The following is a 57,671-nucleotide window of genomic DNA, read 5'->3' on the forward strand; positions in this document are numbered from 1 at the left end:
TTCCAGTACAACATTACGTGTATTAGCATTACCAAATAGGGTAATCGCATCGACGGTGAATTGCTCTAAATCACGGAAAGTGACAATATTGCCAAAGGTTTTATTGGCATTGAGGATTCGATTGGTGCGGGAATAGGCTTGAATCAAACCGTGATAACGCAAGTTTTTATCTACAAAGAGCGTGTTTAAACAAGGGGCATCAAAACCCGTTAAAAACATTCCCACTACAATTAACAAATCAATTTCTTGGTTTTTGACGCGTTTTGCCAGATCACGATAGTAATTTTGGAAAGCGTTACTCTCCACACCATAATTGGTCTGGAAAAGTTGGTTATAGTCATCAATCGCCCGTTGTAAAAATTCTTTGGCGGAGCTATTCATTGCACTTGGCTCAAAGCTTTCATCTTCAATATCACCTACTGCATCTTGTGTTTCATTGGCAGCAAAAGAGAAAATGGTGGCAACTTTAAGTGGATTTTTTACGTCCTGTTGTAATGTTTTAAAGCTTTCATAATAAAGTTTCGCTGCCTCAACACTACTCACCGCAAACATCGCATTAAACCCTTTACCCGTTGCATTTAAGCGATGGGTTTTCTGTTTAAAATTATTGAGGATATATTGTGTAATTTCACGTACACGCTCAGGGTGTAATAAGGCTTGCTTGGTCTCAAGTGCGGTCAATTTTTCCAGACTTTTTTCGGTTTCAAAGGATTTGAATTTAGGGCGAACATCATTGTAATCCACCTTAAATTTTAGCACTTTCTCATCACGAATAGCATCAGTAATCACATAAGAATGTAATTCACGCCCAAATACACTCGCTGTGGTTTCTGCCCCTAACGCATTATCGGGAAAAATCGGTGTCCCTGTAAAACCAAATTGATAAAACTGCTTAAATTTTTTCTGGAGATTTTTTTGCGCTTCACCAAATTGAGAACGATGGCATTCGTCGAAAATAAACACCACTTGTTTTTGATAAATAGCTAAGTTGTCCTCTGACTTCATTAGGTTATTGAGCTTTTGGATGGTAGTAACAATAATTTTATTATCTTCTTTCTCAATATTACTTTTTAACCCCGCAGTACTGTTTGAACCATTCACACTATCTGGCGAAAAGCGTTGATATTCTTTCATCGTTTGATAGTCAAGATCTTTGCGATCCACAACAAAAAAGACTTTATCAATAAAATCTAGTTCTGTCGCAAGACGCGCTGCTTTAAAGCTAGTTAAGGTTTTACCCGATCCCGTGGTGTGCCAAATATAACCGCCACTTTCTGGTTTACTCCAATTTTTTGCCTGATAAGCACTTTTCACCTTCCACAACAGACGCTCTGTGGCAGCAATTTGATACGGACGCATAATTAATAGGGTATTGGTGGTATCAAACACCGAATAATTGATCAGAACATTAAGCAAGGTATTTTTTGAGAGGAAAGTGGCAGTAAAATCTTTTAAATCTTTAATCAACGTATTATCGGATTTTGCCCAATGCATGGTGAAATCAAAACTGTTTTTATCTCGCTTGGTGGTATTGGCAAAATAACGGGTGTTGGTCCCATTTGAGATGACAAAAATTTGCAGGAATTTGAATAGGGAGTTGTCATGATTAAAACTTTCTTTCGTATAACGATGAATTTGGTTAAATGCCTCTTTAATTGCCACACCCCGTTTTTTCAACTCAATTTGAACCAAAGGCAACCCATTAATTAAAATCGTCACATCATAGCGGTTCGCTTGCGTGCCAGTTTGCTCAAATTGATGAATCACTTGCAAGAAATTACGCTGGACATGCTTTTTATCTAACAGGTAAATATTTTGAATCCGCCCATTATCAAACACAAAATCATAAATATAATCGTGGTGAATTTTACGGGTTTTATCAATCAAATTTTCTGCCGGCTTATCCACATATTCCAGTAAAAATCTTACCCACTCAGCATCACTAAACTGTACATTATTGAGCCGTTGTAATTGTTCTCTTAGGTTTGTTAAGAGTGTTTCTTGGCTATTCAAATCCTGACGATATTCATAGCCCTGTGCTTGTAAATCGGCAATTAACTCACGTTCTAAATCCGCTTCTGTTTGATAGGATCCACGTTGCTCGATTTTGGTGTATTTATCGAGAATGATGAAATTATTGGTTTCGGTGATGGGGGGAGCTTGGGTTGTCATTAGTTATCTCCGAAGAACTGATTATAATGTTCTATTGCATCATTTTGTTCAAAACATTCTTGTAATAAAGCAATGATTTCTTGTTTATTTTTACCATTTAAGTCCGATTCTAAATCATCTATAGAATGAGAGTTGACATTAAATAACTTTTTCGCCCCGACAACCTTTTGAAAGAATTTATCTTTACTAATGCCATTAAATTTGGTGTATGTTTCAATAATTCTTCTAATTGGATTTAATAACATATTTTCGCTTATATCATCTTTATCATAAAGAATCTTTAGTTCTTTCCAAAGAGCAGAATAACTAGTATCGAAATCATCCTCTTTTTTATGAATTTTATTTAAAATGATATTCTTTCCATTTCTAACAAGATGATAAAAATTATTATCTTTATAGCTAAAACCAAATTTAACATTTAAATAAAAATGTATATTATGGGTTAAAATAATAATTTTTTCATTATCTGTGATTTTTTTATCTTTCAGTTTTTGCAATTCTTCTATAATTAAGTACTGAACAGTATCATCATTGGAGTTCATTGGATCATCAAAAACAATGCATTTTGATCTACTATTTAGTGAATCATTAATTTTTTCAATAAAATACAAAAAAGCAATAATATTCTTTTCGCCTGTAGATAATTCATGAACTGTTCTTATGCTACCATTTCTTGAGCATTTTACCTTATAATCATTACTTCCATCTTGATGGATTAATTCAAAGTTAACATATAGTTTAAGTTTTTTATTTACTCTCTGAACAAGGATTTTTTCATTTTTTGTACTTGCTAATAAATCACTTATAGTTGATTCAATATATTTTATTTCCTTGTTAAAAATTTCTATTTTTGATTCTTCTTTATCAATATCATTATTTACTTCTCTCAATGACTCTGAAAGGCTAATTAGCTCAGTATACTGAATATCATATTTAAATTCAGATAAAAATTTACTAACTAAATGAAATCGTAAATCAGATTTTGCTTTTTCCTTTTTCTTAGGGAGATCACTATCATTATTTTCATCAACAATATCGTTGTATTGATTAATGACATCATTAATCTCATCGGGAGATTTTATCTGTAACAAACTACTTTCTTGGAACAAATTAGATTTTTTCTCCCTTAAACTTGATGCTAGCTTATTTAAGAATGCAACATATTCATTTTTCAATCTATCAAATTCAATTCTTATATCTTCAATCTTAGACTGATAATCTACATAAAAATTATCAACATCAATCTTCATACTATTAATATTTTGGATGAGTTTATCTATATTATTTATTTTATTGTCTATGTTTGAGTTAAATTCTTTTACTTCATCTGCTTCAAAATATTTTTGAAGCTCCTCAATAACATCTTCAGAAACAGGATTATTACAAAAAGCACAAACATCACCAGCTTTATGAATATGCAGCCCTTGTTCTGCAAACGCTTTTTTTCTATGATCTCCTTCCAATCTTACAAGACGTGTTCTTTCTTCGACTTTTAACCTTAACAATCTATTTACATAATTTAGTTCATCACTTAAAGAAAAGTTCAAAATCTCCAACTTATTAGCTGTTTTAACTTCAGATTTTAATAATTTTCTTAGTTCGGAAACTCTATCTTCGCTTAAAGATTTTGCCTGTGGAATATCTTCTTTAAAACTTGTAATATTGTACGATGAAGAGGTTATCTTTTGTTCATCTTCTTTGATTTTCTTTGCAGACTCTCTACAAAAATTATCTATTTTATCTTTTTGAGCTTTATACTTTTTTTCTTTTAAATCGCGCTTACTCCATAAATTATCGGGATATTCTTCATTTTCCAAAATATTATTTTTAATAGAGATGATATTCTGTTCAATTCTTATGATTTCTCTTCGATTCTCTTCAATTTTATTATTAATATCAGTGTTTTCTTCTCCTAAAACTACAGTTTCTAAACTATTATTTGCACTAACAACACTTTCAAAACCCTGAAATATTCTAACATCATAGTTATTGCACTGCTCTTTTACTAATTTAGTGATTGTAGATTTACCACACCCATTTTTACCAAAAATAAAATTAACTTTTTGATCAAATTTGATTTCATTAGAGTTGAATAAATCATTACCAGCAAGATCAATAATCATCTAACCTTCTCCTTTTAGAACTTTTATGAGTTATTTTTAGACCAATTTCCAAATCCTCCAACTCCCTCAAATCCTCCGCATCCGCAAGGCTTTGTTTGAGTTGTTTTCGTGCATAATCAAACTGTTCATATTGCTGATGAACAAATAATTTCATTTGTTCGTTAGAGCGTTCCCCTGTATTTTCTAAAACAGGAAAACCATTAAACTCTAATAAATTATCTACATTATTCCGCCAAAAACGTAAAGTTAAGTCTTTTTGTTTTTTAACTCGCAATTCCGCACTTTCCAAAAAGATCATCACTAAACGATTTAATGAATCTAATTCATCATTATTCAGATAATTTTTTGCAATAATCACATCGCCTTTACGCACCACTTTTCCTTTCCAAGCTGTCAATCCCATATTGGGTAGGGTGGCATCTGCACGTGCTAAAATTAACTCTACAGCCGTTTTCTGAGTGATGGCATAAATCAATTTATTTTGTGTTTCAGCAAAAAACATTTGGGTCGCTTTATCGCTCTTATCATAATCGCTAGATAAGCCAAATAATTCCCGCACTTTTTGATAAAACCGCATTTCACTGGCTCGAATTTCTCGAATTTGCTCGAGTAGCTCATCGAAATAATCAAACCGCCCTTGTGGATTTTTCAATCGCTCGCTATCAATTAAAAATCCTTTGTCTAAATAGGTTTGTAGTGTGTTATTTGCCCATCTACGAAATTGCACCCCACGAGGACTCCGCACTCGAAATCCTACTGCTAAAATCATCGCTAATGAATAATGTTTAACCTGATAATTTTTACCATCTTGGGCAGTTATTAAATAATCCTTAATAACCGAATTCTCATCTAACTCATTGTCTTGTAATATATTTTTGATGTGAGTGGCGATATTTGGAACAGAGGTGTCAAAAAGTTCAGCAAGCTGATTTTGGGTTAGCCACGCTTCATTATCAGCAACAAGTAAGGCAACATTTGATTTGCCATCATCGGTGTTATAAATAATCAAGTCAGTCATTTTCACCTCGTTTTTTATTGTTTAGGAAATGTTAACAACTTCTCCCGATAATATTCATATTGTTTACGGCGAATTTCAATTTCTTTTGGTAAACCTTCGCTAAGAGAGTTGGTCAAGCGGTCGAATTTGTCCAAGATTTCTACGATTTTTTGTTGGGTGACAAGGGGTGGGATTGGGATTTTGTATTTTTCAAACATTGGTTTTCTTAATGAAGTTACTGATGAATTGACAGATGCCTTTTCCAAATAACGAGAAAAATTTGCTCTTATAAAATGGAATAGGAATTTTGGCAACAAAGTATCTGATTTCACAACTATTCTATATGCTCTTTGATGCAGAGAATATTTACCTGATACATAGTGAAAAACCTTTCCAACTCCAACACCATCCCCAGCGGTAATAATAGCAACTTCATCGAATTCATATTCATTAATTTTTCTAGGTTCTTGAGAGCGAACAAAAAACAGATACTTTCCGTCTATAACCGCTTCATTTGTATTTTTAGAGCCTGTTCCAATTTCCGCAACTTCCCCCAAACTCTTCCACTCAACATCATCACCAAAACTTAATAAATGATCACGATAGTATTGGTATTGTTTTTGGCGGAGTGTAAGCTCGCTGGTAAGCTCGCTGGTAACCGCTGTAAGTGCATCTAAAATTCGGACAATTTCTTTTTGTAGGGAAATTGGAAGGATTGGGATCGAGATTTTAACCAATTCTCCTTTTGTTAATTTAGCTCTATCCCCTCCCGATAAATATGGAATAAAGTGGAATTGGGTTAAATAATGATATAAAAAATGATTATTTAATTCAGATTTGCCACAAATAACGTGAACGTGATTGTTTGCCCAAAATTTTCCTGAAGCAAACTGAATGGAATAATTTTCTAAACTTGCCGAACCGTCTTCCGCAATCAGTACATATTCGCCATCATGCGTATACCCTTCCACATAGTCTTGAATATTATTTGCTCCGTAATAGGGTATATTTCCTGCAATTCGCAATGATGCTTTAACAGGTTTTCTAGCGTTATTGGCAATTTCCGCCACCTCCCCCAACGTCTTCCATTCCACCTGACACTGTTCAATCATCTGTATAATATTATTTTGTTTCATTTCTTATCCTTTTCCCGCCTAATCAATTCAACGTTGCCACGTGATTTTATATTCGATAACACTTGTTTACCCTTTTCTGTCATTCGATATTGTTGATTAGGGCTAGTCGTAGAATGGGCTGTAGCTCATCCTACACACTACACGCGTTTAGTCACTCTCAATCTCTGCCACAATTTCTTCAATTTCGGCACGCAAGCGGTCGATTTTGGAGACGGTTTCTCGGATTTCTTGATTTAATACCGCAATATCAATCACTTCTCGAGTGTCTTCCGCTTCGACATAAGAACTCACAGAGAGATTGTAGTCATTGGCTTTTATGTCTTCATAATCAATAGATTGTGCGATATGGGCAACATCGGCTTTATCTGCAAACAGCTTAACAATTTCAGCAATATGTTCATCGGTTAGCACATTATTGTTGGTTTCTTTTTTAAAGAAACTACTCGCATCAATAAACTGGATTTTAGTATCGGTTTTGTGTTTGGCTAGCACCAAAATGTTCACCGCAATAGACGTGCCATAAAACAGGTTTGGGGCAAGGGAAATCACGGTTTCAATAAAATTGTTATCCACTAAATATTGGCGAATTTTTTGTTCCGCTCCACCACGATAGAAAATCCCAGGGAAGGTAACAATTGCTGCGCGTCCACGAGCAGAAAGATAACTTAACGAATGCAAAATAAAGGCAAAATCTGCTTTCGATTTCGGCGCAAGTACGCTTGCGGGGGCGAATCGGTCATCATTAATCAAGGTCGGATCATCGCTACCAATCCATTTCACCGAATAAGGTGGATTAGACACAATGGCATCAAACGGCTTATCATCTTTCAGTTTAGGATCAATTAAGGTATCACCTAATTCAATATGGAATTTGTCGTAGTTAATGTTGTGTAAAAACATATTCATACGAGCAAGGTTGTAGGTGGTGTGGTTAATCTCTTGTCCGAAAAAGCCTTCTTCAATAATGTGATCATCAAATTGTTTTTTCGCTTGCAATAATAACGACCCTGAACCACAAGCAGGATCGTAAATTTTATTGACGGTTTTTTGTCCGTGTAGGGCTAATTTTGCGATCAGTTTCGAGACATTTTGTGGCGTGAAAAACTCGCCGCCTGATTTGCCTGCATTGGCGGCATAATTGGAGATTAAAAACTCATAGGCATCGCCAAATAAGTCAATATGATTGTGTTCAAATTCACCAAAATTGAGCTCATCAACACCTTTTAATACCGCAACCAAACGTTTATTTTTATCATTGACCGTATTCCCTAAACGATTGCTGGTAGTGTTAAAATCAGCAAATAACCCTTTAATATCTGACTCAGACGGATAACCCGTTGCAGAACTTTCAATACTCGTGAAAATCTTTGCCAAATCTGTATTCAGTTGTTGATTACTATGTGCGGTTTTCACCACATTTTTAAACAGTTGGCTTGGGTAGATAAAATAGCCTTTGGTTTTAATCGCATCGTCTTTAATGCCTAACTCATCAATTTGCGCATCAGTATAGTTCGCATAATTGGCGTTTGGATCGCCGCCTTCAATATAGTTAGTGAAGTTTTCGCTGATAAAGCGATAGAATAAGGTACCTAAAACATATTGTTTAAAATCCCAACCATCTACAGAACCGCGTACATCATTCGCAATTTGCCAAATTCGACGTTGGAGCTCCGCTCGTTGTTGTGCACTTGTCATATTCTTTTTCCTTGTTTTTAGGTTTAATTCGTTACTATTTCTTCCAATTCTTCAACGCATCAGCAAAAGCATTACCCATAGCGCTGCTACCTATGTTGCGATCACGTCCTTTTGATGTTTGGTTTGTACGTGGTTTAGTGGATAAAGTGCGGTCGTTTTTTTCTGAATTTTTCGCTGTACTTTCATCTAAACGCATAGTTAAGGCGATACGTTTACGAGGGACATCTACTTCTAATACTTTCACTTTAACAATGTCACCTGTTTTCACGACTTGGTGTGGATCTTCCACGAACTTGTCAGAAAGTGAGGAGATATGCACTAAACCATCTTGATGGACACCGATATCCACAAAGGCACCAAAGTTAGTCACGTTAGTAACAGTACCTTCTAAAATCATACCGGCTTTCAAGTCACTGATTTCTTCCACGCCGTCCATAAAGGTGGCGGTTTTAAATTCACCACGCGGATCACGCCCTGGTTTTTCCAGTTCTTTAAAAATATCCTGTATTGTTGGTAAACCGAATTGGTCATCAATAAATTTTTTCGCGTCCAGCTGGCGTACTGAGCTAGCATTACCCATCAGATCTTGGATAGACTGCTCAGTGGCTTGTAGAATTTTTTCCACCACCGGATAGGCTTCAGGGTGTACGCCTGAGGCATCAAGCGGGTTTTTCCCCGCGGCAATACGCATAAAGCCCGCACATTGTTCAAAGGCCTTTGGTCCTAAACGCGGCACTTTTTTCAGTTGCTCACGACTGTCGAAGCGACCGTTTTCATCACGGTATGCCACGATATTTTGTGCGAGGGTTTTCGTCATACCCGCCACACGCGCCAATAAGGGGGCAGAGGCAGTGTTTAAATCTACACCTACTGCATTTACGCAATCCTCCACTACTGCATCTAATTTACGCGCTAATTGACTTTGGTTGACGTCGTGTTGGTATTGCCCCACACCAATAGCTTTTGGTTCAATTTTGACTAATTCAGCTAATGGGTCTTGCAAGCGGCGTGCAATCGACACAGCGCCACGTAACGATACGTCTAGCTCTGGGAATTCAGCAGCGGCTAATTCCGACGCAGAATAGACTGAGGCACCCGCCTCACTCACTACAACAGTCTGGGCTTGCCAATCCGTGAATTGTTTCATAATGCCTTTAACAAAACGTTCTGTTTCACGAGAAGCAGTACCGTTACCGATGGCGATAAGCTCCACATTGTGTTTTTTACCGAGCTGATAAATTGCCAGTGCAGCACGTTCTGTTTGCCCTGTATGTGGATAAACTGTATCAGTAGCCAGTAATTTACCTGTATTATCCACAACTGCGACTTTCACGCCTGTACGCAAACCGGGATCTAATCCCATTGTATTTTTTGCACCCGCTGGTGCGGCCATTAAAAGTGCGGTCAAATTTCTGGCAAAAACGTCAATCGCTTCCTCTTCTGCTTTTTCGCGTAGGCTGCTCATTAATTCCGTTTCTAAATGCAATGCCACTTTAATCTTCCACGTCCATGCAATCACTTGCTCGCGCCATTTATCAGCAGGTTGACCTGTAAAACGCACACCCAAATGCTCACGAATAATCTCTTCACAATAACTTTGGCGTACGCCTTCTTCTTGTTCAGGATCAGCATTTAAACTTAACTGTAAGAAACCTTCATTACGCCCACGGAACATTGCTAATGCACGATGAGAAGGCACATTTTTGAGTAATTCTTGGTGAGCAAAATAATCTTGGAATTTTGCCCCTTCTGCTTCTTTACCTTCTAACACTTTTGAAACTAACACGGCGCTTTGCTGTAAATAGCGGCGAACTTTCGCTAATAGTGTGGCATCTTCAGCAAAACGTTCCATTAAAATATATCTTGCTCCATCTAATGCGGCTTTGCTGTCAGCGACACCTTTTCCTGCATCAATAAAAGTGTGTGCACTAGATTCTGGTTCATTTTCAGGATTTGACCAAAGTAGATCTGCTAATGGCTCAAGTCCTGCTTCAATCGCAATTTGCCCTTTAGTACGGCGCTTCGGCTTATAAGGCAAATATAAATCTTCTAATTCAGTTTTACTTTGTACTTGCTGAATTTGATCACGTAATTCGTCGGTTAACTTGCCTTGTTCTTCGATGGATTTCAAAATCGTTTGGCGACGGTCTTCAAGCTCACGTAAATAAATCAAGCGAGTTTCGAAATGACGAAGTTGAGTATCATCTAAGCCACCAGTGACTTCCTTACGATAACGCGCAATAAAAGGGATGGTATTACCCTCATCTAATAATTGGATCGCAGCGAGAATTTGTTGTGGTTGCACGGTTAATTCCGTGGCAATAGTTTGACTGATTTGTTGATTTAACATAGAACGACTTCTTTAAAATAACATGATAAAAATTGCCAATAGGATACTGTTTTTTAGGGTTAATTAATAGTTTTTATCATTTTTGCAGCAGAAAAATAATGCTAAACTAACATTGATTTAGCCCATGTTTAAAGGGCATAAATGGCTCAATTAAACAAGAGAAAATGTATGTCAAAATCAAATTATATCACCCGTGCTGGCTGGAACGCGTTAGATCAAGAACTGAAATTTCTGTGGAAAGATGAGCGTCCCAAAGTGACACAAGCGGTTTCTGATGCAGCAGCGTTAGGCGATCGAAGTGAAAACGCAGAATATATTTATGGCAAACGTCGTTTACGTGAAATTGATCGTCGTGTACGCTTTCTCACCAAACGTTTAGAAGTGCTACAAATTGTTGATTATCACCCCAAACAAGAAGGTAAAGTTTTTTTTGGCGCTTGGGTGACTCTGGAAAATGAAGCCGGTGAAGAAAAACAATATCGTATTGTGGGTTGTGATGAATTTGATCCAGCAAAAAATTGGATTTCGATTGATTCCCCCGTCGCACGTGCGCTCATTGGTAAGTCTATTGATGATGAAATTAAAGTAGAAACGCCATCAGGTTTAGTTATACTCTATGTGAATCAAATTTGGTATGAGAAGTAGAAAGAGGCACAACCATGTGCCTCTTTGAGAAATTATTTTACCTTATGCTGAGTAAAATGTTGTGTGAAGAAATAAGTGTGTTGTCCAATAGAATCTGCCCAATAAGCCCATGTGTGTCCACCCGGTTTTTCGGTATAAGTATGTGGAATATTTAAATCGAGTAGTTTTCGATGTAACTCACGGTTTGGTTCAATAAAGAAATCATCTATACCACAGTCAATGATAATCTGGCTTTTAGTAAAAATTAAACTATGTGCTAAGTCCTTAATATTATAGTTATGCCAATGATCATTCACTACAGCTGCAATTCCCCAATTATTTTTAAACTGTTCAATATTTACACCACCGCTCATGCTCCCGATCTGACCAAACACATTCTGATTTTTAATACCAATATATAACGCACCAAATCCACCCATACTTAACCCAGTAATTGCACGCTGTTCTTTCGTTGGGTCAGTTGCATAATGTTTATCAATATATTCCACCAGCTCTTTTGCAACAAAGGTGTAATATTTGGAGTCTTTTTTCAACTCACTATCTAAGTACCAGCTATCATAGTTACCATCTGGTGAAACATAAATCACATCATATTTATCTGCTAATTCACCCAGTCCTGTTTTATCTGGATAATTGCGATTGTTGCCTGACCAACCATGTAGCGTATAAATCGTACTATATTTTTTGGTATCGGCATATCCCTCTGGCAAAACAACTGTGACAGGTATGTTTTTGTTCATCGCTTGGCTATAAACTTCAATGTTTTTCTCACTAAATGCCATACTGGCAGCGGAATAACAAAGCCCTAAAAAACACTAGAGATTAAAATCATTTTTTTCATAAATCGCCTCTCTTATTATGTAAGCATTGACATCCAAAGCTGAGATACAGCCTGATATTCTCAATAAGCAATATAGATCTGTGCTGTACATAAAGCAAACAATTTACTGATGGGTTTTATAGCGAGAAGGAATAAGCCAATTCAACTAGCAAGGAAAATTTAAGTAAAACTGACCGCACTTAAAACAGAAGTGACAAATAAAAAGGGAGCTTTAAGTGGCTCCCTTGTATCAATAATATAATGGCCTATTTTTTCGCACCGATTGGTAAAATTTCACGCCCGTAAGAGTCGATAAGCATCTCTGCTGCAGCTAAGTAAAATGCGCAAAGGGCAGTCACTAAACCTAAATAACCACCAACATTCACAATACTGTGGTTTTCTGTTGCATCACCAATCGCTAATGCATAGAAAGTCAGTGTTAAAAAGAAGAAAATCGTTTGTAAGGCACGTGGCTTGCTAAAAGAAGCCAAGAACATCATTAACGTAAATGTTCCCCAAATCGCTAAATACCAACCGACAAATTGTGGCGCGGTATTACCTTTAAAGAAGATAACAAATAATGCCCATGACCACCAAAATGCACCATAACTAATAAAGGCTGTGAAACCAAAAGTATTGCCTTTTTTGTACTCAAACATACCTGCAATAATTTGTGCAGTGCCACCAAAAGCAAATGCCATACCAAATACAAGACCTAAATTTTGCGCGTCAAAAAAACCACCATTAATTAAACTTAATAACCATGTTGTTAAAGCAAAACCACATAGACCTAACGGACCTGGGTTTGCATAATTTTTTGCTGATGACATAACAAGTTTCCTTAGAAATAAATAAAAATATCGGGCGATAAAAGGTGCGATAGTATCCACGATCTTTCGCCAGAAATAAAGAGGGAAGCAAAAAAATATTGTATATAAAACAAGCACACCAAAAAAAGTTGATCAAAATCACACTTTCGGTGGATTTTGCCGATTATGCTACTTTTTAGGTATATAAATGACTATAATTTTTTCAGTTTAAATAATTTAATTTTATAAATCTTTAGGAGAAATCATGATGAGTCATACTGCTGAAAAGACTATCAGCCCTGCACAAGCAGAAGTCAACATGCTAGTTGAAAAAGGGTTATTGGCATTAGAAGAATTCCGCCAATTGAACCAACAACAAGTAGACTATATTGTCGCCAAAGCTTCTGTTGCTGCATTAGATCAACATGGGGTGCTAGCCATGCATGCCTATGAAGAAACAGGACGTGGTGTGTTTGAAGACAAGGCAACTAAAAATCTCTTTGCTTGCGAATATGTAGTTAATAATATGCGTAACTTAAAAACTGTTGGAGTAATAAGTGAAGATGATGTCACTGGTATTACTGAAATTGCCGACCCAGTTGGCGTTGTCTGTGGTATCACACCAACAACTAACCCAACTTCTACCACCATTTTCAAAGCCCTTATCTCACTAAAAACCCGCAATCCTATTATTTTTGCTTTCCATCCTTCTGCACAACAATCTTCAGCTCATGCCGCGCAAATAGTGTATCAAGCCGCTGTTGAAGCTGGCGCACCTAAAAATTGTATTCAGTGGATCGAAAAACCATCAATGGAAGGCACTGCAGCACTAATGAAACACCCAGGTATTGCTACGATTCTTGCTACTGGCGGTAATGCGATGGTAGAAGCGGCCTATTCTTGCGGCAAACCTGCGCTTGGTGTAGGTGCGGGTAATGTGCCTGCCTATGTTGAAAAAACAGCAGATCTTAAACAAGCTGTACATGACATTGTAATGTCTAAAGCCTTTGATAACGGTATGATTTGTGCTTCAGAACAAGCAGCAATCGTTGACCAAGAAATTTACGATGCCTTTATTGCTGAAATGCAATCTTACGGTGTATATGTGGTGAATAAAAAAGAAAAAGCGCTGTTAGAAACCTTTTTATTTGGAGTGAAAGCTAATAGCACAAATTGTAGTGGGGCAAAATTAAATGCCGCGGTTGTCGGTAAACCAGCCATTTGGATCGCAGAACAAGCAGGCTTTAAAGTGCCAGAAAAAACTAATATTTTAATGGCAGAATGTAAAGAAGTCGGTGAAAAAGAACCACTCACACGCGAAAAATTATCGCCAGTATTAGCTATCTTAAAATCAACTTCAACTGAACATGGTTTTGCATTATCAGAAGCAATGGTTAACTTCCATGGTCTAGGTCACTCTGCAGCAATTCATACGAAAGATGCGGATATTGCTAAAGCGTATGGTGAACGAGTAAAAGCGATTCGTGTCATCTGGAACTCACCTTCCACCTTTGGCGGTATTGGCGATGTATATAACGCTTTCCTTCCTTCTCTTACCCTTGGTTGTGGTTCTTATGGTAAAAACGCTGTAGGGAACAACGTAAGTGCGGTTAATTTATTAAATATTAAACGAGTAGGAAGACGGAGAAATAACATGCAGTGGTTTAAAGTGCCTTCAAAAATCTATTTTGAACGTGATTCAATTCAATATTTACAATCAATGAAAGGCATGGAACGTGTCGTTATCGTCACGGATAGAACTATGGTGGATTTAGGCTTTGTAGAAAAAATTGCAAAACAAATCACAGCGCGTGGTAATCATGTCACTTATCAATTATTTGCAGATGTTGAGCCAGATCCTTCAATTGAAACTGTGCAACGTGGTGTGGAATTAATCCGTAATTATCAACCAGATACTATTATTGCTTTAGGTGGTGGCTCGGCAATGGATGCCGCCAAAGTGATGTGGTTGTTTTATGAACAACCCGAAGTGGATTTCCGTGATTTAGTACAAAAGTTCATGGATATCCGCAAACGTGCGTTCAAATTCCCACAATTAGGGCGTAAAGCACGTTTTGTTGGTATTCCAACGACATCAGGAACAGGTTCAGAAGTCACCCCATTTGCCGTGATCACTGAAGGTGATAAAAAATACCCAATCGCAGATTATTCACTCACACCAACAGTTGCCATTGTAGATCCAGCTTTAGTTATGACAGTACCCGCGCATGTGGCTGCTGATACGGGCTTAGATGTGTTAACTCATGCCACAGAAGCCTATGTGTCAGTACTTGCTAACGACTTCACTGACGGTCTAGCCTTACAAGCAATTAAATTAGTATTTGAACATTTAGAGCGCTCTGTAACAGAAAAAAATCCTGAATCCCGTGAAAAAATGCATAATGCTTCAACTATTGCTGGTATGGCGTTTGCTAATGCATTCTTGGGTATGAATCATTCATTAGCACACAAAATTGGTGGGCGTTTCCATACCCCGCATGGGCGTACTAATGCAGTCTTAATGCCACATGTGATTCGTTATAATGGCACTCGTCCACAAAAAACTGCGACTTGGCCAAAATATAACTATTACAAAGCTGATGTGAAATACCAAGAAATTGCACGTATGCTTGGCTTACCATGTGCTACACCAGAAGAAGGCGTAAAATCATTTGCCCAAGCCTGTTATGAACTGGCAGAACGTGTTGGTATTAAAATGTCCTTCAAAGAACAAGGTATTGATGAACAAGAGTGGATGGAGGCACGTCGCCAAATTGCTTTAGCTGCATTTGAAGACCAATGCTCACCCGCTAACCCACGCTTGCCAGTCGTCACCGATATGGAAGTGATTTTAACCAATGCTTATCATGGTTATCAGCCAAATCAGTACTAATTTAGCTATAGGCTAAAACCAAAGTGCGGTCAAAATTTTACAAATTTGTACCGCACTTTTTAAGTTGGCAGACATAAAGCGCTGTATTAACAGCGCTTTATCTACTTTGAACAAAAGCTTACTCCACAGGATACCAATGCAAGCGACTAAATGCGATCTGACAAGCTTCCCCTTCTTTTGGTCCCGCATCACGTCGTCCTTTTTGTACACGTAATTCTTGTTGACCAATCAGAATACTGTAATCAACCACTTCACCTAAGTAGGAGCGACGTTTTACTACGCCCGGAATACCGCCTTGATTAACAAAATCAACTTCTGACGGACGTGTTGCCAAAATGGCCTGACCTTGCTGAATCAGCTCGCTAGTAGGTGTAGGTTGAATAACAAAATGTCCCTCAATACCAGCAAAAGACACACCTTGTGCGGATAGCCCCACATTTAACTGATTAGATAGCCCAATGAAGTTAAAGACAAATTTATTGGCAGGATTGTTATACACATTTAACGGTGTATCAATTTGTTCGATCATCCCTTTTTTCATCACTAAAATGCGATCCGATAATGCCATTGCTTCTGCTTGGTCATGAGTCACATAGATAATTGAAAAACCAAATTTACGTTGTAATGCTTTGATTTCAAAGCGCATTTCTTCCCTTAAATGCGGATCCAAACTCGATAAGGGTTCATCTAATAACATCACATCAGGATTTAACGCTAAAGCGCGTGCTAAAGCGACACGCTGTTTACCACCACCAGATAAATCATCAGGGCTTTTATCTGCCACTTTCAATAAATTGGTGTGCTTTAGTGCCTCTTTAGTGCGGGTTTCAATTTCCTGCTTGGACAAATTTTTCAACGTCAATGGAAATGCCACATTGTCATACACTGTCATATGCGGCCAGACCGCAAAAGCTTGGAATACCATACCAAAATTTCGTTTTTCTGGTGGTAAATAAAAGTTTGTCACTTTCGAAGAAAGTAAGCGTTCGCCTACACGAATCTCACCACCATCAAGGTCTTCAAAGCCTGCAATCATACGTAATGTAGTCGTTTTACCGCAGCCTGAAGGTCCTAACATAGAAAAGCACTCGCCTTTTTCAATCGATAAACTCAGATCTGGAATCGCAATGACATCACCGAATTTTTTCATCACATGATTAAGTTGAATATAACTCATAGTGTTCTCCTTAAAATTCGGCTATTTCTGTGTTTTCTTCTCGGCATAACGTTTAATGACCGTTTGCCCAAACACAATGATAATCAATGCAATACCTGCGAGTGCAGCCGAATAAACCGTTTCGCCATCTTCGTTCAGCGTATAAATTGCCACCCCAATAGTTCGTGTAGACGGGCCATATAACATGACAGATACCGTTAACTCACGTAGTGCAGGAAGGAAGATTAAGAAAAATGCGGCAATCATACCCGGACGAACTAAAGGGACAACCACATCTTTCAAAGACTGCCACATACTTGCGCCACAAGCACGTGCTGCTTCAACTAACGAATCATGGACTTGTTCCAATGCGGCAGAGTTCGCTTTCAAGGAAAATGCCATGTAACGTGCAATATACGCGATCAGAATAATCCAAACGGTGTTGTATAAATTAATACCAAATTTACCACTCCAAGCTAAGATTACTCCTAACGCAATAACTGAACCGGGCACAGAGAATGGCAGCATGCCTAAAAACTCTAAAATACCTTTGCCCTTAACACGCATTTTCACGATCACATAAGAAATCATTACACCTGCAAACATCGTAATCACTGCGGCGGCTAAGCCTAGTAATACACTGTTGCGAATCGCATCTTTAGTCAGCTGCCAATCAAACAAGATAAATTTATAATTATCTAAGGTGAGGTTTTCCCAAGTGATTGGTAAGCCATAGGTTTTTAATCCACCCACAATAAAAATAGTGACTGTTGGCAAGACAATGGTGAACGCGATATAAAGCAAACAGATGATTAATAACGGCATTCTTAATCCTCTGAGCTTCACTTCAACAGGACGGAAACTTTTACCTGCAATGATTTGGAAACGTCCTCGATTTAAAATTTTGTTTTGCAGCCAAATAATTAACGCCGCTGTGGCAACTAACACCGTAGCCAATACTGTTCCAGTACGAATCGCTTCAAAACTTCCCGCACTTTGGTGAATACGTTCATAAATTAAGGTTGGGATATTGAAAATCCCATTTTCTACTCCTAATACTGCAACTGTACCAAAGTGAGCCATGGAATACAGCATGATCAGTAATGCACCCGACACAATACTCGGCATGACTAATGGAATTGTAATTTTACGGGTAATAGTAAATAAACTGGCACCTGAAATACGCGCAGACTCTTCTAAAGTTGGATCCATCCGTTCTAATGCCCCACATACTTGAATAAAGACAAACGGGAACAGATACATGGTTTCTACCGCCATAATGCCTGCGTAGCTATAAATATTGAAAATCGGATCTTCTAGACCAAAGGTATCCATGAAGAAACGGTTAATATAGCCGGCACGAGGAGAAAGCAACATTTTCCAAGCTAATGCGCCAATAAATGATGGCAACATGAAAGGCACTAAAAACATCACTTTCATAAAACCCTTATAAGGTAAGTCAGTTCGTGTCACCAACCAAGCAAAAAATGTACCTACAATGGTGCTCATGATAGTCACACCAACCGCAATAAATAAGGAGTTAAGCAATGCTTCATAAGTTTCTTGCTGTTGTAAAATCGTCACTACGTCAGTGACATTAAATTGTCCATTAACCCAAAAGGAATTAATAAAAATTAATAACACCGGTACAGCAACAACAATCACTAAAATCCCAATGGATAAGGCGAGAATTGCATTTGCCACATTAAATGGACTTTTTTTCTGAATAACCGCTGCCATTGTTATTCCCTCCCTTGTTGGACAGCTTGTTGATTGTCAGCAAACCAAAGTAAATCGTGGAAATTGACATAACAATCATCACCCTCTGTAAACATCAAATCATGCTGCAATGCCGTATTCGTTGATACTTCCGTACGTAACAACACACCATCAATATCAATCATGTAATCCATGATTGCACCGAGAAAACTGGCTCGTACAATCTTGCCTTTTAACCCACTGCCAGTTTTACTTAACATGATATCTGATGGACGACAACCTAATTTGCCATGCTCTGCGGGTAAGTTAGCCCATTCAATCGCCTGCATACCTTGCCCAACAAAATGTCGCCCCTGCTCATAGCGCACGGGAATAAAATTGGCTAATCCCATAAATTTAAACACCATTTCATTGGCAGATTTTTCATAGATCTCCCATGGTGTACCAATTTGTTGAATATGCCCATCTTTATCCATAATGGCTAAACGATCTGAAATAGCGAGCGCAATTTCTTGATCATGTGTTACATATAAAATAGTAATACCTAATTTTTTTTGTAACTCTTTGATCTCAAAACGCATTTCTTCTCTTAAATTTGCATCCAAATTATTCAACGGCTCATCAAGCAACATCAAAGAAGGCTTTGCTACTAATGCCCTAGCTAAAGCAACCCGTTGTTGTTGTCCACCAGAAAGCTGTGAAGGCAAACGTTGTTCTAATCCAGTTAAATTAACTAAATCAACAACATCCATCACTTGCTGCTGAATCACTGCTTTATCTAACGCCTTTAACTTTAATGGATAGGCAATATTGTCAAAGACAGTCATATGCGGCCAAACCGCATAATCTTGAAAGACCACGCCTAAACTGCGCTGATCAGGCTGGATATCAATACCTGCAACAGGATCAGAAACAACATGTTCATCAATTAAAATTCGTCCAGCATCTGGGACTTCAAAGCCAGCAAGTAGACGCAGTAATACTGTTTTCCCACAGCCAGATGGCCCGAGAAGGGTAAAGCATTCGCCGTCTTTCACCACAAGCGATAAATCTTTTAACACCTCATTCGAACCAAATGCCTTACTGACATTTTCGAAAGTGATTGTTGCCATAAAGCACTCCTGTTTTATTGACGACCTTGAAGAATTTGAGCAAATTTTTTCACGGTTTCTTCTTTCTCTGCCAAGATAGCTTGATAGTCAATCGGAATAGCACGACTAATTGCATCTTCCACAGTTGGCATGCCTTCTAAAGTGGCAATCCCTTTACGCACAGGTAACGTTCCTTCATGCGCAATAATTTTTTGTGCATCTTCAGATAATAAGAAATCAATGAATTTTTGTGCTGAAGCTGGATTTTTCGTGCCTTTAAAAATCGCGGCTGGACTTGGAATCACTAACATTTCTTTTGGATAAACTAATTTAAGTTGAGCACCTTTTTTAATTTTATCGTTAGTAATGTAGTCCACTGCCAATGAAGCTAATAAATCACCTGATGCCGTATCATCGACAACTTGTCCCGAACCTTTACCGACTTTGCCCTTATTGGCTTTGATTTTTTCAAAAAATTCCCAACCAAATGTCGATTTCAATAAAGCTACACTCATATAAGAAGTACCAGATAAAGCTGGGTTAGCAATTCCAAATGCCCCTTTATATTTTGAACCAGTGATATCTGCCCATTCTGCTGGTGGCTCTTTAACAAACCTTGTGTTATACGCAATACCTAATGTCCCAAGACGGATTGGCGTAAAAGAACCATCAAACTCTGGCAATGGATTAACAATATGCTCAACTTCTGGTGAAATATAAGTTTGTAACATGCCGTTTGCTTTCATTTTAAAGAAATCAGGTACTTCACTGGTCCAAATCACATCAGCCATGATTTGACCAGACTCTTTTTCTGCTGCAATTTTTGCCATTAATTTTCCTGCGCCTGCTGATTGATAATCCATCGCGACTTCAGGATGTTTTTCATTAAATTTTGCTTTTAATGCACCAATTAAAGATTCTTTCATGGAGGTGTATACAATGAGTTGTTCGTTAGCTTGCGCGACATTGACTACAGCCATACCTAACCCAAGCGCCATGATGATTGAAGATAATTTTTTATTCATAATCTGCCCCTTCCTATCTCGTTATTTATCAAGTTTATTGACCGATAATACCGCTTAGCCTAGCTCATACACTGTATGAAACTTAACCTACAATAGCGCTCAAAATAACAAAAAAAAAGACCGCACTTATGCTCAAAAAGCAGTCAAAATTGACCCATTTTGAAGATCACAATAGGTCAAATTTAACTCATTTATGCAGTCGTACAACAAGAGGAAGAAATTGACAGGAAAAAAGCCTATAAATGACCCAAAAAACAGGCTAACTAATTAAAATTTAAATTTTATTTTTTTGAATTCGATCACAAAAAAAAGCACATAGTCGATCAAATTTTGGGTAATATGACAAGGCAACTAATGTTAATCAAGGTGAAGATCATGCGCGCCAAATTACTCAAACGATTAACAACGTTTATCATCAGCTTATTTATTTTCACTCTACAAGCAAAAGCGAATGAGCTTGTGATCGGCACCACTTTTGCGCTAGAAGGCATTCAGCATTTGGTCAATGAATGGAATAAACAGCCGAATACGGTGCCTATCACGACCTTAAATCGTACCAGTACATCACTCAACCAACTGTTATCTACCGAAAAAGCTCGCGAAGTGGACTTAATTCTAAGCTCCTCACCCATGCTGTTTTATAACCTACAAAAGGAAAATAAACTTTTATTGCTACCAAAAGAATTACAAGATAAAACTGGCTTTCTACCAAATATGCTCAAACCTACTACTGTGGCATTTGCCCTTTCTGGCTACGGCATGTTATTTAATAAAACTTTGTTACAATATGCTCAACGTCCTTTACCACAATCTTGGCAAGATCTGACTCATCCGGACTTACAAGGGCTGATCGTCATCAGCAGCCCAACGCGCTCTGATACGAATCACATTATGTTAGAAGCCTTATTACAAAAGCACGGTTGGCAAGAAGGTTGGGCATTAATTGAACAAATCATGCTAAATGTTGGCACAATTTCTGCACGCAGTTTTGGTGTCGTCGATAAAATCCAAGCCAATCTTGGTGCAGTGGGGATTACTATTGATAACTACGCCCATATTTTGACCCAACAAAATCACGCTAATCTCGCTTTTCATTACTTTCCACAATTTCCCGCTTCACCCACATTTATCGCGATTGTGGCTGAAAGTAGTAAAAAGTCACAAGCAATCGAATTCATTCAGTTTTTACTTAGTGAAAAAGGGCAGCGCATTTTAACGGATGTTCAAATGAGTAAATATCCTATTGTGCCCTTACCTACAACACATCCCAAAGCCGCATTACAACAACAATTATTTCAACAACCACCCATTAATTACGATTTACTGCTCAAGCGACAACAATTAGTTAAACTCTTGTTTGAACAACATATTACACATCGTTTAGGCTTACTCCAGGAGCATTGGCGTTTGTTACAGCAAAAAGAGCAAGCTTTTAACCGCCCTTTACTTGAATTACGCCAAATTTTAACCGCACTTCCTGTTTCTGCAGCGCAGGCAGAAGATGAGGTTTATTTAACTCACTTTAATCGCACACAAGAACTATTAAGCTGGCAACACTTTTTCATTGCCCAGCAAGTCGCCTTTGTTAAAGCCTTGGAAGATTTAGAATGAAAACATGGTTTAAACACTTAGATCTCAGTACTGGACTACAACTCTCTTTTTTAGTGAGTGTATTACTGTGTCTTTTTGTTGGTGGCGTAGGGTTGTACACATGGCAACAACAACGTAGTGAAATTAACTTTGCCCTTGATCAAGATTTCCCTAAAGTACAAGCGGCATTCCAAACGGAAGAACAAATTAACATCTTACAAAATGCCTTTGTTCATCTGGTTAATGTCAAAAATACTAACGACAAAATCGCTCGTTATAACAATGCTAAACAACAGCTCGCCACCTTAAAAGAGTTGATCATTGAACTGGATGAAAATCTCGATGATCAATTAACGGATTTATTACAACAACAATCCTTATTATTAGAACAAATTTCAGCTAATATCACGGCTACTCTCACCTTAAATGAAGAATTAAACAAAACTGTTTCCAAAATTAATTGGTTACATAACGATTTTCATAATGAATTTACTGCCTTGTTACAAGAAATGAGCTGGCAGCAATCCACCCTTGCCAATAACATCGCACTCCGCCCACAAAATACGCAAAAAGTGGAACAATTGAAAAAGTTACAACAAGAATTGCTGCTAGTTTATGACTTTACTAACTACGAAGAACAAATTATTACTGAACTACGTACACAGATTGCTGAACCAAGCCAAAACAGCGCAGCACGATTACATAATTATTTAAGCTATCTCTCTTTACTCATTAATAACCGTATTGCCTTACTGGGTAGACATTCTTCTATTATCACAATTCAACAAATTTTAACTGAACTTATTAGTTTTGGCTTAAATCCCCAAGAATTACCCGCACTGTTTCTACTCAGAACGGAACTAAACCAACAACAGCAACAATTAATTACACAAAGCGAAACAGTGTTTGATACTTTTCGGCAACGAATTAATACTCAAATTGGTAACAGCAAAAACCAACTTCATTTATTGCACAATATCGTAGAAAAAAGTACGCAATTTAATGGTGTGTTAATTCTGCTCGCTATGCTACTTGCCTGTATCTTTGTGATTGCTGTTAACTTTTTTTATATTCGTTTACGTTTACTAAAACGCTTTCAACAACTCAATCAAGCGGTTGTTCAACTCACCAATGGTGAAGATGATGTTAAAATTGCCATTTATGGCAATGATGAACTGGGACGTATCGCTAAACTGTTACGCCTCTTTTTGTTTGAAATGCAGAAAAAAACTCAAGAATTAGAATTGCGCAATCAAATTTTACTCGATGAAATCGACTATCGCGTTAAAGTCCAGACAGAACTTGAAAATACACAAAATGAACTAACACAAGCAGCCAAATTAGCCGCAGTGGGGAAAACCTTAACGTCCATTAGCCACGAAATTACCCAACCGCTCAATGCCATGAATGCCTACTTATTTAGTGCTAAAAGAGCGGTAAAAAAGCAAAATATTGATGCTATTTTGACTTATTTAGACAAAATGAACCATTTAGTGGAACGCACTGCACTGATTGTCAAACGCTTACGCCAATTTTCACGGCAAGGCTCTGGAAAAATACAAGCAGTGGATTTAACAGACTGCATACAAGGAGCATGGGAGTTACTAGAAACACAACATAAAAATCGACAAGGTCGCTTAACTACACCAGCAGATCTCCCCCATGTACTTGGCGAAGACGTATTAATCGAACAAGTCTTTGTCAATTTATTCTTAAATGCTCTCGAAGCTATCGAGCATATTCCACCTCATATTTACATTGAAGTAGCGGGTATCGATGAAGACTATATCAGCCTGTGGGTCTCGGATAATGGCAAAGGTTGGCCATTAACAGAAAAGCTACTTCAACCTTTTGCCAGCAGTAAATCCATTAATTTAGGCTTAGGACTATCCATTAGCCAATCAATTATGGAACAATGTCAAGGTGAACTGCGTATCGCCTCGACATTAAAACACAACGCATTAATTATTTTAAATTTTAAGGTAACGCAAGATGTTTAACTCAGCATATAACGTACTGCTCATTGATGATGACATTGATATTCTTGATTCTTATCAAGACTTACTGCGCGAAGAAGGCTATCAAGTGATTACCTGTGCTGATCCCGTGGATATTGTGTCTCAAATTCCTGATAACTGGATTGGTGTCGTACTTTGTGATGTACTGCTCCCTAATATTTCAGGTCTTACCCTACTAGAACATATCACACAACGAGATTCACACATCCCAGTTATTATGATCACTGGGCATGGCGATGTGCCAATGGCAGTAGAAGCTGTCAAAAAAGGGGCAACTAACTTTCTGGAAAAACCCATCTCACCTGAAAATCTCTTGATTCAAGTAGAACATGCCTTAGCCAAACGTGCCGCATTAATTGAAAATCGTTACTGGCAGTTAGAAAAATTAAACGAAAGTTTTATTGGGCAAAGTGATTGGATTCATACTATCCGTAGCCAGCTACAAAAGCTAGCAGATATTGATGTCCCCGTTTTTTTATGGGGAGAAACTGGTACGGGGCGGCACTTATCAGCAACTTACTTACATAAACTCAGTCATCGTAAACATGCGCCTTTCGTTAATGTGGAATGCTTGGCACAAAATAAAATTCACATTGAAACCCTAATTAATGAGGTTGAACAAGGCACATTAGTATTAAAAAATATTCATCACTTACCTGCCAGTGAACAACAATTGCTCGCCAATGGGCTAAATAACCAACAGCATCCATTTCGCTTAGTCGTAATCAGTGATGTCCCCTTACTTAGCTTGATTCAAAAACAAACTTTAATTGCTGAACTGTATTATTTATTTTTACACACACAACTTGAGCTATTGCCATTAAAAAAACATGCCACAGATATTGTGCCAATTTTTTGTCATTATGTGCATAAAAGTTGCGCTAGATTAAACAAAGACTACGTCGAGCCATCGAAAAAGTTACGTCAACATTTGCTCAATCAAGACTGGCAGGGTAATGTCAAAGAGCTGATTCATGTGGCTGAACTATACGCGATTGGACTACTTGCTGAACAAACCTCAGCGACAACATTAGCCACATCAACAATTAAAACAGATCACATTAAACCATTAGATGAACAAATTAACGAATATGAAAAACAAATTATTGAAGAGGCGCTGATTTTCTATCAAGGTAGAATTAATGAAGTGGCTAATTATTTAGATATTCCACGTAAAAAATTATATCTACGTATGCGTAAATACGGCATTGATAAGAAAAATTATAAATTCTAACTACACAGACCGCACATTACGCATGTGCGGTAATTGCCTATGCCACACAATAAAATAGCTTTTTTCCAACAAGATAACGCCGAAATAGCACGATAATCAATTTTACATCGAGGTAAAATCCCTTTATCCTTTTGTTCCAAATATATTCTATTCGCCTTATCCATTAGGACAATTCTAATGAAAAATAAAACTATGTATATTGGTCTAGTGCTTGTCACACTACTCACTTTTATTGTCGATATGCTTGCCAAAAGCACCTTCGCTATCAATGCCAAATTAAGTGCACTAACTATTGCAATTCTGTTAGGTATTTTACTTGGCAATACGCTTTATCCTAAATTTTCACAATATACTGCACAAGGTGTCATTTTTGCCAAAGGCACATTGCTCCGCCTAGGGATTATTTTGTACGGTTTTCGTTTAACCTTTCAAGACATTAGCGCGGTAGGTGTTAATGCGATTGCGGTAGATGCAATCATGTTAATCAGTACTTTTGCGCTTACTGTTTGGCTCGGTCTTCGCTACTTAAACATGGATAAACAAATTGTTTATTTGACAGCAGGTGGCTGTAGTATTTGTGGCGCAGCTGCCATTATGTCTATGCAGCCCGTGACAAAAGCAGAATCTCATCAAGTTTCTGTTTCTGTCGCCGTCATTGTCATTTTCGGCACAATCTCAATGTTTTTATATCCTGCAATATACCCTTATCTCGCAACTTGGTTAAGTGAACATCAATTTGGCATTTATATCGGCTCTAGTGTACACGAAGTTGCTCAAGTTTATGCCGCTGGTGGTAACATTAGCTCAACAGTTGCAGATACTGCCGTTATTTCAAAAATGATCCGTGTGATGATGCTTGCGCCATTTTTACTCTTTATTTCTTGGTTACTGGCTAAACAAAATCACAATCAACAAAACAATAAAATCACTATTCCATGGTTTGCTTTTTTATTTATTCTGATGGCGGTAATCAATTCCTTCTCACTCATTCCCGCTCATATCGTCAAATGGATCGTGGAAATTGACGGATTATTACTCATCGCCGCTATGGCCGCCTTAGGCTTAACCACCCATATCAGTGCCATTAAACAAGCAGGCATCAAACCGCTCATCTTAGGGGCATTAGTATTATGTTGGTTAGTGATTGGTGGATTTTTTGTGAATGTTGGAATGAGTCAGATCATGTAAATCCCTAGATGATTCAGAAAAGTGCGGTCTGTTTTTTCGCAATTTTAGTTTTCTAACCAATTTCGTAATAGCTGTTCGCCATGTTCCGTCATAAAGGATTCTGGGTGGAATTGAACGCCGTAAATTGGCAGAGATTTGTGTTGAAAAGCCATGACAACGTCTTCAGCACAATGAGCTGTGATTTCTAATGCAGTAGGAAAATCTTGTGCCTTAATTGCCCAAGAATGATATAAACCAATTTGAAATTCAGTTGGTAGTCCTACAAATAAACCAGCGTTTGAACACACCTTTAAACGCTGAATGCGACCATGTCGCACCTTGTCTAAATTGTATAATTCACCACCAAAAAACTCGCATAGGGTTTGATGTCCCAAACAGACACCTAAAATCGATTTAGATTGGTGATATCTTGCTAACATCTCAAATAATTGTGGATATGCACGAGGCACATCTGGACCCGGCGAAATCAAAATATGACTAAATGTTTCTATCTTTACCAACACCAATTCTTGTACATTTACCACGTCAAAAGGCACAGCTAAACGACGGATTAAATCTACTAAGTTGTAAGTAAAAGAATCTTGATTGTTAATGATAAGAAGTCGTTTCATGCCTATATAATATTCCATTGAGAAAGAGGCAAAGTATAAAGGAAAAAGCGGATTTTTGTCTGATTTTCCGCTAAACTTTCACTTATTTTTTTCAAATACAGATAACTTATGTGCTTTCATTCTTTTATTCAACAAGCCAATCAATACGGTAAGCAACGTCAACCATTTTTCTTTTTGATTGATTTTGAACAGCAACAACCGATAATTTGTCCTTTAGCACAAGCCGCCAGTCTGGGGCTATTTTTTTCTATTCGAGACAAACATAATATTGATTGGCAAATAGAAATGCCGACCATACCTTTTGAATTGAACAAATTTCCGATAGCAAAAACAGATTATCAACGTGGTTTTGCTTTAGTACAGCAAGAATTACAAAAAGGTAATTCTTATTTATTGAATCTCACTTATCCCACTGAAATTGAGATGAATTTTAGCCTTGCTCAGATTTTCCAGCAAACAAAAGCGCCTTATAAATTGTATTATCAAGATCGCTTTGTCTGTTTTTCGCCTGAATGTTTTATCAAAATTGAGCAAAACCAAATCTATACTTATCCAATGAAAGGTACGATTGATGCCACCTTGCCTAATGCACAAGCAATGTTGCTGAATTCAGAAAAAGAACAGCAAGAACATTACACCATTGTTGATTTAATGCGTAATGATTTAGCAACGGTATCAGAAAAAGTGGAAGTGACTCGTTTTCGTTATGTGGAAAAAATCGAAACACAAAAAGGCGCAATCTTGCAGACAAGTTCGGAAATTAGAGGCAATTTAGCAGAGAAGTGGCAAGAAAACATCGGTACTATTTTAGCTACTTTACTGCCTGCGGGTTCAATTAGCGGTGCACCGAAAGAAAAAACCGTGCAAATTATTCAAGCAGCAGAACAGCAAAAACGCGGTTATTACACTGGCATTTTTGGTATTTTTGATGGTAATACTGTACAAAGTGCGGTGGCAATTCGTTTTATTGAACAAGTGCACAATAAATATTATTTTCGCAGTGGTGGGGGAATCACTATCTTGAGTGAACTAGAAGATGAGTACCAAGAATTACTGCAGAAAGTCTATGTACCATTAGGATAAAAATGATGTTTCCATTATTTGAAACTATTGCGATTACCAATAGTAAGATTCAAAATCTTGCCTTGCACCAACAACGCTATATTAATAGTTTAAAGCAATTTTATGGTAAAAATACGCTCAACATTCATGATTTTAGCGAAATTATCCAAATTCAGACCGCACTTATACAAACTCAACACGCCCCTTTGATTCGCTGTCGCATTGATTACAACGCGACCGAATTGCAAGTGCAATATTTTGCTTATCAACGCAAAACTTACCGCACTTTTCAGCCCGTGATTTGTGATGAAATTGATTATGGGCTGAAATATGCTGATCGGACTTACTTAAATCAACTGTTGCAACAAAAAGGTGATTGCGATGAAATCATGATCATCAAACAAGGTAAGGTAACTGATTGTACAATTGGCAACTTAATATTTCGTCAGGGTGAAGTATGGGTTACTCCTGATACACCTTTATTCGCTGGTACCCAACGAGCAAAACTATTAGCGGCAAATAAAATTCAACAACGCACGATCTTATTAGAAGACATCGCAACATTTGACGAAGTTCGTTTAATTAATGCCCTAAATCCACTGTAAATTTTCCTTGAACCGCGTACAATAAAAACGTTTTTTCAATCAAATAAAAGGAGATGAGAAAAATGAGTAAAGTGATTCATACTGACAACGCCCCCGCAGCAATTGGTCCTTATGTGCAAGCTGTTGACTTGGGGAATATGCTGTTAACTTCGGGGCAAATTCCAGTCAATCCCCAAACAGGCGACGTCCCCACTGATATTGTTGCTCAAACACGCCAATCTTTAGAAAATGTCAAAGCTATTGTTGAACAAGCAGGTTTGCAAGTCGCCAATATTGTGAAAACAACGGTATTTGTCAAAAATTTAAATGATTTTGCTGCTGTAAATGCGGAATATGAACGCTTCTTTAAAGAAAACAATCATCCAAATTTCCCTGCACGTTCTTGTGTCGAAGTCGCCCGCTTACCAAAAGATGTCGGTATTGAAATCGAAGCCATTGCGCTACGCGGTTAATCGACTAGATTTCCTACCTATTCACAATTTTAAACATCGGACGCCAAACATGGCGTCCCTATATAAAGTGCGGTGACTTTTTTTACAATTTTGATTAGCAAAATCGGTAGGATAGGCTTTAGCTCATCATCTTACATATCACCTCTTGATTTATTGATGCACTAAAATGGCTCCACTTGTCTATCAAGGCAAAAATAACGATAAAGGGCGTTGTTTAATCAGTTTCCACACACACTTGCCAATATCGCACCAGCTTTCAATTTGCGCATCTAATGAACGTAATGCCACACAAAGTGCAATAAAGAAACTCACCACTAGATTCACAATCCCGATCAATAACACTAACATCAGTCCTCGTAGAAACAGTTGCCAAGTGAAATCACCACTGACTGTCATATAACCTAAATTAGCAGAAGAAAAAGCCACATGCCGAATATCAAGCGGTAAATTTAATAGATGCCCCACTAACCCCGTTAAACCGAGCAATAAGCCAAAACACAAATTACCCATAATCGAACCATAATTATCGTGCCAATAATCTGCTAATTTATAGCGCATATTACGAGTCAACAGAAGACGTAAAATGGGGTGGTTACGCAAACGCATTCTCAAGTTCAAATAATTACTTCGATTATCAAAATAACCTGAAATAATCCCCGAAAAGAACAACCAAAAACCCGCAATCGCAGCAAACCATAAAGACCCTTTCATTGGATCAATAGATTTTTGCTGATATGCAATCTCTGCCTCGGAGAGTAAAGGTACACCAACATAATGCTGGTAGCCTATGGCTAGTAAACAAGCAACTAAAATAGCGAGAGTAACATTACCTAATACGGCTACCGTTTGTGAACGAAATACATCAATGAGCAATTGTGCTAATTGCAGATTGACGGATTTTCCTTGCCCACTATCTACCGTTTCAGCAAAACGGGCCGCGGTCATCGCAGGTTGTTTAGTTGCTACTGTACAATGCAACATAAAAATAAGTGTAAAACCAATACCATAATTCAACCCTTCAGCAACACCACGCCAGACACGATCCTCAATAACATCGCCCAAATAAAGTTTAAACAGTGCCATCAAGGCAATTAAAATTCCCCCACCAGCGGCAGAAAAAAACATTGCACGATATTCCTTACTATCACGAGTAATGTAATGCTCACCATGATCACTTTTATTTTGTGTAATACTACGAGCCAACATCTTGACGCTTTGTTTCCACAAATCTACTGCACTATGACTTTGCGCTGAAGCCACTGCCAAGATGCCAGTAAACACTAAAATTCGGCGCGGTGGCAAACGATCTTGTTGAAAAATGTCCATTAAAATAGCCAACCGATCAAGCGTCTGATCTAGGCGAGCCAGTAAATGTGCTACACCTAAAGTTGACCCTGCACTCGCACCACGACGATGAATACGATCAATTTGCTCACGGCATTGTTCAAACATGACTTGCAAATGCGCATCATCATAAAATACATGCTGACGCCGAGCATTCACCCAATTTGCCACTTCTCGTTGTAACGCCACAAAAGGCGAATCAGCATCCAATAAAGTCGGATCCAAACGCATCAGTTCAGGTTCTAATTCTTCTGCAGCAATCCAAATTGCTAACATTTCAATTGCAAATAGCCCTTCATAGCGTAAATGATTATGCACATTTTCACGATCTCGTTCAGTACTATGCTGTTGTAAAATATCTAATAATTTTATCCAATCTTGAATTGCAGTTGCTTGTAGCCATTCTTCATCACTTTCTTCACAAAACAAGACAAAGAAAATATCACGCAAATCATTTAAATCTTTAAAAGCAGGGTTAAAACGCTCATATAAACGTTTTTGAATTTCACGCCCAAAACCTTCTCGCCCTAAAATGCCGCAACTGATAAACAATGGATACAAACGCATTTGGCAAATCCATTGACATAGCAAAGTTGCCGCATTTGCGGCAAGGGCAGGCTGCTGATTTAACATCTGGATAAATTGAGCTAAACGTGTTGCTGCCTCTTTTTTACCTCCAGCACGTAACCATTGGCACGCTCCATTTAATAGGGTAAAGGCATTTTGTTGTTCAATTTGTGTAGTTAAAAAAGGAATAATGTTTTCCGCGTTTAAATTATATTTCTCGATCATAAAGCGCTATTCAGTTACATAAAAAATAGAAGTAGCTATGGTTAAAGCCATAGCTGAGAGAAAACAAAATAACATATTCAGCGCTTAATGAAAAATTAGGCAACGATCAAACAAGCCGTTATGCTGCCGACAAGCATAAAAGTGCGGTCGATTTTTTAGAAATTTTGATGTGTAGAAATCAGTAGGATGGGCAACCTATCATCTAGTATGTTCTTAATTTATCGGTATGCTAAAACCCATCCTGCTTTACATTATAATGGAAAAAGGGCGGATTGAGATAACCGCCCTAGAATCACTGAATAAACATAACAAGTAGAAAGGATAATGAAAGAAGTTACCCTTTTACACCACCAGCAGTTAATCCACTAACTAACCAACGTTGTGCCAATAAAAATACCACTGTAATTGGAATAGCTGACAATACTGCTGCGGCAGCAAAATCACCCCATAAATAGTTTTGTGGATATAAATATTGCTGCATACCAACGGCTAGTGTATAACTATTCACATCACGTAACAGTAATGAAGCAACAGGCACTTCAGTAATTGCCGCAATAAACGAGAGAATAAATACCACCGCTAAAATAGGTACAGAAAGCGGTAATAAAATCAAACGGAATGCCTGCCACGGCGTCGCACCATCTAGTGATGCCGCTTCTTCCAATGAGCCATCAATAGTTTCAAAATAACCTTTAATTGTCCAAACATGTAACGCAATGCCACCTAAATAAGCAAATACTACACCCGCATGGGTATTTAAACCTAAGAAAGGAACATATTGCCCTAAACGATCAAACAACGCATACAATGCCACTAAAGACAGTACTGCTGGGAACATTTGGAAAATTAACATGCCTTGTAAAATCGTCTTTTTACCTTTGAATTTCATCCGTGCAAATGCGTACGCACAAGTGGTTGAAAGCGTCACAATACCAATCGAGGTCACTGTCGCCACTTTCACTGAATTCCATAACCATAATAAAACAGGAAATGGCGGCGGGGTGACACTGCCATCAGGGTGAATTACATCAAACCCCAACGCTAATTTCCAATGTTCCCATGAAATTTCACTTGGAATAATTTCACCAATCGCTAAATTACCGGGACGCAGAGAAATGCCGATCACCATCAGCAATGGAAACATAATTAACGAAATAAATAGGATTAATAATAAGTGCGTACTAAATAAGCGATAACGCATTGATTTAGGTTGAACTATAGCCATAAATTCGTCCCTCTTAATCTAATTTAAGTTTAGTGGCTTTTAAATTGAGCAAGGCTAAACCACCTACTAATAAGAAGATAATCGTTGCAATTGCCGCAGCTAAACCAAAATCTTGTGAACCGCTTCCTTCAAACGCAATACGATAAGTATAGCTCACTAATAAATCGGTATAACCCGCAGGTGTAGTGGTGCCGATCATATCTGGGCGACCATTGGTCAATAATTGAATTAGCACAAAATTATTAAAGTTGAATGCGAATGAAGCGATCATCAATGGTGTTAATGGTTTTAGCAATAATGGGAAAGTAATTCGACTAAAGTTTTGCCATGTTGAGGCACCATCCATTGCAGAGGCTTCATATAAATCTTGTGGAATCGCTTTTAATAATCCCATACATAAAATCATCATATAAGGATAACCAAGCCATGTATTTACAATTAAAATCATGCTTTTCGCTAAGAAAGGATTATTAAACCATTCTGGTCGAATACCAAATAGCTGATTAAGAATTAAATTGATCTCACCAAAACTTTGGTTAAATAACCCCTTAAATACCAGAATGGAAATAAAAGAAGGGACAGCATAAGGCAAAATTAATAATAGGCGGTAAATCCCTTTACCTTTTAATGCTTCCCATTGCACAACGCAAGCTAACACCATACCTAAAATGACAGTGAAAATAACCGTCAGTACAGAAAATATTACAGTCCAAATAAAAATTTGAATGAAAGGTTTTTGAATGCCCTCGTCAGTAAAAATTTTCACAAAGTTAGTAAAACCTGTTGATACGGTAAAACCCGGTTCTAAGGTTTCACTGAGCCAATTGCCTTGTGTATCAACCAATTGAAAGAAACCCGTATCATGATTTGCACGATAGATTTTACCTGTTTCATTATTGGTTAACTGTTGTAAGTTTGCTTCATAATGATAACGTGGTTTTTGCTCAGAAAATTGGCGTAATGAACTCATCGTTAAGCTTTTACCATCAGGCAATATGATCTGCATTGCTTGAAGTGCACTACGATTTTGAGTAATTATTTTTAATGGTGCTGGTGTACCTGTTGGAGTGACCCCTTCTGTGACGTGAATTTCGGTATCGCTGAATTGAGTTGGCGCTGAAATAAAAATTTGATCTGTATTTTTATTATGTAGCACAATTTGCCACTGTTCGCCTTGTGGATAAAGTTTAAAGTCAAATTTATCGCCGGCAAAATAACGTTGCTCTGATAACACACTCAATGCACGTTCAAAAGCCAATTGGTTAGTCCCACTGTAATTTGTAAATGCAATAGCAATTGTCGCGACCAGCGGAAATAAAATAAAGATAATCATCCCAGTAATACCAGGATAAACATAACGCCATGCATAGACTTTTTTGCTAGTGAAAACATATACGCCTGAGGTTAAAATCACCAAAGTTAACAGAGCAAACAAATATTCACCTTGCGAATACATTAATACCACTAAATATAAATCGAGGAGCAATACAATCCCTGCAACGATCCATTTAAGCCATGACGATTGTGTGTTGGATTTCGCATGATGGGTTACCATAAAAGCACCTATTTTCATTCTGTGGGTATAACATTAATACACCCAAATCAAAATTATCTAGAAAATTGGGCAAAGGGCAGACTCATAGACCTGCCCTTACCAAAGTAGATTATTGTTTTTGGATACGGCTATGTGCATCATCTAATGCCGCTTTCACGCTTTGACGTTGATTAACAGCATTAATAATTGCACTACGCTCTGCATACCAGAATGCTGACATTTGTGGAATATTTGGCATGATTTCACCCTTTTCCGCATTCATCATTGTTGCCGCAATACGAGGATCTTGCGCTAATTTTTGTTGGAATGATTTTAATGCTACTGCACCTAATGGTTTATCTTTATTAACCATATCTAAACCATCATCAGTTAACAAATAGTTTTCTAAGAACTCAACAGCTAAGTCTTTATTTGGGCTAGCTGCATTAATACCAGCACTTAATACCCCAACAAATGGTTTAGATGGATTTCCATTTAACGTTGGCAATACCGCTACACCATAGTTAATGCCACTTTTTTCAATGTTACCCCAAGACCAAGGACCATTGATCGTTAACGCAGTTTGCCCTTTATTAAATGCGGCTTCTGCAATAGAGTAATCCATATCTGGATTAATTTCTTTTGCTTTAACCATATCAACGACAAATTGTAACCCTTTTTGTGATCCTTCATTATTCACACCAATATCATTTGCATCATATTGACCATTCGCATATTTAAAGGCATAGCCACCATTTGATGCAACAACAGGCCATGTAAAGTAAGGTTCTGCCAAGTTCCACATAATGGCACTCTTACCTTCTTTTTTAAATTTCTTATCTAGTTCTTTAATTTCTTCCCAAGATTTTGGTGGCGTTGGAAGTAAATCTTTATTGTAAATTAATGATAAAGATTCAATTGCAACTGGATAACCAATTAACTTGCCATTGTATGTTTCTGCATCCCAAGCAAAATCAACAAATTTTTGCTTAAATTCATTACTTGGATGTAATTCTGCTAATAAACCTGATTGCGCATAACCACCAAAACGGTCATGTGCCCAAAAAATAATATCAGGACCATCACCTGTTGATGCCACTTGTGGATATTTTTCTTCTAATTTATCTGGATGTTCTACTAATACTTGCACACCCGTATCTGCTTCAAATTTCTTTCCTACTTCAGCTAGACCGTTATAGCCCTTATCACCATTAATCCAAATAACCAGTTTACCCTCTGTCATTTTTGCCATCACAGATGAAGAAAGAACCAAACCAGCTACCGCAGTGAGTGTAAATTTTACAAAATTATTTTTCATAGCATTGCTCCTGAATCTTGAGAGATAATGTTGATAAGTAGAAAGATAACAAAACTTTTTTGGTGTAGCATAGAATGAAGTGAAAGCCCCCATTATTCATCATCCCCCTCTCTACGCCCCTACTTGCCATAATGTGATCTTATTAATAATTTAGTCAAAAGTGTGATAGGGATCATATAAATTTAATGGAGAAATGAGATCAAAATCACAAAAAAGCCACAAAAATACTTCAGTTAAAAAGTTCTTTGTTATAAAGAGCAAATTTTTGCTAATCCTTAAAAATTTCTTTTTAGGATGATTTTTTTCAATACAAAGTTATTCAGTATATCGTCACGACTGAGGATAGCGTGAATAACGCGCATAAATGAGATAACAACGAGGTAAATATGTCAAATGTATCACTACGCAACGTCTGTAAATCTTACGGCGATGTTCACATATCCAAAGATATTAATTTAGAAATTAACGAAGGTGAATTTGTCGTTTTTGTTGGTCCATCTGGTTGTGGCAAATCCACTCTGTTACGCATGATTGCAGGCTTAGAAGACATTACCTCTGGTGAATTATATATTGGTGATACTTTAATGAATGATGTACCACCTTCTAAACGTGGTGTGGGTATGGTATTCCAATCTTATGCTCTTTATCCTCACTTAGATGTTGCAGAAAACATGTGTTTTGGTCTAAAACTCGCGGGCATCAATAAAACAGTACGCGATCAAAAGGTAAACCAAGTCGCCGAAATCCTGCAACTAGCGCATTTATTAGATCGTAAACCCAAAGCCCTTTCTGGCGGTCAACGTCAACGTGTAGCGATTGGCCGTACATTAGTTTCACAACCTGAAGTATTCCTACTCGATGAACCTTTATCAAATCTCGATGCAGCTTTACGTGTCCAAATGCGAGTAGAAATTTCTAAATTGCATAAAAAATTAAACCGCACAATGATTTATGTCACCCATGATCAAATTGAAGCAATGACTTTAGCAGATAAAATCGTGGTATTAAAAGCGGGTGGTATTGCCCAAGTCGGTAAACCATTAGAACTATACCATTATCCTGCAAACCGCTTTGTAGCAGGTTTTATTGGTTCACCAAAAATGAATTTCCTTCCTGTTAAAGTCACCGCAGTCGAAAAAGAACGCGTACAAATTGAGTTGCCAGATGCAAATCATCATAACTTCTGGATTCCTGTGGCAGGCGATGGCGTAAAAGTCGGTGATAACTTATCACTTGGTATTCGCCCTGAACATTTAATTCCATCAGATAAAGCAGAAGTCACCTTACGCGGTATTGTTCAAGTAGTAGAACTACTTGGCAACGAAACCCAAATTCATCTTGAAATTCCAGAAATTAAACAGCCTACTTTAGTGTATCGCCAAAATGACATTGTGCTCGCTAAAGAAGAACAAATCATGGATATCGGCATTGTGCCTGAGCGCTGCCACTTATTTAAAGAAGATGGCACTGCTTGCCAACGTTTATTTAGAGAAATTGGCGTTTAATATTCTTGCCGAGCCTGTAACGCTGAGAACAACACAATGACAAGGATTTTTGGTGTTTATTGTATTACCAAGCACCATTAGCTCTAACAATATCAATAAGATATTGAACAATCATATTTATTTGGTAAAAAGAGGTCAGTTATGAATAGTAAAAAGACACTACTTGCCTTAGCAGTAACAGGCGCATTATTTGCAACACAAGCTGTTGCAGTTGATTTCCATGGTTATGCACGTTCAGGTATTGGTTGGACATCAGGTGGTGGTGAACAAAGTGCATTCAAAGCAACTGGTGCACCAGCAAAATATCGTTTAGGTAATGAAAACGAAACTTATGCAGAATTCAAATTAGGTCAAGAACTATTTAAAGATGGTGAAAAGACGATTTATTTAGATTCTAACGTCGCTTACGGCGGAATCTTACAACAAAATGACTGGGAAGATACAGCGCCAGCATTACGTGAAATTAATGTTCAATTTAAAAACTTCGCTGATAGCTTACCGGGCGCGACATTATGGGCAGGTAAACGTTTCTATCAACGCCATGATGTCCATATGAACGATTTCTACTACTGGGATATTTCAGGTCCTGGTGCTGGGGTAGAAAATATTGATCTTGGCTTTGGTAAACTCTCTTTAGCGATAACGCGCAATACTGAAGGTAACGGTGCATATAGCTGGCGATATGACGCTGCAACAAAAAAATATATTCGCTCAGATAAAGACCAAAAAGTATACAATGATGTTTTTGACATCCGTTTAGCAGGCATCAAAACCAATCAAGATGGTTCTTTAGAACTTGGTTTTGACTATGCTAATGCACATGTTAAAGATGGTTTCACTTTTGAAGATAATGCAACCAAAAATGGTTTCATGTTAACCGCCGAACATACTCAAGGTAACTTCTTTGGTGGATTTAATAAATTCACTGTTCAATTTGCTAAAGATTCAATGGCAGCAGATTGGAACGTAGGTCATGCAAAAGGTAGTTTAACGAATAACCGCGGAAAAATGCTTCGTTTAATCAATCAAGGTGTTGTTCAATTGAGTGATAAAGTCGAAGTCATGCACGCACTCATTTTCCAAAAAACGGATCTCGATAATAAACAAGGAAATACTTGGTACTCCGCAGGTATTCGTCCAATGTATAAATGGAATAATACGATGAGTACTTTAATGGAATTAGGTTATGACCGTGTTAAAGATCAAGCTACAGGTAAGAAAAACGACCTCACTAAAGTGACCCTTGCTCAACAATGGCAAGCTGGTAGCAGCATTTGGGCACGTCCAGCAATTCGTGTCTTTGGTACTTACGCACACTGGAATGATAAATTTGGTGATCGCGTAACCGATCCACACAAATTTGGTAAAGCCAAAGATGGTGAGTTTATCTACGGCGTTCAATTTGAAGCTTGGTGGTAATCGCCACATTGGTTAAATAAAACCTAAAAAAGATGGCATAGGGAAGTTCTTTGTGCCATCGACTAATCTAATTTAATTCGTTGATTGCGAGGTTAATATGAAAAAAATCTTATTTGCGACCGCACTTTTGGTTACAGCAAGTTTCAGTTATGCCAATCCTGTTCATATTAATTCACAATCACTTTCACAACTACAATGGCAAGATGTGCCTTATTCGCAATCAGTAAAAACTCAATTATCAACACAACAAAACCAAGCCTTTACCACGCATTTTGCAGGTACAGAAAGTCCTGTTGCCGCTTATCGTATCCCTGCAAATCAAGGCACATTGACGATTGAAATCACCAGTCCGGTAATAGATAAACAACTATTTGTGCCAAGTGCGGTCATTTTAGATGGGAAATTCAATATTGCTGCCACTTATCCTTCTTCTACTTTCACATTCCAAGAAGAACGCGGTTTAAAACCAAATCGCTTAGAAGCTGAATTAAGTTTAACGCCAGTAGCTGGACAAGATTATATTTATTTACTGATCTATACAACTGCACAAGATTTAAGCAAAACTACGATGATGCCACATCCTGCTAAAGTGTTTGCTAAAGCGACAGGAAAACAACCACCCGCCATTCCTGATATTGAAGTTACACATAGTCGTCAAGGTGAGATTATCGTCAACGTCACTCATTCACAAGGTACACAATTTATTGGCTTACCCAACACATTATTTGAGAAAAAACCAGCAACGCCAATAGGTAAAGTACAACCAATTATGCCGCCAGCTCAAGCGGTGACAACGCCAGTAGATAAAGAGACCGAAGCCTATTTTAATCAAGCAGTGAAGAATGCGTTAAAACAAAATGATATTAATCGCGCATTGAATTTAGTTAATGAAGCAGAAAAACTCGGTTTGACCACCCCACGCAAGATTTTCTTACAACAAGTTTCCTCTAAATAAAAATCATATAAATGTCTTTTTCATTATGAGTTTTCGCCACAGTTCGCTGTGGCTTTTTTATTCAAGCTACCCAACTAGTCACAAAAACATTAAAATGATTTTATTTAAGCGATTATTGTTTAAGGAACGAAAAATGCATCTCATACAGTCCCTCACCAATACGGCAAAAGACTTGACAAGCAAGTATCCTTTAGCTGTGTTGTTTGTTTTAGTCAGCACTTCATGTATTCCTTTCATTCAAGATGACAACATTTCCTCTTATGCCATCTTGATTCTATTATTGCCGATTTATTTTTCGACAGCATTAATGTTGCAAAAAGTCAAATATGCTCCTTGGATCACAATAAGTTACGCCATTGCAATCACCTTAGCTTTTTATTTTGCTGAACGTGATATTTATGATAACCATGCCTATTGGGGATTATTGCTTATCCACTTTTTGCTGTTTATTACTTATCCACTAGCGAAAGATAATCGACATTTTATCTACGATACAATATCTCGTTTTGCACAACTTATTCTGTCTATTGCCGTTGCATGCATTATTTGTCTTTCTGTACTACTCATTTTTACTAGCATTGAATATCTATTTAATCTAAATATTTTGACATCCTATGTAGTACCTAAAACGATTCTATTTACCACTTTTTTCTTCACGCCCATTTTATTTCTTATTTTTGAACAACGTTTAGCGAACAATTTCCAAAATGAACGTTTTCACTATGTCATTGAACTGGTGATTAACTTTATTTTCTCACCTGTTGTCATCATTTATACCTTCCTTGTGTATCTTTATTTAGCGAAAATTCTCCTTCATTTTGAGTTACCACAAGGCGGAGTAGCCTACATCATTATGCCTTACATCGCGCTAGGTCTACTGTGCAATGCGCTACGTTTATTATTAACTGAACCTAAATGGGCATGGTTTTATCGCTATTTCAGCTATCTTTCTATTGCACCATTGATTTTACTGTGGTTAGGTATCAACGAACGTATTACCACTTATGGCCTAACTGAAACAAGAGTCTTCTTAGTCATGATTGCCAGCATCATTACGTTGTTTGTCTTATGCTGCATGAGCCAGCGATGGTTACAATATCGCTTATTTACACTAACCACTTGTGCCGTTATTTTCGCTGGTATGATACTTACCTCACCTTATCAGCTAGCCCAACAAAATCAACTTGTGCGCTTTGAACGACTGTTAACCGAACTTAATGTTCTCGATAAAAATGAGAAAATTAGCGCCCAAATTTTTGAGAAAAATTTTGCGAAACAGTTAAGCAGTAAGCAAGCTGCAAAATACAAACTATTAGATGATATTATTGAGCGTTATATTAAAACTAACCCACAGGCAATCACGAAATATGGTAAAGAAAATCTTGATTACTTATCTGGTTTTTACTACAACCAAATTGTCTACAATAATAATTACCAAGATAAATATGCTTCTATTAGCTTTTATGCTTATGACGCAAACAGAAACTATAAACAAGCCATTGATATTCAGCCTTATCAAAAACTGTATCTGATCAACGGTTATATTGATACAAAAACACAAGATGAAGTATCAGAACAAGATAAATCTCAATTATTCCAACGTCACTTTGCGTTTATCGATGAAGATTCTGGCTATCAATATAACTTCAGTGAAAGTTACTTTGCAGAGGTATTTAAGTCAGCAGGATTGGACATTCATCAAAAATACCAACAAGAGGAATTGCTTCCTTTAGCTGAAAAACTCACTAAAGTACCAACGGAAGAAGGTGGGCTATTAATTTTCCGTGATATTGATTTTAAATACGAAATACATGGTGATATCAAAGGCTATGTTTATCAAGGCGGCTATATCGAATTCTACCTTGCCCCTTAACAACACGAAAAAGTGCGGTCAGTTTTGACGAGTTTTTTGCATTCAGACAAGCTGCACTTTCTCTTCCTATTCTCGCAAGTATCCAAACTCGCATCTAACCTAAAAAAAGCGGTATGTCAAAATTTACTCAAAACATACCGCACTTTTTATCTAATCAGGTCCAATCTTCATAACTTTGATAGCGCTCATCTCTGACGAGTGCTTTAACAACAAATGAAAAACGCACTCGTGTAAACACGAGCGCGAATTCAATCAACGATATAACCTCATCTTACACAAAAAACAGTCAATTCCTCAAAGTGTAAAACTTTTTCAAAATTGACCGCACTTTTATCTCGCTAAGTCCATTCTTCATAGCCATCTTCGCAAATCCACACTGCGCCTGCTGGGGCATAAGTAATCCACCATGTATTATCAATATCATATTCCATTTCATTTTCATCATAATGATCTGGTCAGGCTTGGCGAAATAAATCAATCTGTTCTTCAATCGACCCTTCGAGGAATTTACCGTTAGTCGCTAACTTGAGTTCCCCTGTTTTCATTAAATCTGCCATCAATTCTAAAAACATTTCTTTGATTTCAGGTTTATCTCTTATATCTCCATAACACACCTGAAAACTGGAAAACATACCAATTAATGTAAGTCCTCGATTATTTTCAATCACTCGTTTATATTGTGTTTCTGACATTTTTTCTAACATATATTTCTCCTCAATCTATTGAAATTTTAGCTCAAATTGTTCTTTATCCCATAACCTAGCATTATCAGATTGTTTTTTAATATTAATATCAATCGTCCACCTAGCTTTACTTTCAGTATCAGAATTTGAATAATTTCTTAAATTAATACTAGCCCCTTTCAATTTTCCCTTTGATAGCGCTCGTCTCTGACGAGTGCTTTAACAACAAAATGAAAAACGCACTCGTGTAAACACGAGCGCGAATTCAATCAACGATATAACATCATCTTACACAAAAAACAGTCAATTCCTCAAAATGTAAAACTTTTTCAAAATTGACCGCACTTTTATCTAGTTAGATCTAATCTTCTTCCTCTTCATCCCAAACCCAGACAGCTCCTGCTGGAGCGTAAGAAATCCACCATGAAGTATCAATATCATATTCGATCTCATTATCGTCATAATGGTCAGGCCATGCCTGACGAAAAAGATCTATTTGTTCTTCAATACTACCTTCTAAAGGTTTTCCACAATTAGCTAATTTTAATTCCCCTTTTTTAACCAGATCTGCTATTAATTCTAAAAACATTTCTTTAATTTCTGGTTTCTCTTTTACAAACCCATAATGGGATTGAAAAGCCCAAAATAAAGCATCCAATTCTAACCCTTTATTTGTTTTTATAATCTCAGTAATTTCTTTATTTGACATCTTTTCTAACATAATATATTCCTATCTTATTGAAATTTTAATTCTATTTTGGGTTTATTCCAAAGTTTTATCAATTCATCCTGTTTTGTATTCACTATATCTAATGTCCATTTAGCCATTGTTTCATCTTGTGAATGTGAATAATTTCTCAAATGAATTTTTGTCCCTTTCAATTTTCCTTCTGTAGGTTGTATAACATATAACATCCCCTGATCGCCAGAAATAGAGGTCTTATTCGGCATTATCCGTACATCTGGTAATTTATCTACCCCTGCAATTTGTTTCGTCAATTCAAAAATTTGTGTTGTATTTAATCCTTGGTAAACTGAAGCATTTCTGCTGAAATCTTGAATAGGTGTAAACACTTTACCATCCATTGTTAAAACCAAATCTTTATGCTTAAAATCAGGTTTATTAATTTGGTGAGCCAAGCTTTCAACACGTAACTCATGTAACTTTTGCTGGCTCGGTAGGTAAATTTTATTAATCTTTATTTTAGTAAGTGCTTGGCTATTATTTTTAGCTTTACCCATATTTAATGCAAATGCAGCAAGATATTCTACATTTAACTTACGCGATGCAGCTTTTTTAGCCTGCTCATCCGAAAAACCAAACGCTTTAAAACTTTCTATATAACCATTATAAATATTTCTTAATGTTACTGAATCCGCATCTGTATAAGACAATAAATCCGTTATATCCACATAACCTGGCTGATGTTCTCTAGGATGATAGATTGTCAATGGAATATAACTTTTTAATGCAGCAAATGCTTTACTACGTTCAGTTGAACAAGCCTCACTAGACACATTTTTACAAGCAGCAAATGCTTTACTACGTTCAGTTGAACAAGCCTCACTAGACACATTTTTACAAGCAGCAATTAATCGGTTACTCGATTCCAAATCTTCAATAGCCAATACAAATAATCTTGTTTGTTCTTCATCAGATAACTCGCGTTTGCCCGATTCATAAATTAATCGTTGTTTTTCTCTTTCTTTCTCTGAAGTAAGATAATTATTTTTTACTGCAATTGTTGCAGTATCAACAGTCATATTTACATCTGCATTAGTTAATGCAGCGATACTCCCAACGATCAATTTTGTTTTATTTAAAATAGAACGCTTTTCATCAAAAGTTAACTCACTTGCACCATTGGCTTTCAATATTTGGTTACCAAGAATTTCTGCAACAATCTCCCCAACAGCTGCCCCCATTGCCCCATCAGAGCAACGTCCTTTTTGCGCGCTTGCAGCTGCACAACCTGTGACAGCGTGAGCGAGTTTATGCGCGACTTGGCGATACCAAACTTGCTCATTACCCACTGTAATTCCCTTAATATGCTGGGCAAGCTCTCCGTGTAAAGTTTGCGCCAAAGCAGCGATAATTGAGCTTTCTAAACTGTTTGACAAACTGCCACCGTTAATCGCAGTATGTACCACAGCGGATGTACCAGCATTAATCAAACTCTCGGTTAAACGATCGCTAAATTGGCTAGCTTCTGTTACTTCTGCTAACCCCACCGCACCTAATACTTGATGAGCAACGCCGGCTGTCACAACTGAAGTGGCTAAATTTTTCACTGTGCGACTACGACCTAAATCTTTTAAAGCGCGTCCTACATCGCCTTTATTGTTGACCACAGCAATCGCTGCTTGACTGGCTAAAGAAGCTACTGCTGCATTTGCCATTGCTGCAGAAACCGTCCCTTTCGCGGCGCCAATTAACGCAGCACCAGCCCCTGCAGCACCAGCCCCAGCCGTGACAACAGCAACAGCAATTGCAATCAATGCCGCTGCGGCACCAGTTAAGCCCTCATGCTCATATTCCCATTTATCATAAGCTAGCGCTACTTGGTTCCAGTTTACATTTCCATTGCTTTTTAGTTCTTTTAAGTATGCATATTCAGGTTTTTGAATCAATTTTTCTAATTCAGTTTTTAAATCGCCCTCTGGAATATCAGCAATAATGCCATTTGGTGCATCAAAAATTGGTTTTTCACCTTTAAAAGAAGGTAAAATCAAGCTTTCTACTAATTCACCTTTTCCTGCCATTTTTTGCCAGACTAATGAACTTGATTCATAAGTTTCTTCAGTTTGAATCGTAGTTTTAATCCCTTTTAAAATTAATTTGGCATTTTCACGCGCTTTTTCACCAACACCAACGCGAATTTTTGCGCCAGTTAAGGTATTCTCAAACTGAGTACCCTGTAATAAAGTATCCCAACCTGAAGTTAAATTTGTACTCTGTGCTACTAAACGAGAAGGTAATGCCGTTTTCATTGACTGAGTACTAGAACGATCTGACTTGTTATAACGAATACCTAAAAATTTAGACCGTTTATGACTTTCTAGTTTGTTATAGTGAATTTCATCTACAGCATATAAATTCAGCCCTTGTCCTGCCGTGATGTCAATTGTGCCTTTTGGTGCATCAAATAAAGTAGCATAAGCATTCAAATTACCACCAGCCTGAATATCAATTCCTTTTGCTGCTGCTAAAATTGTTGGATCTGCTTTAGCATGGCGGTGTTCTTTAATTTCAGTAACATACTTACGTTTATACCATTTACCTGTTTTATAACTGTGCTTATCATAAGTATAAAGTTCGCCTTGCCCTGATGTTAAATCAATATCTTGGTAAGCTTGTAAATTGATTTTTCCTTCATCAGAAGAAAGGTGAGAAGCACCAATTGTTAACATACCATTTTGTGCAGTAGTGGAAATATTGACTCCTGCTTTGCCACTAATAACCGTTGGGTTATTAAAAATTCCATAGGCATAGTGATTGCCACCACCATATTCATAGGAATCAAATACACCATTAATATTAATCGAAGTTAAAGGAGAGTTTTCTTGTTGTGGTAATAAGCCTACTGCATGAATATTAATCGTTTGATCTGCATTTAGTTTTGCACCTTCAATATTAATCCCTTGCTCAGAAAAAATATTGATATTTTTGCCTGTTAGTTCTGCCAACGTATATTCATGACCACGACCTTTTTGGTTAAGAATGGAAAGGATTTTTCTAGTTCGGCTTTTTGTTTTTTTTCTTCCTTAATTGGTAGCTCAAGAATTTCTAATTTCTTTTTAATATTCATAGCTGATGACAATCTAGCTCCTAAACTTGCTCCTCCAGAAATTTTAGATGCTTGAATATATTCTTTTGATGTTCTAACGTTATTAATAATTTGACTTAATTCATTTATTTTATTTACAAAATAATCATTTCTTTTCTTTGTAATGTAATTACTAAATAAGGCAAAAACACCATTAATAAATAATGAATCTTTATTAGTAATCAACGAAATATCATCTTCTGCTTTTAATTTTGCTGCATTAATCTCAATTTTAGGTGAAACAAATTTAATTTCGCCTTTTGCATTTAATAGAACTGGGTATTCAATAATGTTATCACTATGTGTTTCTATTTTATTTATTCTAGCAAAACTTCCTCTTTGTTTTTCATACCTGACTGAAGTTTCTGTTTTAGTCTCAAACAAAGTATCTAATTGAATCTTGCCATTTTGACTACGTAAGAAAAGATCATTATCTGCGCTTACTGAAGTATCATTTGCTAAATGAATATCATTTTTACTTAATAATGATACATTGCCTTTACCACTGGTTAACTGGCTCTCTGTAATCTCAATATTGGCTTTACTATTTAGCAATACTCCCGTACCTACGTTTTTATCTGTTTGTTGCACCTTAGTATTGGCTAGTTTTACTTTACCTGACGCGCTTAAAATGACCTGATTTTTACCTTCAATCTTGCCCTTAGTGGATACAATATCTTGATTTTTACCCACTGTTTCTAATACTAAAATAGATTTGTCACTATCGTGCTGAGCAAGCATATCCCCCACATTTTCAATTCGCCCTGAGGAAGTAACAACCAATCGATTATTTGCTTTTAATTGCCCAGAGTTTTTAACTCCCACACCATTTTCATTCGCAATTAAATGAATACTGTTAGCATAAATTCCTCCAAGCTCAGCAATATCAATAGCTACCTCAGATGTTGATGTTCCCTCTCTTTTTTCTAACACTTGACCAGAAACATAATCTACTTTTTGATTACCTGTTGAAATACCAATTTGATTAGCCTGCAATGCCCCCTGTACTTCTACAGCTCGAGCAAGAATTTCGGTGTAATCTGTTTCGCGGTTATCAAAACCTTTGCTACCAATAGAAACTGTACCTTGCTGCATATCAATTGCTTGTACAGCACCATTTTTGACTTCAATCTGCCCTGTTGTTAAAGTAGAACGCCCAACATTTTTAAAGCCACCACCATTAACCTGAATACCCGATGGATTAGCAATAATCACATCAGCTTTATCACCAATCACACTGACTATGCCTTCTAATTTACTTGGGCTATTAGAACGCACTTCATTTAAAATAACTTTGGCTGTACCTTTGGCTAAATGTGGATTACTCGTACGATGGTTATTTAAAGTTGCACCATGTGTATCCACATCAAATTGCGTATAACGGTTATGACTTAAACCATTAGCATTCGGTGTTTGAATATTAATTAATGGATTGCCTTGTCCATCTTTTAAAATAATAGGTTGTTGATTTTGTGGTGCTTGATTATCCGCAATAATATTGGCATAACTGGGAACAATGGATTGAAAGAGAAAACTGGTAATAAGACAAGTCGTTTTGAGTTGGTGGGAAAAAGAGCAATTGAGTTGTGATTTTTTTCTCACATAACATTGTGGTTTACGCTTTTGTACATTTTTATTACCAGTATGATTTAATTTACTCATGCCAATATCTCCTTAATCATTAAAATAAATTAATAACGATAACTTAAATTCAACCCATAAGTAGTTGTTGCTGTACGGAAACCTGTTGGTTTATCGCAAGGTTTTGCCAAAGAAAATTGATATTGTAATTGCCCATTGAATAACAAAAAATGTCCAGCAACACCAATAACTGCACCAACTAATTTTTGTTCAGGCAGTCCTTGCGTACTACGCCTAGATACACGCCCAACATCAACACCAAAATAAATACGATGATGATCTAAATAATGCCAATTAACGTTATTTTGCCAATACCAACCTTTTTCACCAGCTAAACTACGTTCACCATCAAATCCTCTGACAGTATAACGCCCGCCAATAGACAATTTATCCTGTGGAATTAATGGTGTTTTATTCCATTGCAACGCTAAACTACTGTCTAGCGAAAAAGGTTGTTTAAACAATTGAAAAGGGATGGCAATATCTAATGCTGCATTAATTATCTTCATACGGGAGGTGCCTGGAATAGCATCATGTTCATCATTAAATTCTTCTGGGGCGGGTTGACTATTAAATAGCCCTGTACCACGTTTATAACTCACATTAGCATTAATTATTGCTCTACCTAATTGCATATGATGAGCTAAATTAGCTTCCCAACCGCCCATTTGTCTGCGCTGTACTTCAATTTCTGCGTCATCAATATATTTATACATTCTTAAACGCCATAACTTCATGCCTAAAGTCGTTTTATGTTGTTTATGACGAAAAATCAGACGGCTTAAATTCATATTAGTATTATAGGTTTTACCACTATAATCGTAGTTAATATAATAACCTTCAGTGGCTTCATTATAGGTATGATAACTATGATTAATTGACCATAACCAATAACCAAATGGCACTGAATAATGCAGGCTATAACCTTGTGTACCACTGTCCGTTTTTTTACCAAAACGATCAACATAACTGACTTTATGATGACCTAAGTCTTGGTTATATGCTGCATAAACAAGATCGTTCATCCCAAGTAAGTTATTAAGTTGTAAGCTAATATTGCCTTGGTATTTTCCCGTGGTTTTACTTCCCGCATCATTTACTCCTAAGGTTAAAAACCAACTTTTTGGTTGAGAACGCTCAACAATGACATTGCTTTCTCCCAGCATATCAGTATCAGTAGCAGGTTCAATCCGAATAGTCGCTTCTACGCCAGATAAACGGCGTAAATTTTCAAGCCCTTGCTCTAGCTCAGATAAAGTCAGAATCTTTTGTCGATTCACGGGAAAAGTCGCATATTGACCTAATGTATTTAATTGTGCACCGTTTTGATTAAATTTAAGTTTACCAATATAACCTGGCTCTATTGAAAAACACAGCGTACCTGTTGTTAAATCTTGTGGTGCAATATAAAGCTGGGTAGTGACAAGCCCTTCATCAATCACTATATTTTGTGCCAATGTTTGCAAATATTGAATGGATTGAGTACCAAGACACATACCAGATTTAAACTGGGATTTTTTAATTATTTTATTTAATAGAAAAGAAAATTGATCGGCTTTCTCTCCCACAAGATTAAATTGCTGAATAGCAAAACAAGGAGTCTCATGTTGCCCTAATTGAAATATTTCTTGTTTGCTATCTATTTGTGACAGATAAATATCCTGTGTCTTCAATAAGACTTGCTCAAGTTGTTTTTGTTGTTGCTGAATACGAATAGATTCGGCTTGTAAATTGTCAGCAAGAGAAAAATTAGAATAGAGAATGAATAATAAAGGAAAAGTTATTTTTGTAGGAGGTTTAAACAAAAGCATTTCTTATACCATACACAAAGGATTTGTTTATTATTTATAATTCTACAAAGAGTTATAGCTTTTTATTTATACAAAAACAAGAGTGTAAAACTATTTTTAATCAAATTGTGATCACCATCTAATTTCTACAATAACTACAGCCATCTTATAATTTATTATTTTTTATATTTTATAAAAATAAACCTCTTTAAAGGAGTAAGAACCTTATAAGGAGGTTATTTATTATTTAAATCTAATAATTAAAATGAAGAATTGGGTTGTTGTAAAAAGTCAATTTCTTCAGCACTTGATTGACGTCCTAAAATGGCATTACGGTGTGGATAACGCCCAAAACGATCAATAATCACTTTATGTTTAATTTCAAAATCCAACAACGCTGGATTAGTAAATTTATCAAACAATTCAACTGCCTTTTGGTGAATATAAGCTGATTCTGAATGCATATAAGGCATTAAAATAAAATGTTTTTCTGATTCACTCAACGACATAAATTCAGGCAATTCAATTGCAGTTTGTGCTAACACTAATGCCATTGTATCTTGTGCAAATGCACGTGGTGTATTGCGATAGAGGTTACGTGAAAACTGGTCTAGCACAATAATTTCAGCTAAACGACCTTGAATTGTCGTGCGCCAACTATCTAGTTCACCACGACTACCTTGCTCTAATATTTGAGCAAATTGTGCTCGAATAGCTTGATCAAATTGATCTGATTTAACAAACCAATTTGCTTTATTTTCCTCGCTATACCAAAAGTCAAGTACAGCTTGGGCATCAGGATGAATTTTTATCATAATATTTCCTTTTTAAAGGATTTAAATACTACGTTAAATAAGATGGCATTTATTAGATCGTACTTTGTTTAAACATGATTTATATATTACCAGTCAAACAAACTGTACAATCATATTCTGAAACAAGGTGCGGTGTATTTCTGTAAAATTTTGCAAAAACAGACCGCTCTTTATATAACAAAACCTACAAAAAGAATCAGTTAAAATAGTAGCAAGAAAGCCTACTCTTGATTAAACATCATAAGTACCCATCACAACTGCTTGATCCAAAATATGCCCCTGCATCGCAAAATGAAGATCATTAAAGCGAAAGCCTGCTTCCAGATCTAATTTACAATCCAAAGCATACACAATCAATTCATAACGATGTTGACAATTTGGTGGTGCCATTCCACCATAAAAAGAAGCTTCTGCAAGTTCAAATTTACCTAATACACTCGCCCAAGAATTAGCGCCTTGAATATAATCGGTCGCGGTTTGACTTTCATTCGCTTGTACTGATGTGCGTTCTAAGTTAGCAATTAACCAATGAATCCAAACAAAACCACTTGCTGTAATGGCATCTTTATCTTCTAATACGACTGCAAAAGATTGTGTACCTTTAGGAACATCGCTAATCTCAAAAGGAATTGAATACGTCGGCATACCATTCGGACTAAATTGGTTACCTCGCTTACCATATTTGTCTTCAAATACACCATTTTTAATGGCAGAACTGATTACTTTCATCGTTTCTCCTTACGTTTGTGTTAAACAAGTAGTTTCTACTATAACTAGAATTGATGAAAATTTCGCTAGATTATTTGCTTTTACGAGTAAATTAAAGAGCAATCTGCTTTCTAACATATTGAAAAACAGACTGATCTTTTAGCAGAATTTATAGTGATAGAAGGTATTTTCAGTGATAAATATCTCTACGATGTCCTAGTTCTAAAGTAGTAATAATCATTTCGCCGTTATTAATATGACAAATAATACGATAATCACCAATACGATAACGCCATAGACCAGATAAATCACCTACGAGACCTTTACCACGATCTCGAGGATTTTCCAATGTAGCTAATATTTTGAGATAGTTGATGATTTGTTGTGCTTTTTGAGGATTTTTCCTAGCAAGTTTTTTTAGTTGTTTTTTAGCTGTATCAGCGAACAACACTATCCAAATTGAGTTCATTTTCAATGTCTTCTAATTTATATACTTTTTCTTTCCCTAGATGAATACGTTCTAATACAGCATTTGCAAGCAACAAGTCTTCTAAATCTTCCATATAAGCCTCAAGAGCTGCTTTAATATAATAAGATTTAGCTCGACCTGTTTTAGCAGCAAGATTATTTAAGCGCCCCTCTAGTTCGTTAGGTAATCTCACAGTTATAATCATATATCCTCCTATTGTATGCCTTTAACTTTTTATCTTCAGATTTCTGGAATTTTAAAACCATTATATTAGATGTATTAAATGTAATACAAGTATTCTTAGTCTCTAAAATATTTTTTGTGATATTTCTTTCTCTCTTTAATTAAAAAGAGCGATTTATTTTTCTAACATATTGAAAAACAGACCGCTCTTTTACTTTAGATTGAAGATAAAAACTTAATATGACTTACGACATTCTACCATTTTCAATATGAATGACTTGATCACAAATTGCCATAGTAGACGCACGATGGCTGACTAACACAATCAATTTTTCTGCTTTTACATTCAACAAAGATTGTAAAATAATTGCTTCATTTAAACTGTCTAAATTGCTGGTTGGCTCATCAAGTAAAATGATTGGCGCATTATGTAAAAACGCACGAGCAATACCAATACGCTGTTTTTCGCCGTCAGATAAATTATTACCTAATTCGGTGATTTTAGTGTCATAACCTTCAGGTAAACTCATAATGAAATCATGAATTGAGGCTTTTTTTGCTGCTTCAATCACTTGTTCTTTGCTGGCGGAACGATTTGCCATCACAATATTTTCATAAATGGTTTCATTGAAAATATAAGTTTGCTGAGTGATATAAGCGATATTATCGCGTAAATTCATCGTATTAATTTGAGTTAAATCGGTATTATTAATACGAATATGACCTGTTTGTGGATCATAAAAACGCATGATTAGCTTTAATAGCGTACTTTTTCCGCTACCACTGCGTCCATGAATACCTAAAATATTGCCTTTTTCTAAATATAAATTCACATTCGATAAAATATGTTCATCTCCATAAGCAAAACTGAGATTATTTATTTCAAGTTGAGTGACATCTGATAAATCTTGTCCTGTTATCACCTCTTTTAAATGCGGTTCTTCACTTAATAAACCTAAAACACGTTCACCACTGGCTAAAGTCTGTAATAAGTTATTAGATAAGTTACTTAATGCAATGACAGGACCATAGCTCGACATTAATAAAATTACCGCGATTAATAAACCTGCAAAATGAATTTGTTGATAATAGAATAGGAGCAAGCCCATAAATAAAATGAAAATATTAAATACAGAAACGGCAATTTCTGTATAAGAACGAACTTTACCTTCTTGTTGCTTAATTTTTAAGAATGCTTGATCGATCTTTTCACTGCGTTGATGAATCCCCAATAAACGTTCTTGTTCGTTGCCAAAAAGCTGTAGCTCTTTCATACCACGTATGCTATCAAGGAAATAATCATTCATTTCACCGACTAACTCTCGATAAACACGTCCGTCTTCACGCGCCATTTTAGTGGTGATAATCGGTAAAATTAAACCGATAGTCAGGTAAGCTAAAAAAGCAATAAAAGTAAACCACAACGAAATGTGAGCAAAAATAGCTAATAAGATACTTGAAGTGAAAAATGCAATCATAATTGGCGCAATGGTATGCGCATAGAAAACCTCGAGTAATTCAATGTCATTAGTCACTAAAGAGAGTAATTGTCCTGATTGTTTACCTTGCAACTTAACAAAAGCCAATTTACGCAATGCAGTAAATACGTTATCACGCAACAACGCTAATAATTTAAAGGCAATATAATGTCCTGACATTTGTTCGAGGTAACGTAAAATACCTCGTGCTACGGCAAGTACAATAAGTGCGGTCAAAATTTGTGAAAAATCAAGATGAGTTGGGAATTGAAGTAGATTAACTAATCCCATTGCGCCTAATACCATAATGAAAATTGCAGCTAGAAAGCCGAGAACACCCATCACAATAGTGAAAGTCATGATATGCGCTAATGGTGTAACTAATTTAAGCAAATGCCACATGATGACAAATCCATTTTTACGCATGCTCACCTCCTTGTCTGATATTTTCTAAATTCTTTTGTTGATTAAACATGTCTGCATAAATACCCTTTTTCGCCATGAGTTCATCATGGTTACCCTGTTCAGCAAGTTCACCTTTCTGCAATACATAAATTTGATCAGCCTGTACAGCATTAGCTAAACGATGAGAAATCATTATGATCGTTTTCTCCGCTTTTAAGCGTTGGATAAACGTTAAAATAATTTCCTCACTTTCAACATCAATATTGCTAGTCGCTTCATCAAAAATGTATAAATCTGCATCGTGCAACAAAGCTCTAGCCAAAGCTAAACGCTGAATTTGTCCTCCTGATAAATTACTACCGCGGCTTAACAATGGCATCTCTAAACCACCATTTTCACGCACAAAGTCAGCGAGATTGACTTGTTCAAGTACAGCGTAAATTTGTTGATCGGTCGCCTTTAAATTGGCCATTAGCATATTTTCACGCAAACTCCCTTTGAAAATATAAGAACTGTGACTCACTAATGACACATGACGATAGAAAGAATGGCGTTCTAAGGTTTGAATTTCTTGTTGGTTAAATAAAATTTTGCCCTGTTGCGCGCTGTGGAAGCCCATTAATAACGATACTAATGTCGATTTACCACAACCACTTTTACCAACAAATACGGTTAATTGCTTCGGTTCAATAGTCAAATTCAAACCGTTAATAGCTAATTTTTCAGGAGAATAAGCAAAGTGTAAATTTTGAATATCTACGCGTACTGAATTCTCTGCTTTAAAATCCACCGCACTTTCATGAGTTTCGATTGGCGTATCTAACAAAGTAAAAATTTTGTCTGAGGCTGCTTTACCATTCATCGCTACATGGAAAAAAGAACCAAGTAAACGTAATGGAATGAAAAATTCTGAGGCGAGTAAGATAAATAAAATCACTCCAAAAATGCTCAAATGATCCGCTTGGAATTGTAATAATGCAGTTAAAATGCCAATTGCTGCACCACCATAAGCAAGTAAATCCATTAAAGAAACAGAATTTAACTGCATAGTAAGAACTTTCATCGTAATGGTACGAAATTTTTCGGCTTCAATATCTATTTGTTTAGCTTTGTAATCATCATCTTGGTAGATTTTTAAAGTAACTAAACCTTGCAAATTATCTAAAAAACTACTGCCTAGCCCCACATAAATAGACCAATATTTATGTAACAAACGTTTGGCTATTTTATTTACTGCAATAATCGACATTGGAATTAACGGTACACAAACTAATAAAATAAAAGCGGTAGACGCATTAAAGCAAACCAAGAAAACAAATAACGTAAGAGGAGCAAGTAGACTATAAAAAAGTTGAGGTAAGTAACGTCCAAAATAGATTTCAAGCTGTTCTACTCCTTCAGAGGCGACTTGAATAATAGATGATGTTGACTGTTGATTGACTTGATTTAATGGCATAGCGGCTAATTTTTGAAAAATTAGTGTACGTAACTCATGTTTTACTTTCGTACTTGCTTGATAAGAAGCCTGTACTGATTTTTTACTCGCAAATGTACGTATTGCTAAAGCTACAATCAAATTTATACCAAAACTGACCGCACCTGCTAAAGTTAACGTTTGTTCAAAAGCTTGTTCTAAACAAAGCGCAAAAACGACAGCACTGATAATACCAGCAACTAATGCTATCCAATTCCAAAAGACGGTTTTAGCAATCCATTTTTTGCTATCAGATACCGTATTTATCAATCGTTTATCGATCATCATAAAATGTTTGTCCTTAAAAATCTTGGTTCAAATCAAAGTGTGTTATTTTAACATAAATGAGAATTGATTTTATTAAAAATAGCTAAAAAGCCAGCAAGTTTGTTCAAACTTACTGGCTATTCAAACAATAAAATAAGTGAAATTATTCTTTACCTAATTTAGGTATAAGGCTTGCCACTAATGTTGCACTAATAATGACAACAATACCAAACCAAGATAATAACGAAATTGATTCATCTAATAATATAATGGCTAAAAATACACCAAAAATAGGTTCAAGTGCGGTTAATAATCCCGTCAAATTAGTGTGTGTAGCATTGAGTCCCTTATTCCATAGCCAATAAGCAATCCAGCTACAGAAAATAGAAAGATAGAATAATCCACCAATGCCTTGCCAATTCCAATTTACTTGCCAATGTTGTGTTAATATCAATGTAAAAGGTAAACAAGTTATTGCACCTAACACGACTGAAATAGCCGTATAAGCAGGTGCGGTAATCTGCCCAATCATCTTTTTAGTCCAACGTAAACTCGCAGAAAAACAAATACCCGCCAATAACACTAAACTACAACCTAGTAGGCTAATCTCACCCGTATCTTCACCGCCAATAATTAACATGGCTACACCTAAAAAAGCCATCATACCAAACAGCCAATGATACCAACTGGCTTTATCTTGAAAAAAGAAATGACCAATAAAAACAATCAATAATGGTTCTAAACCAATGATAGTGACTGCACTTGCTACTGAAGTATATTTCAAGCCGATAAATTGCAATAGAAAAATCACTGGATAATTAATAAAACTAAGCCACCATAATTGGCTGTGCCAGTGTTTATCTACTTTTTTCCAATGGCGTAAAAATAATGGAAAGATAAGGAATGAAATAATGATTAACCGTGCTTGAACTGTTAATACAGGATCAAGCATAGTAAATGCATATTTACCAGCAACGAGAGAACTCGCCCAAATACATAATGCAAGAATTTGATAAAACATGAGATAAAAAAGTGCGGTTAAAATTGGATTTATTTTAACCGCACTTTGATAGATTGAAATGAAATTTTTTAAATATCTAAATTTGCATGTAATGCGTTACTTTCGATAAATTCACGGCGTGGCTCCACTTCATCGCCCATTAACGTAGTAAACAATTGGTCTGCTGCCACCGCATCTTTAATAGATACTTTTAGCATACGACGTGCATTTGGATCCATTGTAGTTTCCCAAAGTTGCTCAGGGTTCATTTCCCCTAATCCTTTATAACGCTGTACCATCAAACCGCGACGTGATTCTTTCACTAACCATTCAATCGCTTGCTCAAATGAAGTAATAGCAAGTTTACGTTCACCACGTGTGATATAAGCGCCTTCTTCAATCAAACCAACTAATTGTTTGCCTAATTTCACAATACGCGCATATTCACTACCTGTGGCAAATTGGAAATTCAGGAAATAATCCGTGTCAATTCCATGTGTACGTACTGTTAATACAGCTTCATGTAAATGACGTTCATTATTAAATACTAGACGATAGCTATAATGATTACCATTGGTTTCTTTTGCCGCTAATTTTTCAACTAATGTCGAAATCCAAGTTTCTACCGCATTTTCTTGCGCCATTAATTCGGTAGTTAATTCTGGATGATAGATAAGCTCTTTTAACACGGCTTCTGGATAATGACGTGCTAAACGGACAATCATTTTCTGAAGTGCATTATATTCTGACACTAATGTTTCTAAGGCTAATCCATTCATTGCCGGCGCATTTTCATTAACATAAAGTGCTGCATTTTCTAATGCCAGAGCAACTTCATATTGCACCATCGCTTCATCATCTTTGATATATTGCTCTTGTTTACCTTTTTTCACTTTATATAAAGGCGGTTGGGCAATATAGACATGTCCACGTTCAATCAATTCTGGCATTTGACGATAAAAGAAAGTCAATAATAAAGTACGAATATGCGCACCATCCACATCCGCATCAGTCATAATAATAATGCTGTGATAACGTAATTTTTCAGGATTATATTCATCACGACCAATCCCACAACCTAATGCAGTAATTAATGTTCCTACTTCTGCCGAAGATAACATTTTATCAAAACGTGCTTTTTCTACGTTTAGGATTTTCCCTTTTAATGGCAAAATCGCTTGGTTTTTACGGTTACGCCCTTGTTTCGCAGAACCACCTGCTGAATCCCCCTCCACTAGATAAAGTTCAGATAAAGCAGGATCGCGTTCTTGGCAGTCAGCAAGTTTACCTGGCAAACCGCCTAAATCTAATGCTCCTTTACGACGTGTCATCTCACGTGCTTTACGTGCTGCTTCACGCGCACGCGCAGCATCAATAATTTTACCTACAATGATTTTAGCGTCAGACGGATTTTCCAATAAATATTGCTGTAAATATTCATTCATCACCGATTCAACCGCACTTTTCACTTCAGAAGACACTAATTTATCTTTAGTTTGTGAAGAAAATTTTGGATCAGGTACTTTCACTGAAATGATAGCCACTAAACCTTCACGAGCATCATCACCAGAAGTG

At 36.7% G+C, this 57,671-nt stretch carries 42 protein-coding genes and 1 pseudogene (2 of these 43 running past the window's edge); 13 read left to right on the plus strand and 30 right to left on the minus strand.

What is annotated here, in order from left to right:
* From C0975_RS07015 to C0975_RS07040, 6 genes are all read right to left on the minus strand, one after another.
* Positions 1–2,172: the 5' portion of a type I restriction endonuclease subunit R gene (locus C0975_RS07015; protein WP_101775673.1), read on the minus strand. 903 nt of this gene lie to the left of the window's left edge; the window shows 2,172 of its 3,075 coding nt (coding positions 1–2,172); it begins with the start codon at positions 2,170–2,172; the stop codon falls past the left edge of the window.
* Positions 2,172–4,295 carry an AAA family ATPase gene (locus tag C0975_RS07020; protein ID WP_101775674.1) on the minus strand — a complete coding sequence of 708 codons (2,124 nt, stop codon included), beginning with the start codon at positions 4,293–4,295 and terminating at the stop codon, positions 2,172–2,174. Before C0975_RS07020 ends, C0975_RS07015 begins: the two co-directional genes overlap by 1 nt.
* Positions 4,285–5,313 carry a virulence RhuM family protein gene (locus C0975_RS07025; protein WP_101775675.1) on the minus strand — a complete coding sequence of 343 codons (1,029 nt, stop codon included), beginning with the start codon at positions 5,311–5,313 and terminating at the stop codon, positions 4,285–4,287. The genes C0975_RS07020 and C0975_RS07025 overlap by 11 nt, the downstream gene beginning before the upstream one ends.
* Before the next feature lie 14 nt (positions 5,314–5,327).
* Positions 5,328–6,428 (minus strand): restriction endonuclease subunit S, encoded by a 1,101-nt coding sequence (locus C0975_RS07030; protein ID WP_101775676.1) that lies wholly within the window; start codon positions 6,426–6,428, stop codon positions 5,328–5,330.
* Between the two features lie 147 nt (positions 6,429–6,575).
* Complete coding sequence (locus tag C0975_RS07035) at positions 6,576–8,123, minus strand: type I restriction-modification system subunit M (protein ID WP_101775677.1); 1,548 nt, start codon at positions 8,121–8,123, stop codon at positions 6,576–6,578.
* Between the two features lie 34 nt (positions 8,124–8,157).
* Positions 8,158–10,473: a Tex family protein gene (locus C0975_RS07040; protein WP_101775678.1), complete on the minus strand. Its 2,316-nt coding sequence runs from the start codon at positions 10,471–10,473 to the stop codon at positions 8,158–8,160.
* 168 nt (positions 10,474–10,641) lie between these two features.
* On the opposite strand from C0975_RS07040, the gene greB reads away from it, so the two are divergent.
* Complete coding sequence (greB, locus tag C0975_RS07045) at positions 10,642–11,118, plus strand: transcription elongation factor GreB (protein WP_101775679.1); 477 nt, start codon at positions 10,642–10,644, stop codon at positions 11,116–11,118.
* A gap of 32 nt (positions 11,119–11,150) precedes the next feature.
* Here greB and C0975_RS07050 read toward each other — a convergent pair whose 3' ends face one another.
* Positions 11,151–11,900, minus strand: coding sequence for an alpha/beta hydrolase (locus C0975_RS07050; protein ID WP_245853323.1), 750 nt, complete (start codon positions 11,898–11,900; stop codon positions 11,151–11,153).
* Positions 11,901–12,204: 304 nt separating this feature from the next.
* The gene (locus tag C0975_RS07055) at positions 12,205–12,768 is read right to left on the minus strand and encodes an acetate uptake transporter (protein WP_101775680.1); all 564 of its coding nucleotides are present in this window, start codon (positions 12,766–12,768) and stop codon (positions 12,205–12,207) included.
* Between the two features lie 247 nt (positions 12,769–13,015).
* On the opposite strand from C0975_RS07055, the gene adhE reads away from it, so the two are divergent.
* Entirely contained in the window at positions 13,016–15,640 is a 2,625-nt protein-coding gene (adhE, locus tag C0975_RS07060; protein WP_101775745.1) for a bifunctional acetaldehyde-CoA/alcohol dehydrogenase, read from the plus strand.
* Positions 15,641–15,758: 118 nt separating this feature from the next.
* On the opposite strand, the gene C0975_RS07065 is transcribed toward adhE, so the two are convergent.
* From C0975_RS07065 to C0975_RS07080, 4 genes are read right to left on the minus strand one after another with little or no spacing between them, the layout of a single operon-like run.
* On the minus strand, positions 15,759–16,817 hold the full coding sequence (locus C0975_RS07065; protein WP_101775681.1) for an ABC transporter ATP-binding protein: 1,059 nt from the start codon (positions 16,815–16,817) through the stop codon (positions 15,759–15,761).
* 21 nt (positions 16,818–16,838) lie between these two features.
* The gene (locus tag C0975_RS07070; RefSeq protein ID WP_101775682.1) at positions 16,839–18,536 is read right to left on the minus strand and encodes an ABC transporter permease; all 1,698 of its coding nucleotides are present in this window, start codon (positions 18,534–18,536) and stop codon (positions 16,839–16,841) included.
* 2 nt (positions 18,537–18,538) lie between these two features.
* Entirely contained in the window at positions 18,539–19,627 is a 1,089-nt protein-coding gene (locus C0975_RS07075; protein WP_101775683.1) for an ABC transporter ATP-binding protein, read from the minus strand.
* Positions 19,628–19,641: 14 nt separating this feature from the next.
* A complete protein-coding gene (locus tag C0975_RS07080) occupies positions 19,642–20,631 on the minus strand; it encodes an ABC transporter substrate-binding protein (RefSeq protein WP_101775684.1) in 990 nt (329 codons plus the stop codon).
* Between the two features lie 375 nt (positions 20,632–21,006).
* Between C0975_RS07080 and C0975_RS07085 the strand changes: the two genes are divergently transcribed.
* The 4 genes from C0975_RS07085 to C0975_RS07100 all read left to right on the plus strand — a co-directional run bounded on the left by C0975_RS07085 (position 21,007) and on the right by C0975_RS07100 (position 26,661).
* Complete coding sequence (locus C0975_RS07085) at positions 21,007–22,242, plus strand: ABC transporter substrate-binding protein (RefSeq protein WP_101775685.1); 1,236 nt, start codon at positions 21,007–21,009, stop codon at positions 22,240–22,242.
* Positions 22,239–24,221, plus strand: a complete 1,983-nt coding sequence (locus C0975_RS07090; RefSeq protein ID WP_101775686.1) for an ATP-binding protein — start codon at positions 22,239–22,241, stop codon at positions 24,219–24,221. Before C0975_RS07085 ends, C0975_RS07090 begins: the two co-directional genes overlap by 4 nt.
* On the plus strand, positions 24,214–25,473 hold the full coding sequence (locus C0975_RS07095) for a sigma-54-dependent transcriptional regulator (RefSeq protein ID WP_101775687.1): 1,260 nt from the start codon (positions 24,214–24,216) through the stop codon (positions 25,471–25,473). Before C0975_RS07090 ends, C0975_RS07095 begins: the two co-directional genes overlap by 8 nt.
* Before the next feature lie 177 nt (positions 25,474–25,650).
* A complete protein-coding gene (locus C0975_RS07100; RefSeq protein WP_101775688.1) occupies positions 25,651–26,661 on the plus strand; it encodes a YeiH family putative sulfate export transporter in 1,011 nt (336 codons plus the stop codon).
* 44 nt (positions 26,662–26,705) lie between these two features.
* On the opposite strand, the gene C0975_RS07105 is transcribed toward C0975_RS07100, so the two are convergent.
* A complete protein-coding gene (locus C0975_RS07105) occupies positions 26,706–27,272 on the minus strand; it encodes an anthranilate synthase component II (RefSeq protein WP_101775689.1) in 567 nt (188 codons plus the stop codon).
* A gap of 108 nt (positions 27,273–27,380) precedes the next feature.
* Between C0975_RS07105 and C0975_RS07110 the strand changes: the two genes are divergently transcribed.
* The 3 genes from C0975_RS07110 to C0975_RS07120 all read left to right on the plus strand — a co-directional run bounded on the left by C0975_RS07110 (position 27,381) and on the right by C0975_RS07120 (position 29,391).
* Positions 27,381–28,355 (plus strand): aminodeoxychorismate synthase component I, encoded by a 975-nt coding sequence (locus C0975_RS07110; RefSeq protein ID WP_101775690.1) that lies wholly within the window; start codon positions 27,381–27,383, stop codon positions 28,353–28,355.
* 2 nt (positions 28,356–28,357) lie between these two features.
* Positions 28,358–28,939 carry an aminotransferase class IV family protein gene (locus C0975_RS07115; RefSeq protein WP_101775691.1) on the plus strand — a complete coding sequence of 194 codons (582 nt, stop codon included), beginning with the start codon at positions 28,358–28,360 and terminating at the stop codon, positions 28,937–28,939.
* Between the two features lie 62 nt (positions 28,940–29,001).
* The gene (locus tag C0975_RS07120) at positions 29,002–29,391 is read left to right on the plus strand and encodes a RidA family protein (RefSeq protein WP_101775692.1); all 390 of its coding nucleotides are present in this window, start codon (positions 29,002–29,004) and stop codon (positions 29,389–29,391) included.
* A gap of 183 nt (positions 29,392–29,574) precedes the next feature.
* Here C0975_RS07120 and C0975_RS07125 read toward each other — a convergent pair whose 3' ends face one another.
* The 4 genes from C0975_RS07125 to malE all read right to left on the minus strand — a co-directional run bounded on the left by C0975_RS07125 (position 29,575) and on the right by malE (position 35,604).
* Positions 29,575–31,527, minus strand: a complete 1,953-nt coding sequence (locus tag C0975_RS07125) for a site-specific recombinase (protein ID WP_101775693.1) — start codon at positions 31,525–31,527, stop codon at positions 29,575–29,577.
* Between the two features lie 334 nt (positions 31,528–31,861).
* Positions 31,862–32,752 (minus strand): maltose ABC transporter permease MalG, encoded by an 891-nt coding sequence (gene malG / locus C0975_RS07130; RefSeq protein WP_101775694.1) that lies wholly within the window; start codon positions 32,750–32,752, stop codon positions 31,862–31,864.
* Positions 32,753–32,765: 13 nt separating this feature from the next.
* On the minus strand, positions 32,766–34,307 hold the full coding sequence (gene malF / locus C0975_RS07135; protein WP_101775695.1) for a maltose ABC transporter permease MalF: 1,542 nt from the start codon (positions 34,305–34,307) through the stop codon (positions 32,766–32,768).
* 109 nt (positions 34,308–34,416) lie between these two features.
* A complete protein-coding gene (gene malE, locus C0975_RS07140; RefSeq protein WP_101775696.1) occupies positions 34,417–35,604 on the minus strand; it encodes a maltose/maltodextrin ABC transporter substrate-binding protein MalE in 1,188 nt (395 codons plus the stop codon).
* 386 nt (positions 35,605–35,990) lie between these two features.
* Between malE and malK the strand changes: the two genes are divergently transcribed.
* The 4 genes from malK to C0975_RS07160 all read left to right on the plus strand — a co-directional run bounded on the left by malK (position 35,991) and on the right by C0975_RS07160 (position 41,356).
* On the plus strand, positions 35,991–37,109 hold the full coding sequence (gene malK / locus C0975_RS07145; protein ID WP_101775697.1) for a maltose/maltodextrin ABC transporter ATP-binding protein MalK: 1,119 nt from the start codon (positions 35,991–35,993) through the stop codon (positions 37,107–37,109).
* A gap of 141 nt (positions 37,110–37,250) precedes the next feature.
* A complete protein-coding gene (locus C0975_RS07150) occupies positions 37,251–38,528 on the plus strand; it encodes a maltoporin (protein ID WP_101775698.1) in 1,278 nt (425 codons plus the stop codon).
* 97 nt (positions 38,529–38,625) lie between these two features.
* The gene (gene malM / locus C0975_RS07155) at positions 38,626–39,483 is read left to right on the plus strand and encodes a maltose operon protein MalM (RefSeq protein ID WP_101775699.1); all 858 of its coding nucleotides are present in this window, start codon (positions 38,626–38,628) and stop codon (positions 39,481–39,483) included.
* Between the two features lie 133 nt (positions 39,484–39,616).
* Entirely contained in the window at positions 39,617–41,356 is a 1,740-nt protein-coding gene (locus C0975_RS07160; protein WP_101775700.1) for a DUF4153 domain-containing protein, read from the plus strand.
* 338 nt (positions 41,357–41,694) lie between these two features.
* Here C0975_RS07160 and C0975_RS11715 read toward each other — a convergent pair.
* The 13 genes and pseudogenes from C0975_RS11715 to gyrB form a co-directional block, all read right to left on the minus strand.
* Positions 41,695–42,060 (minus strand): annotated as a pseudogene (locus C0975_RS11715) (DUF596 domain-containing protein).
* A gap of 340 nt (positions 42,061–42,400) precedes the next feature.
* Positions 42,401–42,760, minus strand: a complete 360-nt coding sequence (locus tag C0975_RS07170; protein ID WP_101775701.1) for a DUF596 domain-containing protein — start codon at positions 42,758–42,760, stop codon at positions 42,401–42,403.
* A 14-nt stretch (positions 42,761–42,774) separates the two neighbouring features.
* On the minus strand, positions 42,775–45,726 hold the full coding sequence (locus C0975_RS07175) for a DUF637 domain-containing protein (protein ID WP_101775702.1): 2,952 nt from the start codon (positions 45,724–45,726) through the stop codon (positions 42,775–42,777).
* Positions 45,714–47,528 carry a filamentous hemagglutinin N-terminal domain-containing protein gene (locus C0975_RS07180; protein WP_101775703.1) on the minus strand — a complete coding sequence of 605 codons (1,815 nt, stop codon included), beginning with the start codon at positions 47,526–47,528 and terminating at the stop codon, positions 45,714–45,716. The genes C0975_RS07175 and C0975_RS07180 overlap by 13 nt, the downstream gene beginning before the upstream one ends.
* A gap of 29 nt (positions 47,529–47,557) precedes the next feature.
* Positions 47,558–49,312 carry a ShlB/FhaC/HecB family hemolysin secretion/activation protein gene (locus C0975_RS07185; RefSeq protein ID WP_167383045.1) on the minus strand — a complete coding sequence of 585 codons (1,755 nt, stop codon included), beginning with the start codon at positions 49,310–49,312 and terminating at the stop codon, positions 47,558–47,560.
* A gap of 245 nt (positions 49,313–49,557) precedes the next feature.
* Positions 49,558–50,112, minus strand: a complete 555-nt coding sequence (locus C0975_RS07190; RefSeq protein ID WP_101775705.1) for a DUF924 family protein — start codon at positions 50,110–50,112, stop codon at positions 49,558–49,560.
* Between the two features lie 231 nt (positions 50,113–50,343).
* Positions 50,344–50,841: a YbhB/YbcL family Raf kinase inhibitor-like protein gene (locus C0975_RS07195; RefSeq protein ID WP_101775706.1), complete on the minus strand. Its 498-nt coding sequence runs from the start codon at positions 50,839–50,841 to the stop codon at positions 50,344–50,346.
* Between the two features lie 169 nt (positions 50,842–51,010).
* A complete protein-coding gene (locus C0975_RS07200) occupies positions 51,011–51,289 on the minus strand; it encodes a type II toxin-antitoxin system RelE family toxin (protein WP_101775707.1) in 279 nt (92 codons plus the stop codon).
* On the minus strand, positions 51,258–51,494 hold the full coding sequence (gene relB, locus C0975_RS07205; RefSeq protein WP_101775708.1) for a type II toxin-antitoxin system RelB family antitoxin: 237 nt from the start codon (positions 51,492–51,494) through the stop codon (positions 51,258–51,260). Before relB ends, C0975_RS07200 begins: the two co-directional genes overlap by 32 nt.
* Positions 51,495–51,717: 223 nt before the next feature.
* On the minus strand, positions 51,718–53,376 hold the full coding sequence (cydC, locus tag C0975_RS07210) for a thiol reductant ABC exporter subunit CydC (RefSeq protein WP_101775709.1): 1,659 nt from the start codon (positions 53,374–53,376) through the stop codon (positions 51,718–51,720).
* Positions 53,369–55,117 (minus strand): ABC transporter ATP-binding protein/permease, encoded by a 1,749-nt coding sequence (locus C0975_RS07215; RefSeq protein ID WP_101775710.1) that lies wholly within the window; start codon positions 55,115–55,117, stop codon positions 53,369–53,371. Before C0975_RS07215 ends, cydC begins: the two co-directional genes overlap by 8 nt.
* Positions 55,118–55,259: 142 nt before the next feature.
* The gene (locus tag C0975_RS07220) at positions 55,260–56,117 is read right to left on the minus strand and encodes a DMT family transporter (protein WP_101775711.1); all 858 of its coding nucleotides are present in this window, start codon (positions 56,115–56,117) and stop codon (positions 55,260–55,262) included.
* A 68-nt stretch (positions 56,118–56,185) separates the two neighbouring features.
* Positions 56,186–57,671 carry the 3' portion of a DNA topoisomerase (ATP-hydrolyzing) subunit B gene (gene gyrB / locus C0975_RS07225; protein WP_101775712.1) on the minus strand. 935 nt of this gene lie beyond the right edge of the window, so 1,486 of the gene's 2,421 nt are visible here — the last part of the coding sequence; its start codon lies off the right edge, out of view; the stop codon is at positions 56,186–56,188.

This window comes from Pasteurella oralis (assembly GCF_002850605.1).
Taxonomy (GTDB): Bacteria; Pseudomonadota; Gammaproteobacteria; order Enterobacterales; family Pasteurellaceae; genus Pasteurella; species Pasteurella oralis.

Coding starts and splice junctions, on each gene's coding strand:
- C0975_RS07110 (WP_101775690.1), top strand. CDS start 27,381: ATGTGCTTTCATTCTTTTATTCAACAAGCCAATCAATACGGTAAGCAA.
- C0975_RS07180 (WP_101775703.1), bottom strand. CDS start 47,528: ATGAGTAAATTAAATCATACTGGTAATAAAAATGTACAAAAGCGTAAA.
- C0975_RS07125 (WP_101775693.1), bottom strand. CDS start 31,527: ATGATCGAGAAATATAATTTAAACGCGGAAAACATTATTCCTTTTTTA.
- C0975_RS07120 (WP_101775692.1), top strand. CDS start 29,002: ATGAGTAAAGTGATTCATACTGACAACGCCCCCGCAGCAATTGGTCCT.
- malG (WP_101775694.1), bottom strand. CDS start 32,752: ATGGCTATAGTTCAACCTAAATCAATGCGTTATCGCTTATTTAGTACG.
- relB (WP_101775708.1), bottom strand. CDS start 51,494: ATGATTATAACTGTGAGATTACCTAACGAACTAGAGGGGCGCTTAAAT.
- C0975_RS07215 (WP_101775710.1), bottom strand. CDS start 55,117: ATGATGATCGATAAACGATTGATAAATACGGTATCTGATAGCAAAAAA.
- cydC (WP_101775709.1), bottom strand. CDS start 53,376: ATGCGTAAAAATGGATTTGTCATCATGTGGCATTTGCTTAAATTAGTT.
- C0975_RS07025 (WP_101775675.1), bottom strand. CDS start 5,313: ATGACTGACTTGATTATTTATAACACCGATGATGGCAAATCAAATGTT.
- C0975_RS07090 (WP_101775686.1), top strand. CDS start 22,239: ATGAAAACATGGTTTAAACACTTAGATCTCAGTACTGGACTACAACTC.
- C0975_RS07115 (WP_101775691.1), top strand. CDS start 28,358: ATGATGTTTCCATTATTTGAAACTATTGCGATTACCAATAGTAAGATT.
- C0975_RS07095 (WP_101775687.1), top strand. CDS start 24,214: ATGTTTAACTCAGCATATAACGTACTGCTCATTGATGATGACATTGAT.
- C0975_RS07055 (WP_101775680.1), bottom strand. CDS start 12,768: ATGTCATCAGCAAAAAATTATGCAAACCCAGGTCCGTTAGGTCTATGT.
- greB (WP_101775679.1), top strand. CDS start 10,642: ATGTCAAAATCAAATTATATCACCCGTGCTGGCTGGAACGCGTTAGAT.
- malK (WP_101775697.1), top strand. CDS start 35,991: ATGTCAAATGTATCACTACGCAACGTCTGTAAATCTTACGGCGATGTT.
- C0975_RS07160 (WP_101775700.1), top strand. CDS start 39,617: ATGCATCTCATACAGTCCCTCACCAATACGGCAAAAGACTTGACAAGC.
- C0975_RS07195 (WP_101775706.1), bottom strand. CDS start 50,841: ATGAAAGTAATCAGTTCTGCCATTAAAAATGGTGTATTTGAAGACAAA.
- C0975_RS07170 (WP_101775701.1), bottom strand. CDS start 42,760: ATGTTAGAAAAGATGTCAAATAAAGAAATTACTGAGATTATAAAAACA.
- malF (WP_101775695.1), bottom strand. CDS start 34,307: ATGGTAACCCATCATGCGAAATCCAACACACAATCGTCATGGCTTAAA.
- C0975_RS07030 (WP_101775676.1), bottom strand. CDS start 6,428: ATGAAACAAAATAATATTATACAGATGATTGAACAGTGTCAGGTGGAA.
- C0975_RS07085 (WP_101775685.1), top strand. CDS start 21,007: ATGCGCGCCAAATTACTCAAACGATTAACAACGTTTATCATCAGCTTA.
- malE (WP_101775696.1), bottom strand. CDS start 35,604: ATGAAAAATAATTTTGTAAAATTTACACTCACTGCGGTAGCTGGTTTG.
- malM (WP_101775699.1), top strand. CDS start 38,626: ATGAAAAAAATCTTATTTGCGACCGCACTTTTGGTTACAGCAAGTTTC.
- C0975_RS07150 (WP_101775698.1), top strand. CDS start 37,251: ATGAATAGTAAAAAGACACTACTTGCCTTAGCAGTAACAGGCGCATTA.
- C0975_RS07075 (WP_101775683.1), bottom strand. CDS start 19,627: ATGGCAACAATCACTTTCGAAAATGTCAGTAAGGCATTTGGTTCGAAT.
- C0975_RS07080 (WP_101775684.1), bottom strand. CDS start 20,631: ATGAATAAAAAATTATCTTCAATCATCATGGCGCTTGGGTTAGGTATG.
- C0975_RS07220 (WP_101775711.1), bottom strand. CDS start 56,117: ATGTTTTATCAAATTCTTGCATTATGTATTTGGGCGAGTTCTCTCGTT.
- C0975_RS07050 (WP_245853323.1), bottom strand. CDS start 11,900: ATGGCATTTAGTGAGAAAAACATTGAAGTTTATAGCCAAGCGATGAAC.
- C0975_RS07020 (WP_101775674.1), bottom strand. CDS start 4,295: ATGATTATTGATCTTGCTGGTAATGATTTATTCAACTCTAATGAAATC.
- C0975_RS07190 (WP_101775705.1), bottom strand. CDS start 50,112: ATGATAAAAATTCATCCTGATGCCCAAGCTGTACTTGACTTTTGGTAT.
- adhE (WP_101775745.1), top strand. CDS start 13,016: ATGAGTCATACTGCTGAAAAGACTATCAGCCCTGCACAAGCAGAAGTC.
- C0975_RS07105 (WP_101775689.1), bottom strand. CDS start 27,272: ATGAAACGACTTCTTATCATTAACAATCAAGATTCTTTTACTTACAAC.
- C0975_RS07100 (WP_101775688.1), top strand. CDS start 25,651: ATGAAAAATAAAACTATGTATATTGGTCTAGTGCTTGTCACACTACTC.
- C0975_RS07040 (WP_101775678.1), bottom strand. CDS start 10,473: ATGTTAAATCAACAAATCAGTCAAACTATTGCCACGGAATTAACCGTG.
- C0975_RS07065 (WP_101775681.1), bottom strand. CDS start 16,817: ATGAGTTATATTCAACTTAATCATGTGATGAAAAAATTCGGTGATGTC.
- C0975_RS07070 (WP_101775682.1), bottom strand. CDS start 18,536: ATGGCAGCGGTTATTCAGAAAAAAAGTCCATTTAATGTGGCAAATGCA.
- C0975_RS07200 (WP_101775707.1), bottom strand. CDS start 51,289: ATGAACTCAATTTGGATAGTGTTGTTCGCTGATACAGCTAAAAAACAA.
- C0975_RS07035 (WP_101775677.1), bottom strand. CDS start 8,123: ATGACAAGTGCACAACAACGAGCGGAGCTCCAACGTCGAATTTGGCAA.